This is a genomic window from Williamsia sp. Y712, from assembly GCF_059445525.1.
Genome location: NZ_JCAIUN010000004.1, coordinates 57,672 through 115,038, shown reverse-complemented (window position 1 = coordinate 115,038; position 57,367 = coordinate 57,672). Strand labels below are relative to the sequence as shown.

Genomic DNA, 57,367 nt, shown 5'->3' with positions numbered 1-57,367 from the left:
TGGCAAGGCCCTCGACCTGGAACTCGGCCAGCGCGCGGCGTGAACGCTCCAGGGCCTGCTCGCGGTTCTCGCCGGTCACGATCAGCTTGGCCAGCATCGAGTCGAACTGTCCGCCGATGACGTCGCCTTCGACCACACCGGAATCGACGCGCACGCCGGGGCCGGTCGGCTCCTTGTAGACGCTGATGGGTCCGGGGGCGGGCAGGAAGCCACGACCGGCATCTTCACCGTTGATGCGGAACTCGAACGAATGTCCGCGCGGGGTGGGATCTTCGGTGAACTCGAGCTTCTCACCGGCGGCGATGCGGAACTGCTGGCGAACGAGGTCGATGCCCGCGGTCTCCTCGGTGACTGGGTGCTCGACCTGCAGACGGGTGTTGACCTCGAGGAACGAGACCAGTCCGTCGTTGCCGACGAGGAACTCCACGGTGCCGGCACCGTAGTAGCCGGCTTCCTTGCAGATGGCCTTCGCCGAGGAGTGGATTCTTTCCCGCTGTTCTGCGGTCAGGAACGGGGCCGGTGCTTCTTCGACGAGCTTCTGGAAGCGGCGCTGCAGCGAGCAGTCGCGGGTTCCGGCGACGATGACGTTGCCGTGCTGGTCGGCGATGACCTGGGCCTCGACGTGGCGGGCCTTGTCGAGGTAGCGCTCGACGAAGCACTCGCCGCGACCGAAGGCCGAGATGGCCTCACGGGTGGCCGAGTCGAACAGTTCTGGGATCTCTTCGATCGTGTAGGCGACCTTCATGCCACGGCCACCGCCACCGAATGCGGCCTTGATGGCCACGGGGACGCCGTACTCCTTGGCGAAGGCGACGATCTCGTCGGCGTTCTTGACCGGGTCCTTGGTGCCCGGTGCCATCGGGGCGTCGGCCTTCAGCGCGATGTGGCGCGCGGTGACCTTGTCTCCGAGGTCGCGGATGGACTGCGGTGAGGGACCGATCCAGGTGAGCCCGGCGTCGATGACGGCCTGGGCGAACTCGGCGTTTTCGGACAGGAATCCGTAGCCGGGATGAATCGCGTCGGCGCCGGACTTCTTCGCGGCGTCGAGGATCTTGTCGAACACGAGGTACGACTCGGCCGATGTCTGTCCACCGAGGGCGAACGCCTCGTCGGCAAGCTTCACGAAGAGAGCATCCGCATCGGGTTCTGCGTACACCGCAACGCTGGTCAGTCCGGCGTCTTTCGCGGCGCGGATGACGCGGACCGCGATTTCACCGCGGTTGGCGATGAGGACTTTCGTGAGTGCTGTGCTGGCGTGACTTGGCACTGGATCTCCTGTCGGGCGCTGGTGTCTGCGCGTTGGTGACACTGTGGTGGATATCGATGTTGGATATCGACGTCTTGTGGTGTGGCGCACTGGTCCATCGGTGGATGGACGACAGCACTCCAGTGGAGTCTAAGCACCTCGGCGATCGGTCTCGACTCCAACCCACAGATCGCTCGTTCGGTCCGGTTTAGCTACTCACGGGTAACCGAGAAGGTGGTTGTTCGTTCACGTTTCCCTACTCGCGGGTAAGGATCCGAAAGTGCTCTGATCACCGATCTGCTTGAGAAAGTCGCCGAACCGCGACAGATACCGGCCGACCTGGCTGTGGGTAGGTCCATGCGACGGAAAGCGGGCCGAGATACGCAGCCCAGAGGCCGTCCGGTTGATCCAGATGTAGACCTCGTCGCTGGAATAGTTGTGGCTGCGCAGAACTCGTGCCCGACCGGCATCGGCCTCGGCGTGTCCGGGTGCAAATCTCAGGTCGATGAACGACACCACGAACTTCGGCTCCGGGAAATCGACATTGGCCGATGATTCCACCGAGCTCCGCTGCGCTTCTTCTCTGGCTGCTTGAGTCGAGATCCGCTGCGCCTGTTCTCTTTTCACCTCCATGAGGATCTCGCCGACCCGAAGGAAAGGGAGGTTGGCCGCCTTGCGGACACGGCGCATCTCGTCGGAGGCCCGCCCGATCAGCTGACCGAAATCGGACACCCCGGTCGTGTCGAGGCGGAAGGGAACAGTTGCCACAAACCAGCCGAGCGCGCCGAACCACTGCTGGTCGCCGCGGGTGTGCCGGGGAATCACACAGCGCAGCACCGGGCCGCCGCCGAGTTCGGCATAGACCGCCGCGAGCGCCGCGAGCACACCCGACATCAACGAACCGCCGGCTGCCGAACACACGGCGGTGAACCGGTTCGTCTGCTCGTCATCGAGCAGGGCTCCGGTCAGCGAGCCCTGAGGCACCAGATCCGGGATCGGGTGCACCGAAGCCGGCCGGTCGTCGGTGCCTGCCTCTTCGGCTTCTTCGGGTTGGTCAGCCAATTCGAAGGCGGGCAGTGTGCCGCCGGTGTCGCGGAGGAAATCGGCCCAGACCGCGACGGCTTCGTGGTCGACACCGGCGGCGTCGGCCTCGCGTCGCTCATAGGCGCTGAAGTCGACGTAAGAACCCACTGCGGGCAGCGCATGGTCGGAACGGCGCCGCGCGGCGGAGTAGAGCGCGATCAGTTCGTGTTGCGCCATGATCAGCGAGTAGCCGTCGACCAGCGAATGGTCACCGGCGAACAACAGCGTGAACGATTTCTCCCGGGCGACCGTGGCAAAAATGTAGGCAGGCCACTGCAGGGGTGCGGTGGCCCGGTCGAAAGTGCCTGCCAGCTGGTCGAGCAAGGGTGCCGACTCCGAATACCAGCCGACGCGGCCCATCTTGAGCTTCACCGTTCCCGGTCCGGTGGTCAGCCTGGCCAGGTGGTCGCTCCAGATCACCACATGACTGCGGAGGACCTCGTGGCGGTCTATCCACATCGTGAGCGCGGCGCGGATGGCCGGGATCGACAGCGGTTCGTCGAACTCGATCGCCAGACCCAGCCAGGACTCACGGCCGCCTTCGCGGTGGGTCCGGAGCCGGTGCTCGAACGCGCCGCGCAGATGGAGTTCATGATTGTGCGAGGTAGGACGCGAATCCGCGGTCCAATGGGCCATCCCGCCCTCGGTGTAGGGGCTCCACTCGACCAGCCCGCCCGGTTCGACGGGCTGGTCCATCATCTGGATGAACTTCATGACCTCATGGATCGGGCGGGAGGGCCCAGATGCGCTTTGATCCGGGTGAGCATGGCGGACATGCCCCGCAATCGCAGCGGACTGATGGCCGAGTCGAGCCCGAGCCGCGTATAGAAATCGACCGGAATCGCGAGGATTTCTTCCGAGCTGGCACCGTTGAGTCCCTGATACAGGATGGACGCGAATCCACGGGTGGTCGGCGCCTGCGGCGGAGCGCTGAAGAACAACTTCACCGAATCCGGGTTGCTGTTGTCCACCGAGAGGAACAGCGGTGACTGGCATTCGGGTACCGGTTCCATCGCGGCCTCGGCGAGATCCTCGGGTAGCTCGGGGAGCTCGTCCGAGAACTCGAGGAGGAGCTGGATCTTCTCCGAATCCGACAGTGCGGCGAAATCGTCGACGATTTCGTCGAGCGCCGCGGTCATCTCTGGCTGCTTTGGGTGCCCGGTTCGGAACCGGTCACGATGGGGGCCCGAACGGCGTTGCCCCATTCGGTCCACGATCCGTCGTAGTTGCGGACCTTGGTGAATCCGAGCAGGTGGGTCAGCACAAACCAGGTGTGGGACGACCGCTCACCGATCCGGCAGTAGGCGATCGTCGCAATGTCGGCGTCGAGGTCGGCGTAGACCTCGTCGAGTTCGGCGCGCGATTTGAACCGGCCGTCGGCAGCGGCGGCCTTGGCCCACGGGATCGACAGCGCGGTGGGGATGTGGCCCCCGCGAAGTGCACCTTCCTGCGGGTACTCGGGCATATGGGTGCGCTCGCCCGTGTACTCCTGCGGCGACCGGACATCGATCAGGGGTTCGGTGCCGATGACACCGTGGACCTCCGCGGCGAACGCTCGGATGACAGAGTCGTCGCGGGTGACAACCGGGTAGTCGGATTCGGGGTACGACGGCACATCGAAGGTGATGTCGCGGTCCTCGGCGAACCAGGCGTCGCGGCCACCGTCGAGTAGCCGGACGTCCTCGTGCCCGAAGAGGGTGAACACCCAGAGCGCGTAGGCGGCCCACCAGTTGCTCTTGTCTCCATAGATGACGACGGTGTCGTCACGCCGAATGCCCTTGCTGCGCATCAGTTCTGCGAACTGCTCACCTGAGATGTAGTCGCGGACGACCGGGTCGTTGAGGTGAAGATGCCAGTCGACCTTCTGTGCGGTCGGGATGTGTCCGATGTCGAACAGCAATACATCTTCGTCTGATTCGATGATCTTCAGTCCATCGGTCCCCAGGTGAGCGCTGAGCCATTCGGTGCTCACCAGGCGCTCGGGGTGTACGTACTCGGCGAAGCCGGGGTTGTTGTCGGTCTCGACGGTCACTGTGTCTCTCCAGACGATCGCTGCCGACCAATGGAATCAGCAGGTGCGGATCTAAATGTTTGTTCGAGTCGAGATTACCGACCCCGCCAAATCGACGAAATCGTCGAGCACCCGCGCGGCGGTCGAACGTCCGGTGTCGGTAGAAGGGTACCGCGCCCGCAGATGCAATCCATCGTGGTCCCGCCAGAACCACAGCTGCAGCGCATCGGTATCGCTGGAACTCGAAACGTGTTGTGGTGCTGACCAATCCGGAAGATCGAAACGGCGGTAGTCGACGTACGACACCATGAAGACGTCGTGGCGGACCATTCTTATCCGGTCGCCGAACACGCTGAAAACGGTCGACAATCCCAGATCCGCGGCGAACACCGCCGCCCGCAATGCCCCTGTGGCGTTGCGCATCGACGCGAGCAGGTCCGGATCGGATCCGTCCACGAGCAATGGACCATTCGATACGAACCATCCGACGGCGCGTTCACGGTTCGGCTCGTTTCGGGTGTGAACCGGAATGATCATCGCTGTGCGGTCGGGACCGCCGGCGCGAAAGACGGCCGTGGCGAGGCAGGCGACCATCGCCGGATAGGTGCGCAGACCCTCGGTACGTGCGATGGCGTCGAAACTCTTCGCTGCGGTGGCGTCGTAGATCGTGCGGATGTCGATGTGTGGGGGTACACGATCACCTTCGGTGACACCGAGGTCGAGTGGGAACGCCGGGACCGCCCATTCGGTCGCGTGCAGGAGGCTTCGCCACGGAACCAGTCGAGGGTCGTCGTCGGGGGCCATGGCCGGCACCTCGGCACCACCGCCGGACAGGAAAGAGCCCGCAGCGGGTACCTCGATCCCGCGAAAGTGATCGAGCAGATCCTCGGCGATGATCGCCAGCGACAGTGCATCGACAAAGCAGTGATCGAAAGCACATACGACGGTGGTCGAGTTCTCGTGACGCACCGCTGCGAAAAAATGCGGGTATGGCGCGAACGGTGTGCACGTCGCGTTGATCGCCGATTCGAGAACCGCCGCGGCGCCGGTGTCGTCGTCGATGAAGTACTGATCGCTCAGGGCCTGTACGTCGGCGCTTCCGGGGTCATGGGTGAACCGCGTGTACCCGCCGTTCGCGGATGCGGCGGCGTCGGGGTCGTCGGTGACAACGAAGTACGAACGCAGGACGTCGTGACGGTCCAGGAGTTCGCGCAACGCTTCGGTGAGGACTTCGGGGGCAAAGGGACCGGGCAACTCGATCGTGACCGCCAACCAGCCGATACCACCTCCCTGAACCGATTCGAGGTGGAAGCGTTCGTTCTCCGACGGTCCGGTGGGACTGGGTTGTGCCTCGCGATTTGCCGAGATCGGCCAGGTGTCGACCTGACCCGGCGCGATGACCACACGGTCGATTGTGGTGAGTTTCATGGTGTGTGTATCTAGCCGGTCCGCACCGGCCGGTTCTCACCATTGGCGAACGACGCGATGAAGTCGGTGACCACCGCGATGTACTCGGTGGTGTTCTTGCGCGCCGTCTCGTTGTCCGGGATTTGCGTCAGCAATCGAATTCCGTAGTCGCCGCGGTTGATCCACATGTTCGCGTTCCGGGTACGGCCTCGACCGGGAAGGATCAGGGCGGCCTTCTTGACCGGATCGTCCGCGCGGGGCAGACGGCGAAGGTCGAAATACGAAACCATTTGCGGTGAACCACTTTCCAGATCGATGGAACCTTCGGCTGCGAGATACCCGAGCGCTGCATGCACTGGTAGGGAACCGATTTCGCGTGCCTTGCGGGTTGCGGCCGACGCGGTGATGACAAGGTCGTGGAATTCGACGTCATCTTCCACGCGGAACGCGACCGGTGCGAAATTGCACAACCAGCCTTGTGTACCAACGGTTTCCGGCGTGCGAACGGAAAGAATGGTGGTCGTGAAGAACTCTGAACTCCCGGCCAGCACACTTTCGGCTGCGGCAAGGGCGGCAAAGATGCACCCCTGCAGGGAGGCGCCGATCTCGCGCAACCGTTCCTCGCAGCGATCTGATTGTGGACCGTCGGTCACCGGTTGCTCGATCACCGCGTTCGGCATGGTCTCGCCGTCCGCCAGCCCGAGATCGAGTGGAAAGCGCGGGACCTTGCCGCCATGGGTCTTGAGGATCTGGCGCCAGGCATCGATACGCGCGTCATCGGGTGTGGCCTGTCCGGCGAGCAGCATCTCATTTGCCACAAAATCGAAATAGCTGCCGGCGGGCAGTAGTGGAAGGTCTGCGCTGCCGTCGATCTCGTGACGGTAGGTCTCGAAGATCTCGTCGAGCGCGAGCGTTTGTGACACCCCATCGGTATGAGAATGATCGGCAACGAAATAGAAACCGAACCGGTCGCCGGCGTCGATGGCCCCGAACGCGAAACCGGGGAGATGGTCGAAGACGGCCTCGGTGTCGATGCGGGAGTGTATGTAAGCGACCAGTTCGTCGGGAGTGCCCGACGGACCCTCGTCCACCGTGGTGAACTCGATCGCCGATTCCGGAGCCAGGTGGCGCACCGGTCCCGAGTCGGAGACATCGAACCAGCACCGCAGTTCGTCGTGCCTGCGTACGAAGGCGGTCAGGGCGCGGGCCATCGCATCACGATCGAGTCGTTCGTCCACGTCGGTGACGATCATGGCGATGGCCTGGTTTGTCTCACCGGTCGCACGCTTGGCGGCGGCCGCCATCAGGTGGTCACGCTGAAGGAAGGACGGGCCGGTGGCGCTCTGGGCCGAGTTCGCCCTGGCTCCGTCGGGATCACGCAGGCGCCACTCGACCAGTGTGCCCGGTTCGGGTGACCACCAGTCCAGTGTCGAGCCCTTCACGAGCGCGAGTCCGGTGAGTACACGTCGCCGCGGGTCGGTTCGTTGGCGGCGGCGGTATCGAACAGTGCGTCACCGTCGTCGATGACGGTGCGCAAGACGTCATTGAATGTCGAGATGTAACGGTGTACCGATTCGCTGGCCTGCTGGCTCGCCGAGAAACGCGCCGATATGTTCGTGCCCCTGGGGATCCGGTTGATCCACAGATAGACCTCGTCGGAATTCCGGGTCGAGCTGCGCAACACCCGAGCCTGCCGGGCATCCCAGTGTTCGGAACCCTCGGCGTTCCGCAGGTCGATGTAGGAGATGACGAACTGCGGTGGGGTGCGGTCACCGATGAGATCGGCGATCGGGTAGTAGGGCGAGGTACCCAATTCCTTGTACTCGGCCGCGTTCTTTCCGAGCTGCGTGATGGCCTCGGAGAAACTCTTCGCCGATCCCGGACGTAGATGAACCGGGATGATGCCGACAAACCATCCGGCGGATTCGCCCCACTTCAATTCTGTGCGGGTGTGAACCGGGCTGATGAAGCGTAGATCAGGATTCCCCGCGAGCCGCGAATTGGTGATCGACAGCGCGGTGTAGACACCGGCCTGCATGTTGGCCCCGAGCTTTTTGCAGACCTGGTGGAAGCGCTCGGTCTCTTCGGCATTCAGAAGCCACGAGGACAGGCTGGCCTGGTACTCACTGTCGTTGGCAGGTGACACCGCTGGGCGTTCCGCGCTTTTCGGTGCCGGGATCGTCTGCAGAACGGGGAAGCGTGGCATCGAATGCGGCTGGGTGTCGAGCGTGGAATCGTGGTGGGCCTCGAAGAACGCCGTCCACCGCGACACCACTGCGTCGTCGGCGGTGATCTGCGATCCGATGGTGCGCTCGGCGTCGCTGAAGTCGAGGTAGCTGCCGAACTCGTGTAGCTGATCAGGTACGTCGAGCAGCTCCGATTCGTAGATCGCGGTCAGTTCCTTGATGGCGAAAACCTGGGTGTAGGCGTCCATGACGGTGTGATCGGCCGCGAAGATGACCAGAAACGACTGGGTATCGTCGGCAGGCGCGACCGTCACCGCGATGCACGGCGGCCAATGCAACGGGTTGACCTTGGTGTTGAACAGTTCGCTGACCCGTCCGAAAACAGCTGTGCTGGAGATGACCTCAGGTGAACCGATGGCCTCGACCGAAATTGCGTCGGGCGACACCGTCCGCCGGAGGAAATCGACCCCGTCGCCGGTTTCGGATGCCACGACGGAAGCCCGGAAGGCCTCGTGACGTGCGTACCAGCGAAGGAGCGTGCGAGAGAAGACGTCTGCGTCGAGCCGATGGTGGATGGCGAAGGCGGTTCCGATCCATTCGCTGAACCAGCCGTCGCCTTCGGTGTAGGCGCGCCGAGCGTGTTCGAGGTGCATGTACGACAGCTGTCGATCGTCGGCGCGCCAGGCGTCGTCATCTGCGACGGCCGGGTACCACTCGGTCAGAACACCGCTCGGCAATGCATAGTCGGCCAGTTCGGTGTATTCCATCAGAAAACTCCCCGTCTGTCTTTTTTAATGCCTGATTCCGCGAGGAGCGAGAGTCCTCGTCGGTTCTGTCAGATCATGAAATATGTTCGAGCCCTTGAACTTTTCGCTCAGGCCGAAATTCCGAGGCCGCGTGCGAGCACCGGCCAGCTCTTGTGCATTTGAGTGACCCAGTACGGCCACGAATGTGTGCCCAGGTCCTCGAAATCAAACGTCGCCGGTATCTCTCGATGGGCCAATTCGGTAGCCAACTGTTGGGTGCACCATAGCGAACCCAGTTCGATCGCGCCGCCTACGACGACGCGGTCGAGCGGGCTGGTGTTTCCCGGATACTCCGGCGCGTCGTACGGCCCCGGCAAGCCGGAACCGACCGAGACGTAGATGGCTGTATCGCGAAGTCCGCCGGCGTGGAGCAGAACGTCGTGTGCTGCCCAGTCCGGATCGCCCGTGGGACCCCACATGTTGTCCGCATCGCCGCCGAATGCGGCGACGATGCCCCGGGTCAGCACCTGTGTGGCCGGATCTGCAGTGGAATAGCAGCCGCTGAAGGACCCGACGGACCGGTAGAAACCCGGGTTGCGGGCTGCCAGTGTGAGTGAAGAGCCTGCGCCCATGGACAGGCCGGCGATGCCGCGGGTTCCGTTGCCGTCGAACTCGGCATCGACCAGTGGCGGGAGTTCCTCGGTCAGAAAGGTTTCCCACCGATAGCGTCCGAGCTCTGGATCGTCGCGTTGCCAGTCCGTGTAGAAACTACCGTTGCCCGCCAGCGGCAACACGACGTTGACGTTCTTCGATTTGTAGAAGTCGACGGCGTCGGTCTTGCGCAACCACATGCTGTTGGTCGGGTCTTCCTCGCCGAGCCCGCTGAGCATGTACAGCGAAGGGCGAGTGGTCGACGTGGCGACTTCGGGTGTCAGGACCTGAACCTTGATGGTCTGGTCCATCGAGGCGGAGTGCACGTACATCGCCCACTGGGTCGGACCCTCCTGGACAACCTGCTCGACCGTCGAAATCGGTGCCGGAGCGGCTGCGGCGGGCGCTGTCATCGCAACGATCGGGGTGGAGAGTGCCGCGAGCACTAACAGCTGCCTGAAGACCTTGTGGCGGCGCAGCGCGCCGTCGGCAGCTGTCATCGGTGCACGTGGCATCAATTGGTCCCTTCGGGTTCTCGGACAAGAGGTACTCGGACAAGAGGTATTGCGGTGTGATGAAACATCGCCGTCATCGTTTCGATGCAGTCGCGTGATCATAATATGGGTTGAGACACACCTGCGCTCAGATCAAATGTTTTGCGATCCAGCGCATCACCACAGTTCGGGTTTGAGATCCCAACGGTCGCACTCGGCGGCGAGCAGTTCGGAGAGTGTGTCCGTGTCGGGCAGAGCCACGGGATCCAGGCCGCTGACCGTGAGGTTCATGGTGTCGCCACTGACGATCGCGCAGGCCATCAAGCCGCCACGGAGTTGGATGAGCCGTTCGCGGGTGATGGCGGGCGTGACGGACCTACCCATGAATTTATCGACTCGGCTGGGGCGCCCGAGGCCGCCGAATGTAGCGCTGAAGGTCCCCATGTTCGACGCCAACGCCAGCGGTGTCGAGGCTCGGCGGTTGAGCCGGAGCAGAGTTCGGTCGCTCAGTGCCTGCGCCAGCGGCTGCAGCAGGGTGATCGTGCTCGGTCGCCGCGACGAATCGATGTACATGAGTTTGGAATGCGCCTTGACGGCCTCCAGATCCCGCTCCTGGCTCAGTCGGGCCGGAAGGTCAAGGGAGCGGCCGGTGGTCGCGTTGGACCGGATGTCGTCGGGGTCCGTGCGGGCGGTCATCGGGACCGACACGCGGACGGTGTCGTCCCAGCTGGCGCGGCCGGTCCCGACCAGGATCCCGACGACCATGGCCACGAACAACGAATTGCCCGAACCACCGTGTCGGGCGGCGACATCGAGCCATTCTTTCGTCGGCATGCTGGCGACCGCGAACGGCGCGATGTACCCGGGAGCATCGTCGGGCACCTCTATATGGGACGGAAACGGAACAGACATCGAGGTCACGACATTGGCAGGACGTTCGTCGGCACTGCGTCGAGACCGTATCCACGATGCGGCCAGAGTGCCCAGACCTCCGCTGATCTGACGCAGCTGACCCAGCGCGTCCGAGAGGTCGTCCCACGCCCGCACCGGTGTGGCGGGCGGGATCGCGGGGTGCTCGGCGGAGAGTGCGTTGTCGATGTTCTTGCCGAAGAGGGCGCCGTCCGCCACGGCGTGTGAGAAGCAGAGCGACACCAGCTCGCCGCCGTCGAGCAGTGGGGCCGAACGGAGTTCCCACACCGGGCCGGCGATGAGATCGACCTCGAACTGGGCAGCGGTGTCGATCCAGTCGTGGATCTGATCGGCGGTCAACGCAGCCGAGTCGACATGGACAGCCCCCGGTGTTCCGCCGCGGATCCAGTGGTCGCGGGCCAGAGGCATCCGCCGCCGACGCAATACTCGACTGAAATGCCCTGCCGCCAGCGCGGTCCCGAACTGTTCCAGCTCGCCGGCGTCGAGTGGAGATCTCAATCTCCAGACCATCTGGCTCACGACTCCGAGGCCTGCCGCCCGGTGCATCCGGACGAAGAGATCATCGTCGGGGGTGATGCGTAGGACCGGGGACGTCTGACCCACCAATACTCCTTCGTCGGGCGGTCGGTCTACAGCCGCCGCAGGTAAGTCTTCACGGTCAGCGGTGCGATCACCGCGATGACCACGGTGGAGCCTAACAACGACCACACGATGTGCATATCCGCTTGACCTTCATTGGCCAGCGAACGCACCGCGGAAACCAGATGAGAGATCGGGTTGATCTCGGCGATCGTCCGCATCCATGACGGCATGCTCTCGGTCGGCACAAAGGCGTTGGACATGAAGCCCAGCGTCGTGAGGGTGAGCGCCGAGATCCCCTGAATCGACGAGGCTTTACTCATCAGGACGCCGATGAACGCAAAAATCCAGCTCAACGAGAAGGCCGCGTAGATCACCAGGGCGATTGCGGCCAGCGTGCCGAGGGCGCTCGCGGGCTGATAACCCATGCACAATCCGACCATCAGCGTGATGACGATCGCGATGACGTACCGGACCACGGCGGCGACCAGCGATCCGGACAGCGGCGCGATTCGCGAGATCGGCAGGGACACGAAGCGATCGAAGACACCGCGATCGATGTCCACCCGCAATTGGACCCCGACCACGACGGTGCTGGTGATCACGATGTTCACCAGCACACCGGGGATGAGGACGGGTAGATAGGCGTCGACGCTCCCGGCGATCGCGCCACCGAATATGTTGGCGAACATCACGGTGAACACGATGGGCACGACGATGACGTCGAGTAGCTGTTGCGGTGTGTGCTTGAACTTCAGCAGGCCGCGCCGGGCCATCGTCGACGTGTCGCGCAGAGCTTTTCGGGTGGTTATGTGCCCGAGGGCCGGGTCGTTCGACACTTCGGTCGTCCGGTTGATGGTCATGCCGGGCTCCGATCCTCGGTCAGCGCAAAGAACACCTCGTCGAGTGAAGGCTTGTGGACGCTGAGTTCCTGCACCTCGATCGACTGCTCGGACAGTGCCGCGATCACCTGTGCCGAACGCGCCGAATCGCTCACCGACATCGTCAATTGCCGTGTTCTCTCCTCGTATTCGATCGGCCCGTCGAGCAACCGCATGATGATCTCGGTTGCGCGGGCGCGGTCGTCGCTGCGGGCGAGCGTGATCGAGAGGGCGTAGTTGCCCACCGAACGTTTCAGGGATTCCGGTGTGCCGTCCGCGACAACCTGACCGTGATCGATGACCACGAGGTGATCGGCGAGGGCGTCGGCTTCGTCGAGATACTGGGTGGTCAACAGGACCGTCGTGCCGTCTGCCACCACACCTCGAACCATCTCCCACAGCTGGGTTCGGGTCCGCGGATCGAGTCCGGTGGTGGGTTCGTCGAGAAACAGCAGTTCGGGCCGACGAATCATGCTGGCCGCCAGGTCGAGTCGGCGCCGCATCCCGCCGGAGAACTTGCGGACCGGGCGTCCCGCTGCGGCGGTGAGCCCGTATTCGTCGACGAGCTCGCGGGCCCGGTCCCTGGCTTCGGCGTTGCGCAAGCCCAGCAACCTCCCGAAGATGTCGAGGTTCTCGGCGGCGGTGAGATCGTCATCGACCGAGGCGTACTGCCCGGTCAAGGAGATGAGGGATCGGATTGCCGGACCTTCCCGGACGACATCGCGGCCGAGGATGAGAGCCGTCCCGGAGTCGGGTCGCAACAGCGTGGTGAGCATCCGGATCATCGTGGTCTTGCCGGCCCCGTTCGGGCCGAGGACACCGCAGACCGTACCCCGCGCGACGGTCAGGTCGATGTTGTCGACCGCGCGATGATCGCCGAAACTCTTGCACAGACTTCGTACTTCGATGGCGAGGTCGTCGGTCGAGCCCATCGGTTCAGTTATCACGCGGTACAGGCTAGCCGGGCCGCGTCCGCGATGTCATGGTCATGCCCCGGGGGACCACAGGTCGGTGACACTGACACCAACCCGATCGAGCAGCTCTCGGACAAGCGGAAGACTGATTCCGATCACCGATGAGGGGTCTCCGTCGATGCCGTCGATGAACCAGCCACCGAGCCCATCGAGGGTGAATGCTCCGGCGACCTGTAGGGGCTCGCCGCTGCCGACGTACGCGTCGATCTGTTCATCGGTGGGGGAGCTGAAACGAATAGTTGTTGCGACACTGCCGGTTTCGGTGGAGGCGATCTCACCGTCGATCAGTCGGAGCAGGCAATGTCCGGTGATCAGCTGTGCTTCGGTACCGCGCATGTCGATCCATTGCGAGCGGGCGACCGGCGCGGTGTGTGGCTTGCCGGTGAGCACACCATCGCGAAGCAGCATCGAATCGCAGCCGACGAGAACCGAATCCATCGCGAGGTCGGCATCGAGGCGGCCGACCACGTCGAGCGCTTTGGCGCGGGCCAGCATCGTCACGATCGCCGACGGTGAGGCCGCGCTGCCTGCCTGGGCAAGCAGCGCGTCCTCATCGACTTCGGAGACCGACACCACCGGGCTGATGCCGGCGGCGCCGAGGATCTTGCGACGTGCGGGTGACGCCGATGCCAGGACGAACCGGGTCATCGGCGGTAACCGGGCGTCACCGGGTCAGTAATCCCAGCGCAGGTTCGGAAAAGCGCTGGGCGCCAACCCGCCTGCAGGCCGGAGCCGGTCGACGTGTGCACCCCAGAGATTGCGGGGACCGGGATCGGCAGGTGCACCCGACCCGCTTGCTGCGGCGAGCACACCGACCAGGGCAGCGACCTCGACGTCGGTCGGATTGCCCTTGACCACGGTGAGGAACGGCGCTGCGGGGGCGGCGGTCTCGTCGCCCGCAGGCGTTGTGTGGTCGCTCATAGGGGGATGTTCCCGTGCTTCTTCGGCGGCATGCTCACCATCTTGCGCTCGAGGAGCTTGAGCGCGGTGGCGATCTGACCGCGGGTGTGCGACGGCGGGATCACCGCGTCGACGTATCCGCGTTCGGCGGCGACATACGGATTGACGAGGGTGTCCTCGTATTCCTGCTGGAGCTGCAGACGCAGTGCATCGACGTCGTCGCCGTTGGCGGCGGCTTCCTTGAGCTTGCCGCGGTAGACGAAGCCCACCGCGCCCGAGGCGCCCATGACAGCGATCTGAGCGGTCGGCCAGGCCAGGTTCACATCGGCGCCCATGTGCTTGGAGCCCATGACGTCGTACGCGCCGCCGTAAGCCTTACGGGTGATGACGGTGATCTTGCCGACCGTGGCCTCGCCGTATGCGTAGAGGAGCTTGGCTCCGCGACGGATGATGCCGTTGAACTCCTGCTCGGTACCGGGCAGGAACCCCGGCACGTCGACCAGGGTGATGATCGGGACGTTGAACGCGTCGCAGGTGCGCACGAAACGCGCGGCCTTCTCGGACGCGTCGATGTCGAGGCAGCCGGCGAACTGGGTCGGCTGATTGGCGACGAGGCCGACGCTGCGTCCGTCGACGCGGCCGAAGCCGACGATGATGTTCATCGCACGCTCGGCCTGCACCTCGAGGAATTCGTCGTCATCGAGGATGCGGCGGATGACCTCATGCATGTCATACGGCTGGTTCGGGGAGTCCGGGATGAGGGTGTCGAGCTCGAGGTCCTCGTCGGTCAGGGTGTCCTCGATCGAACCGGCGGCGGGCGCGGCAACCGGCAGGCGAGGGGCCTCGCCGCGGTTGTTGCTCGGCAGGTAGCTCAGCAGGTCCTTGACGTACTCCAGGGCGTCTTCTTCGTCGGTGCCGACGTAGTGCGCAACACCGGATTTCGCCATGTGGGTGTGGGCGCCACCGAGGTCTTCCATGGTGACGTCCTCGCCGGTGACGGTCTTGATCACGTCGGGGCCGGTGACGAACATCTGGCTGGTCTTGTCGACCATGACAACAAAGTCGGTGAGCGCGGGGGAGTAGACGTGGCCACCGGCCGCCGCGCCCATGATCAGCGAGATCTGGGGGATGACACCCGAGGCGCGCACGTTGCGGTGGAAGATCTCGCCGTACAAACCGAGGGAGACAACGCCTTCCTGGATGCGGGCGCCTGCGCCTTCGTTGATGCCGACCAGCGGACGGCCGGTCTTGATCGCCAGGTCCATCACCTTGACGATCTTCTCGCCGTAGACCTCGCCGAGGCTGCCACCGAAGACGGTGACGTCCTGACTGAATATGCAGACCTCGCGGCCGTCGATGGTGCCGTATCCGGTGACGACGCCGTCGCCGACCGGACGGCGGTCGCCGAGTCCGAAGTTGGTGCTGCGGTGGCGGGCCAGCGCATCGAGTTCGACAAACGAACCGTCGTCCAGGAGATGGGTGATGCGCTCGCGTGCAGTGAGCTTGCCCTTCTCGTGGGTTTTCTCGACTGCTGCTTCGCCGACCGGGTGCTTGGCCTCGGCAAGGCGATTGTGCAGGTCAGTGAGTTTTCCGGCAGTTGTGTGGATGTCCGGCGCCGCTTGCGCGTCCTGGGGGGAACTCGTCATGGCTTTGATGCTATCCACACTGTGTGAAGGGGGTGCGCGCCGGGCTAACCTGAGGGTTAACTCACATTTGAGGTGGTACTGCCGGATACAGGTAGATCTTCGTGTCAAAACCCCCTGCGGGCAGCCGAGGATCTCCCCGGCGCCTGCCCCTACGCTGATGGCATGAAGCCGCAGGCAGTCAAGCGTGAACCGATCGACGAACAAGCACTCCGGGACGCTGTGGCCGGCACCCGCTGGAGCTCGGTGCGGGTGGTCGAGGAAACCGGTTCGACCAATGCAGATCTCGTGGCCCTGGCCGCGACATCGAACTGTGTCGGGTCGGTTATGGTCGCCGAACACCAGAGCGCGGGCCGTGGACGTCACGCGCGGCAGTGGGTGAGCCCGCCACGCTCACAGGTGGCGATGTCCGTGGCGGTGGCGGCGGACACCGCGAACGCTCCGGCCGCGCTCGGCTGGTTGCCGCTGCTGGCCGGCCTGGCAGTGGTCGAGGGCATCGGGGCGGTCAGTGACCTCGCACCGGTGCTCAAGTGGCCCAACGATGTTCTGCTGCCTGCGCCCGGAGAGACCACCGCAGGCATCGGCGGCCGCAAGGTGTGCGGAATCCTGGCCGAATTGACCCGTGGACCGTCGGGTGCGGCGGCGATCATCGGGATCGGGATCAACGTCAGCCTCACGGAGACCGAACTCCCGGTCCCGACGGCGATCTCGCTTGAGCTGGCGGGTGCCCACGTGAGCAGGCAGGACCTTGCCGCAGCCGTTCTCGTCGCGCTGGACCGCAGGTTGCAACAGTGGCCGGACGACCTCGACGGACTTCGGCAGGACTATCGCGCGCGCTGCGCCACGCTCGGCCATCAGGTCCGGGTGGAGTTGCCCCTGGACAAGCAGCTCGAGGGTGTCGCGGTCGAGATCGACGGCACCGGGCGGGTTGTCGTGCAGGACAAGCGCGGGGAGCGGGTGGCGGTGTCCGCAGGCGACGTGACGCACCTGCGGATCACCGACTGATCCCCGCGCCCGCGAGCTCGTCGGAGTTCAGATCAGCGACGGTCCATGCTCTTCGTGCCCATTGCCGGGATGAGGAACATGATCGGAAGACCGATCACCGCATGCACGATCGCGGTCGAGATGCCGGTGGTCCATTCCCGCGACAGCAGCAGCGGGATCAGGATCGCTGCAACGATGAGCAGCCCGACGATCCACTTGAAGAAGTCGTTGGGCGCAGGGGTCGCCAACTGCAGGACGTACCAGAGTGCGCCGGCGAAGATGGCGCAGAGGAACGCCACGACGGCAAACCAGTACTCGTCGTTGGCCATCGGATTCCACACACCGAGTGCACCGGTTTCGTTCACCCGGGTGATGATGAGCCGGATGATCCAGGCGACCAGCCAGGCCGCGAGTCCGGTGACCACGGCCGTGGCCAGGACACCGCCGATGAACATCGTCGGATTGACCTGTGGCCGATTGGGTTTCGGTCGTCGCTGCGGCGCAGCCGGCCGGGCAGGCGGCGCGTAGTTCTGATCGCCGGGGTACTGGCCGGCCTGATACTGATCGTAGGGTTGCTGGTAGCCCTGTTCGGGGTAGGCCTGGCTGTATGCCTGCGGATCGGGGTCCTGTCCGCGGTCATAGCGCTGGGTGCGTGGTTTGTTCGGATCATTCGGGTACATCGGGCACCTCCCTGCAGGTGAGTCTACTGATCACCGATACCTGCGGTGTTTCGATGATGAGGCGACAACCGTAACCCCCACCGGCTCGGACTCCACGTCAGGTGTGGCAGGCGGGTGGTTTGATTGCGGCACGTCCAGATGTGGCGCACCCGCGCATCGGGTTCCATGCGTATCGAGAGGGAAGGCCTGTTGATGGGGTATCCGGAGAGCATTTTGGCCCAGGGTGAACGCGTGATCCTGCACCACCACCCGCACTGGAAGTGCCTGCTGATGCCGATCGTGGTGTTTGTTCTCGGCACGGCTCTGGCCGGTGTCGCGGGCGGATACCTGTCGACCTCCGACATCGGGTCGTCCACGAAGACGGTCCTGGGCATCATCATCGCGGTGGTGTGGCTGGGCCTGGTGCTGTGGTTCTTCATCCGTCCGTTCATCAGCTGGCGGACCACCCACTTCGTGCTCACCGACCGCCGGGTGACCTACCGCAACGGCATCCTCACCCGGTCCGGGATCGACATCCCGGTCCAGCGCATCAACTCAGTCGAGTTCCGGCACGGACTGCTCGACCGGATCCTGCGGACAGGAACGCTCATCATCGAGTCGGCGTCCGAGGATCCCCTCGAGTTCAACGACATCCCACAGGTCGAACGCGTCCATTCATTGCTGTATCACGAGGTCTTCGACACCGCCGACGGTGACGACTTCCGCGGTCGCCGATGACGGCCGGGCGCAGACTTTCCGGCCGTAGCCATGTCGTTGGCGGCATATCTGTGCGCCGGGGGCCTAAGTTGATCAGGTGACCGATGTTCTGCTCGCCGAAGACGATGAAGCGATATCCGCGCCGCTGGCGCGTGCGCTGACGCGCGAGGGCTACGGCTGCGAGGTGGTCACCACCGGTACCGATGCACTCGAACGCGCCGCCAGCGGACGGTTCGAGCTGTTGGTCCTCGACCTCGGCCTGCCAGAGATGGATGGTCTGGAGGTATGCCGTCGCATCCGGCAGACCCGACCTCAGCTGGCTGTGCTGATGCTCACCGCCCGCACCGACGAGGTCGACTTCGTCGTCGGTCTCGATGCCGGGGCGGACGACTACGTCGGGAAACCGTTCCGGCTTGCCGAGCTGCTGGCCCGGGTGCGAGCGTTGTTGCGTCGCAAGCAGACCGCCGACGTCGTGCTCGAGGCCGGCGACATCCACCTCGATGCCCGGGGGCGACGTGTCCAGGTGTCCGGCGTGGACACCACGCTCGCCAACCGGGAGTTCGACCTGCTGCGCTACCTGATGGAGCGGGCCGGTGAGGTGGTCAGTCGGGAAGAGATCCTGACCGAGGTCTGGGGCACCCCGGATCTGCTGTCGTCCAAAACTCTCGACATGCACATCTCCTGGTTGCGCCGAAAGATCGGGGACGACCAGCCCAACCGCCGGAAGCGGATCGTGACCGTCCGTGGTGTCGGCTTCCGCTTCGATCCCGACTAGACGTGCGCGGCCGCATTCTCCGGTCGATGATCGGCATGGTCGTGGGCATCGGACTGCTCCTCGGCGTGCCCCTGATGGTCACCGCGTGGTGGTGGGTGGGCGACACCGCACAACAGGACCTCGACAATCGGCTCAAACGTATCTCCACAGAACTGCTCCTCCAGGAGGGTTCCGACGGCAGGATCACCGGGGCACTCGATCGGGAGAAGTTCCGCCTGCTCATCCCGGCCGAGGGCCGGTTGGTGATCACTTATCCGGTGGCGACCCCGACCGGGACCGAACAACGTGAAGTCGGGATCGGCACCGAGTTCGATGAACGGGCGGTCAGAGAATCGCTCGCCTTGGGGGAGGCCGGGTCATTGACCCTGTCTATTCCGCAGACCCAGGTGCGCAGCGGGCAGTGGGCTGCCGTGGGCGTCGTGTCGTTGGTGGTGACGATGTCGGTGATCGCCGGCGTCGTGGTCGCGGCCGTCACCGCCGGACGTCTGGCCGATCCACTCGAAGATGTCGCGGCACGCGCGGCACGGATGGCACAGGGTGACTTCGGGACCGAGGGCCGGCATTACGGCATCGACGAACTCGACCGGATGTCGTCCGCTCTCGACGCCGCGAACCGGGAGATCACCACCCGGCTCGAACGTGAGGGGCGAATCGTCGGCGAGGTGTCCCATCAACTTCGCAGTCGTCTGACCGCGATTCGGCTCCGGCTCGAGGAGTTGTCGATCCACCCCGACACCGATGTCGTCAGCGAAGCGGAAGCGGCCTTGGGACAGGTGGAACGACTGACCAACGAACTCGACGAACTGATCACCGCGGCCCGCGGCGAACAGGTCGCGATGCTCGAGCCGGTCGACGTCTCGCAGCAGGTGGCGTTGGTGGTCTCCGACTTCCAGCAGGCGTTTGCGGTCGAGGGTCGCGAATTGACCGCGCAGACGACCGGACAGGCCGCCGTAAGGGTGACGCCAACCCGGTTGCGGGAGGCGCTCGCGGTGCTCGTCGACAACGCACTGCAGCATGGTCGGGGCGATACCGTCGTCGACACCCAGGAGCTGCCCGGGAGCGGCATGATCCGTATCTCGGTGTCGGATCAGGGACCGGGCGTGACCGACGAAAGTGCACCGCACGTATTTCAGCGCGGCTATTCGGAGGGCGGTTCGAGTGGTGTCGGACTGTCGTTGGCGAGATCTCTCATCGAGGCCGATGGCGGTCGGCTGGATCTGCTGCATCGTCGTCCACCGACGTTCGCGATCGTCGTGCCCAGGTACGACGTCGAGGAAGACGGCCCGGATGCATCGAGCAGTCGCGTAGAGCCCCGGTGAATCCCGGGATCGCTCAGCTGTGCCCGAGCTCGCCGGGTGTCGGTTCCAGACCGGTGGGTACCGACTCGTCCGCGTCCAGCTCGGACTCGGGGAAGGCGAAGCGGCGCAGCGCCCAGAATCGGAATGCCATCTGGATCAGATTGCCGATGATGTAACCCAGGACGAAGTCGATGAAGACGAGCTGGGTGACATCCACCGAACTACGGATGTCGAAGAGGTTGTTGGCGACGAACAACGGGGCTGCCTGCAACACGACGCCGACGCCGCTGATCGCGAAGAACAGCATCGCCTCGTGGTGTGTCTCGCGGCCACCACGGTTCTTGAATGCCCACTCGCGATTGAGGACGTAGCTGACGATCGTGGCCAGCACACCCGAGATGATCTTGGCGACGACCGGCTTGGTGTCGAGAACGGTCAGGCTCAGCGAATAGAAGATCGCCATGTCGAGGAGCATCATCGATCCGCCGATGATCGCGAACTTGATCAGCTCGTTGTGACGCATCGCCAGCGCTCGGATCGGCGCTGGAGTACGGGACAGCAGCCCGTCGATGAATGACACAAGGATGCAGTCTACGAAATAACCACCCGCCGGAACGAATCTCCGAGCGTGTGGCCTGCCCGTGTCATTCATCCGAGGCCGAACATGACACGATTGGTAGCCGTGACGAGTGATCGAAACCCAGCCCCTGAATCGATCGTGGCAACGGCTCCGCCCGCCCCCGCCCCGGCATCGGCAGGAAGCGCCGCCGCGGCGTCCGGCAGTCGGTCGGCGGCGGTATCGGGAATGCCGGTGGTGACCATGATCGGCGGCGGACAGCTGGCCCGGATGACACACCAGGCAGCGATTGCGCTGGGTCAGCGGCTTCGGGTATTGGCCGCTTCGGCCGATGAACCCGCCGGTCAGGTGACCCCTGATCTCGTTTTGGGTTCACACACCGACCTCGACGATCTCCGGGCCGCCGCTCGCGGATGCCATGCGCTGACCTTCGACCACGAAGGTGTGCCCGTCGAACATCTCGAGGTTCTGGTCTCCGAAGGCGTCAAGGTGTTGCCGCCGCCGAGCGCACTGATCTACGCCCAGGACAAACTGGCGATGCGGGGCAAACTGGCATCACTGGGCGCCCCAATCCCGGATTACGTGGAACTGGCGGGCACCGATCCGCAGGCTCAACTCATCGATTTCGGTGACCGACATCACTGGGAGATCGTCCTCAAGACGATCCGCGGCGGTTACGACGGCCGTGGTGTCTGGCTCATCGAAAGTCGGGAGCAGGCACTCGAGGTCCTGGCGAAGGCCCCCGCTGGGACGGCGTTGATGGCCGAGCAGAAGGTGGCGCTGCGTCGTGAGCTGTCGGCGATGGTCGGGCGTTCGCCCTTCGGCCAGGGCGCGGTGTGGCCGGTCGTCGAAACCGTGCAGCGTAAGGGTCAGTGCGCTGTCGTGATCGCGCCGGCACCGTCCCTCGATCCAGATGTCGCCGCGCAGGCACAACGCCTGGCGTTGTCGCTCGCCGCCGAACTCGGCGTGGTCGGTGTGATGGCGGTGGAGTTGTTCGAAACCGAAGATGGCGATCTGCTGGTGAACGAACTGGCGATGCGGCCGCACAACAGTGGCCACTGGAGCATGGACGGCGCGGTCACCGGGCAGTTCGAACAGCATCTGCGCGCCGTGCTCGACTACCCGCTCGGCGACACCGGCACCCTCGCGCCGATCACCGTGATGGCCAACATCCTCGGCGCCGAACAGGCGCCGGAGATGTCGATGGACGAGCGCCTGCATCACCTGTTCGCGCGGATTCCGCAGGCCAGGGTGCACCTCTATGGCAAGGGCGAACGGCCGGACCGCAAGATCGGGCACATCAACGTGCTCGGCGCGGCGACCGACGACATCGACAACCCGGACGATGTGGCGCGGGTGCGGGAGGTGGCCGAACGGGCGGCACACTGGATGTCGACGGGGATCTGGACCGATGGATGGGATGTGCACGGTGAGTGAAACTGCAGGGTCGGCGTCGACAGCGTCAGGGCCGCGGGTCGGCCTGATCATGGGCAGCGATTCGGATTGGCCGACGATGGAGGCCGCCGCCGAGGCGCTCGCGGAGTTCGGTGTGCGATTCGAGGTGGGTGTCGTCTCCGCGCACCGCACACCGCAACGCATGCTCGACTACGCCAAAGATGCTGCCGGCCGGGGCCTTTCGGTCATCATCGCCGGCGCCGGTGGCGCCGCGCACCTGCCGGGCATGGTGGCGTCGGCAACACCGTTGCCCGTCATCGGTGTTCCGGTGCCGTTGAAGTATCTCGACGGCATGGATTCATTGCTGTCGATCGTGCAGATGCCCGCCGGAGTGCCGGTGGCCACCGTATCGATCGGTGGGGCCCGTAATGCCGGCCTGCTGGCGGTCCGGATCCTGGCCGCATCCGACCCGGCGCTGCGGACCCGAATGGAACAGTTCCAGGCAGACCTCAACGACATGGTCCTGGCCAAAGACCAAGCGCTGCAGGACAAACTGCTCGGCGAATAGTTGGTCTTGTCGTGCGTGTGGTTGTGGCGATGACCACCCGGTCGATGCCGCAGCAACTACACGCTCGACAACAACTTGCGACGGAACAGGTCGAGGACTTCGTCGAGGGCCTGCCGGGTGGGTTGGCCGGGTTCGTCGATGAGGTGTTCGGTCAAGGCCGAGTGCGGCGGCATCGGTGACGGCCCGGCTGCGCTGTCGTCGAGTTCGATCGCCACAAACGCATCGCCGAGCTGTTCGCGCAGAAACTCGAAACGCTTCGGCGGAGATATGTGGTCGCCCTTGAATCGGACACCGAGTACCTGAAGTCCCTTGGCGCAGCGGCCTTTGACGGTGTCGAGCTCGCCGGGTGGGATATCGATATTGCCGGCCAGTGCGTTGATCGGCCGAAAAGGTAGCGACGGTTGGGCGAGTACGGGTGCCAGCAGTCGTTCGTCGGTGGCCATCGCCAATGCGAACCCGCCGGTGAAACACATTCCGATCGCGCCGACGCCCGGTCCGCCGCAGCGACCGTGTTCGTCGGCGGCGAGTGCGCGTAGCCAGGTGACGACCGGCGAGGACTTTCCGGTGGCCAGGGTGGTGAACTCGCTGCTGATACAGGTCGGGATGAGTGACGCGGCCATTTTTGCCAGGTCTGCAGGCCCGGAATTGTCGGGGTCCAGGCCGTCGATTCCGAAAAGACTGGGAAGCACTGCGGTGCAACCGATATCGGACACCTTGCGGGCGAACTCGAGGACTTTCGGAGTGATACCGGGTATTTCCGCGATGATGATCACCGCGGGGCCGTGCCCACGCCGGTAGATGGTCCTGGTCTTGCCGAAATGTGTGAAATCCGACTTCTCGAAGTCGGAGAGTGCGTCTGCCGGTGACGTCTGGCCGCTCATCTGGGATCGCCTTTCGACATGCGGGTCTTCGGGTGCGCCAAGGCTAGCTTCCGTGGGCCTGTGGCCGGGGTCGAACAGACTTCAGTTACCCGGCAGTAACTGAACCGATCGGCGGTATTAGAATTGCAGGGAAGGAAAATCGCACTGGCGCCTACTAGGAGTGTTCTGATGGCCGGCAATCCCGACTTCGATTTGTTCAAGCTCGCTGAAGAGCATGATGAGCTGCGCTCCGCGATTCGGGCGCTCTCGGAAAAAGAGATCGAACCGTACGCGGCAGACGTCGATGAGAAGGCACGATTCCCGGAAGAGGCGCTCACCGCGCTGAAGGCTTCGGGTTTCAATGCGATCCATGTGCCCGAGGAATACGACGGCCAGGGCGGTGACTCGGTCGCAGCGTGCATCGTGATCGAAGAGGTCGCCCGTGTCTGCGCGTCGTCCTCGCTCATCCCGGCCGTGAACAAACTCGGCACGATGGGGTTGATCCTCAAGGGTTCCGAGGAACTCAAGAAGCAGGTCCTGCCGACCCTCGCCAGCGGCGAGGCGATGGCGTCCTACGCGCTGTCCGAGCGCGAAGCCGGTTCCGATGCCGCGTCGATGAAGACTCGTGCCAAGGCAGTCGGCGACGACTGGGTGCTCAACGGCTCCAAGTGCTGGATCACCAATGGTGGCAAGTCCACCTGGTACACCGTCATGGCCGTCACCGATCCCGACAGGGGCGCCAACGGCATCTCCTCGTTCATCGTCCACAAGGACGACCCCGGCTTCACCGTCGGACCGCTGGAGAAGAAGCTCGGAATCAAGGGTTCACCGACCGCGGAGCTGTACTTCGAGAACTGCACCATCCCCGGTGACCGCATCATCGGCGAGCCGGGCACCGGCTTCAAGACCGCGCTCGAGACCCTCGACCACACCCGCCCGACCATCGGCGCACAGGCCGTCGGTATCGCACAGGGCGCCTTGGACCAGGCGATCGCCTACACCAAGGATCGCAAGCAGTTCGGCAAGTCGATCAGCACCTTCCAGGGTGTGGAGTTCATGCTCGCCGACATGGCGATGAAGGTCGAGGCCGCACGTCTGATGGTCTACACCTCGGCAGCGCGCGCCGAGCGTGGCGAGAAGAACCTCGGGTTCATCTCGGCCGCTGCCAAGTGTTTCGCCTCGGACGTGGCCATGGAGGTCACCACCGACGCGGTGCAGCTCTTCGGTGGCGCCGGCTACACCCGCGACTTCCCGGTCGAGCGGATGATGCGCGATGCCAAGATCACCCAGATCTACGAAGGCACCAACCAGATCCAGCGTGTCGTGATGTCACGCGCACTGCTGCGCTGAGGTTGGTGTGTCCGCCCGTGGTCTGATGCGACAGTCCGCGGGTGGGCACTAGATTGGGCGAGGTGAGCACCCAGCGGATACTCGAGCGCTGGAACAGGTTTGCCGAGCCACGACGACTCCTGCTCGATTCCCTGCTGGCCGGGGCCATCGCGCTCCTGACCGTCGTTCCCGAGCTGTGGGAAGAGATGGGCGATCGGGTCGCGTGGCGAATCCTGCTGGGTTCTGTCGCCTGCATCGCACTGGCATTTCGCCGGACGCGCCCCGATGTCGCCGGGGTGGTCATCGCAGGCGTCGCGCTGGTCCACGTTGCCGTCGACCAGAACCTGAGCCCGGCCGTCGGTTCGGCCGCTTCGATCGGTCTGTATTCGATGGCCGCCTATGGTTCGGTCCGGGGTACACGCGCCGCGTTGGTTCTCGGGATATGCGGTGGTGTGGCGGCTTCGGGCCGGTTCTTCACGGCTGCAAGAGAAGCGCCGGCTTTCAATTACAGTCTGGTCGACGCCGCATTGTTGGCCGCGTTCTCCGCCGGCGTATGGGCGGTCGGAATGCTGCGGCGGACGCGGATTCGTGAGGTCGCGACGTTGCGGGAACGAGCGCGGCTGCTCGAACTCGAGCGTGCCCAGGAGGCCGAACTCGCCGCGGTCGGTGAACGAACCCGCATCGCCCGGGAGATGCACGACATCATCGCCCACACCCTGACCGTTGTCATCGCACAGGCTGATGGCGGACGCTATGCGGCACAGCAGGATCCGGACGTGGCGATCAAGGTGCTCGCGACGATCGCCGACAATGGCAGGCAGGCGCTGTCGGATATGCGGGCGCTGCTCGGGGTTCTGCGGGATGACGGCCCGCGGGAGATCCGTGCGGTCCCGGGTATCGCCGATCTCCCGGACCTGGTGGCAACAGTCCGGTCGGGCGGGTTGCCGGTCCGGTACCGAACGGTCGGAGAACCCCGGGACGTGTCGGTGGGGTGCGGGCTGACCGCGTATCGAATCGTGCAGGAATCCCTGACCAACATTCTCAAGCACGCCGGCGACCAAGCCGGGGCGGACATCGAATTGCGCTGGGGAGATGAAGTATTGACGATCACGGTGAAAGATGACGGCCGGGGGAGTGGAGAGGCCGTCGTCGACAGTGGCGGCAAGGGCGTGCTTGGGATGCGGGAACGAGCCGAATTGCACGGTGGTTCGCTGCAGGTCGGCAACCGCGCGGATGACGCAGGCCATCAGGTGCGCGCGATTCTACCGGTGGGCGAGTCCCGATGACCGAACCGATCCGGGTCGGGCTCGTCGACGACCAGGCGCTCGTGCGGGCAGGGTTTGGCATGGTGATCAACTCACAGCCCGATATGGCGGTGGTGTTGGAGGCCGGCGACGGAGCCGAATCCCTTGCCCGGCTGACCGAATGCGACGCCGACGTCCTGCTGATGGATGTCCAGATGCCCGGTGTCGACGGAATCTCGGCGACCCGGCAGATCCTGGAGTCCGGCAGCGAAACCCCGAAGGTCCTGATTCTCACCACCTTCGACACCGACGAGTACCTCTTTGCGGCAATCGCCGCCGGTGCCAGTGGATTCCTGCTCAAGGATGCTCAGCCCGAAGAATTACTCGCGGCGATCCGGACCGTGCACGCCGGTGACGCCGTTATCGCGCCCCGCTCGACGCGGCGTCTGCTCGCACATGTGGCCGGAACCGTATCCGGGCGGTCGGACCCGGGTCCGCAGTGGACATCACGGCCGGTGCCTGCATCTCTGATCGATGCTTTGACCCCGCGCGAAACCGAAGTCCTGCAGGCGATTGCGATCGGTAAGACGAACAGTGAGATCGCCGCTGACTTCCACCTCTCCCTGGCGACGGTGAAAACGCACATCGGCAGGATCCTCGCGAAGACCGGATCTCGCGACCGGGTTCAGGTGGTGCTGTTCGCGTTCCGGACCGGCATGGTCGGCATCGACGACATTCTTCGGCTGCACGCATAGCCTCGCCAGATGCCCGACATCAGACCACGGTCTGATGCCTGGTCTGGCCCACGCGTCCTCCTGCACGCCGATGACCGGTGACAACACCCGGCAATACGTTTGTCCGGCAGGTCATTTGATTCTGCGGGTCAACGGGAGGTAGGGCAATGCCAGAAGCAGTCGCCGCGCGGGCGATAGGTGTGCACAAGTCGTACGGTGAGGGCAGTGCGGAGGTGCACGCGCTGCGCGATGTGAGTATGGATGTGCCGTCGGGGAAGTTCACGGCGATCATGGGGCCGTCTGGTTCGGGAAAGTCGACCCTCATGCATTGCCTGGCCGGACTCGACACCCCGACCTCGGGAACGGTGCGGATCGGCGAGGTGGATCTGGGACGTTGCAACGACTCCGAGCGCACGCGGTTGCGGCGGCGAGAGCTGGGGTTCGTGTTCCAGGCCTTCAATCTGTTGCCGGCGCTGACCGCGCGGGCCAACGTTGTTCTGCCGCTGACCCTGGATCGTCGTGTCCCCGATCAGGCCTGGTTCGATGAGCTCGTCGACGCGCTCGGAATCGCCGATCGCCTCGATCACAAGCCGGGTGAACTCTCCGGCGGACAGCAGCAACGCGTCGCGATCGCCCGGGCGTTGCTTGGCAGGCCCAGGCTTGTCCTGGCCGATGAACCCACCGGTAATCTCGACAGCACCTCGGGCGCGCAGGTGCTGTCCCTGCTGCGCGAGAGCAGCAGGCGCGGCGGACAAACCATTGTCATGGTGACCCACGACCCGGTTGCCGCGAGTTACTGCGATCAGGTCCTGGTGATGGCAGATGGGCGATTGGTTGATCGAATCGAATCGCCAACAGCGGATTCGGTGCTCGAATCGATGCTTCGTCTCGGTCCTGCCGCTGTGCGTACGGTTGGTGGGCCGCGATGAGGGGCTTCGCCTGGGCGCAGCTACGCGCGTACAAGGGCAGGTATGTCGCCTCCGCACTTGCGGTGGCCATTTCGGTCGCATTCGTGGCCGCGACATTGACCCTGACCGCCACGTCGACGGCCTCGATGCGTGATGCGGTGGCCGGTCAGTTCGCTGGAACCGACGCTGTGGTGGTGGTGCCCGGCGAGTTCGCCGACCGCACCGGTCAGCAGGTCGCCGCGATCGGAGGTGTCGATGCCGTGGCCGTCGACAGCAACAGGCTGGTGAGTGTGACCAGCGGTGGCAAGTCGTACAACCAGGTTCGTCTCGGCGCGATGTCGAAAGATGACGGTCTTCGTTGGCAGCAGTTGTCGACCGGTGTCCTCCCGGACGGTCCGGGACAGGTGGTCGCCCAGGCAGGCTCCAATTTTGCTGTCGGACAACAGCTGTTCGTCCGACCCGACATGGACACCGCAACCGATCGCGCCGCCACCGAGATGACGGTGGTGGGATTGCTGGAGTCCGATGGGCCCGCGGCCGGTTCGGCCCAGCTCTTTGCGTCCCCGGAAGCGGTGTCGGCGGTCGCTGCGGGGCGCGCATCCGAACGCGGGGAGGACGTGATCATCCGGACCAGGTTCGATCGTTCTGCTGATCCGATGGCAGTTCTCGACGCGATCCGGGCACAGGTCGCGTCGGTACCGGGAACCGAGGTCGTGACCGGAATCGAGGCGGCCGACAAGGTGGTCGCCCGATACACCGGAGAGAACGACCTGTTGGGAACCGTGCTGTTGTCGTTTGCCGCCATCACCGCGCTGGTCTCGTGCCTGGTCATCTCGAATACCTTTGCGGTGCTGGTGTCTTCGCGCACCCGGGAGTTGGCGTTGTTGCGCTGCATCGGTGCCGAGGTGTCGCAGGTACGTTCCGCGGTTCGTCTGGAAGCCCTGATCCTGAGCCTGGTCGCCGCGGTGATCGGGGTGGTCCTGGGTATCGGCGGGGTGGCGACGGCGACTGCCGTGGTACGGATGACGGGCGCCGAGGTACCGCTGACCGATCTCTCGATCCCGGCAACGGCGGTTGTGGTGCCGATCTTGCTCGGGGTCGTGATGACGCTGGTGGCCGCGACCGTACCGGCCCGGACGGCCACCAGGGTCTCGCCGCTGGCCGCGTTCGCCACCGGTGACGAGGGCACCGGACGTGGTCACCGCCCAGTTGTCCGCCTGTGGTGCGCAGGGGCACTCGGGGTGTCCGGCGCGGTGGCTCTGGTGCTCGGCCTGGCCCTCGGTTCGGGAGTGGTGGCCGGATTCGGTGGCGCCATGACCTTTCTCGCACTGATGCAGGCCGGCGTCGTCCTGTTCCCGCCCCTGATCCGGGGTGTCGGCACCGCAGGCGCAGGAGTGCTGCGCCGCACCGCGGCCGGACCGATCGCCGAACTCGCGGCCGACAATGCCGGAAGGTCACCCCGCCGAACAGCGGCAACCTGCTCGGCTCTGATCATCGGGATCACCTTGACCACGATGATGGTCATCGGCGCCCAAACGGTCCGGTCGAGTGCCACTGAACTCATCTCCGACATGTACCCGGTCGACGTGCTGGTGTCCTCCGGTTCGCCGCTGCCCGACCATCTCGCCGAGGCCATCGGGCACAGCAGGGGAGTCTCGGACGCAGTCGCGGTGACCCGCACGGACATTGCCGTTGACGGGGTACCGCTGACGGTGGGAGTGGTCGATACGGTCGACCTGCAGAACCTGATGCGCAGCGGCCGGGCGCCGACGTCATCGGAGCTGGCACTGACCGACGAGGATCGGCTGCTCGCGGGAGTCGAGGTCGGACAACGGGTCTCGGTGGGTTCGGGCGGCGTGACGACGACGTTGACGGTGATCGAGGGAGACAGCGGCTCATTCGCCGATCGGGCCGTGGTCGGGGCGTCGGCGTCGCCCGTACCGACCGGTGTGGCGATCCGGCTCACGACTTCGCGTGCCGACAGTGGCGAGACACTCACCGAATTACGTGAACTGCTCGCCTCCGCCACACCCGATGCGACCTTCTCCGGCGGCGTCGAGATCCGGCAGCAGCTCGATGACGTCGTCGCACTGGTACTGCGAATCGTGCTGGCGCTGCTGGCTGTCGCGGTGGTTGTCGCCTTGATCGGGGTGGGGAACACGATGGCGCTGTCGGTGATCGAACGGCGACGCGAGAATGCGCTGCTGCGGGTGATCGGTGTGAGTCGTCGCGGGGTCGCGGCCATGTTGCTGTGTGAAGCGGCGACCATCGCCGCGGTGGCCTCGGCAATGGGCGTGCTGCTGGGAATCACATACGGCCTCACCGGCGCAGCCGCGGTACTCGGCACCGATCGGTTTGCCGCGCCGGACATGCCATGGGGCGTACTGACAGGGATCGTGGTGGTCGGCGGTCTGGCCGGTCTGCTCGCGGCGGCGCTCCCGGCTCGGCAGGCATTGCGGGCGGATCCGGCTGCCGCACTGTGACATCTGGGTGTTGCGGCGCACTTTCGGCGTTTTGGGAGAACTGGCCGCTTCGGTGCCGTGGACTTGACATCGAATAGAACGGATGTTCGACTGGTCACATGCGATGGGACGGGCAACTCCTCGACGCCGAACCCGACGCGGGTGAGGACTCGGCCGCTCCGGCCCTACCCGGGCTGGAGCGGGCCGGTCTCGTCCGATCGGTACGGACACCTGACTTCGACGGCGTGACCTTCCACGAGGTCCTTTGCAAGAGTGCGCTCAACAAGGTGCCCGAGGCGTCGCAGGTGCCGTTTCGGTGGACCATCAATCCGATGCGTGGATGCCTGCACCAGTGCGTGTACTGCTTTGCCCGCGGAACACACGAATACCTCGACCTCGACGCCGGACGCGACTTCGACACCCAGATCGTCGTGAAGATGAACGTGGCCGCGGTGTTGCGAAAAGAGTTGTCGCGCAGGAGCTGGAAGCGTGAACCGGTGGCACTCGGCAGCAACTCCGATCCGTACCACCGGGCAGAAGGGCGTTATCGGCTGATGCCGGGGATCATCGGCGCGCTGGCCGATTCCGGCACACCGATGTCGATCCTCACCAAGGGGACGTTGTTGCGCCGCGACCTTCCGCTGTTGTCGCTTGCCTCGCAGCAGGTTCCGGTGTCGATCGGGATCTCGTTGGCGCTTCTCGACGAAGATCTGCGTGAGCAGGTGGAGCCCGGTGCCCCATCGGCCCGCGCGCGACTGGATCTGATCACCGCAGTGCGGGACGCCGGATTGGACTGTCATGTGATGGCGGCACCAATTCTGCCGCAGCTCACCGATTCTCGCGGGGCACTCGACGAGTTGTTCGGTGCGCTGGCGGCCGCAGGCGCCACCTCGGTGACCGCGTTTCCGATGCATCTACGTGGCCCCACCCGGAACTGGTATCTGACGTGGCTCGGGGAGAACCATCCGGCATTGATGAAGAGCTACCGTCAGATTTATGGACGCGGGGCCTACACGGCACCGGAATACCAGCGGTGGTTACGCGACCGTACAACGCCGCTGATCGAGAAGCACGGGCTCGCCGGTACCCCCGGCGATGACTCCGACGACGTCGGCCAGAACCCCCTCCGTGGAGCGTTGCCAACGCATACTCCGGTCAAAGAGCCTCAGCCCACGCTGTTCTGAGCCGTACCGGGTCATCTCAGGGCAGGGTCGCGGTGACTTTCTCCGTGGTGGCCCGCGCGGCCAGTTTGCTGTCATCTGGATGGGCCACCTGCACCAGTGAACCGCCGGCGATCAGGGGCGTCAGCAGGTTGCCGATCAGGCGTTCGGCGGTGTCCCAGGTACTCGTGGACATGACCCGTGAACCCGCCACGATCCCGGCCTCGTCGGCGGCAGCGGTGGCCGCGGAGACGATCTGTGTGACGGTTCGACCGTCGAGCGCCAGATCGGCGGACCCACTCGGACGAAATTGGTCCCCGTGCACCCGCACGGACGCCGCATAGTCGGTCAGACCGATCGGCAGATCCCGCATCGGCATACCGAACGGGTCGAGCGAGACCACCGCTATCTCGGGCGCCTGTTCCATCACGCCGAGTGTGTCCATCGAGCAGAAGGCCAGTGCGGCATCGTCGGTGTAACCCAGGCGCACATGCATTCCGGCCCACCACGCGCCGAGCAGGACCCCCGCGGTCTGCCAGTGTGCAGGCAGATCGACAGCCACGACATCGCCCGGCATCAACCCGAACTCGTCGCGAATCATGTTGGCGGTCTTGGCAGCCCAGTTGGCAGCGGTCAGACCTGATAGTTCGGTCCGCTCACCGGTGGCGTCGTTGTAGTACGTCAGGAGCGGTTGGGTGCCGTCTCTGGTCAGCGCCGGATCGAGCGCGGCGTCTGCAAGGGTGATCAATTGACACACTCCGGGCCGGTTCCACCGGCAGTGATTCGAGGGGCGGGTGGAGCGGGGGGTGCGGTGTCACCAGCAGAATCCTGGCTGTCCTGTGGACCGGAATCATTGATCGAACCCGGCCCGGTGTAGCTGTCGGTCAGTAGGACCCGAACCGTGTTCGGGGGCAGCGACGGATCCGCGATGATCGGCAGTCCGCCGAGGTCTTTGGCCACGGCCTTCGCGCCCGGATCGTCGGTGGCCGCGGCAAGCACCTGGCTGTCGACGGTGTCGTTGAGGTCGTTGTCTGTTTCGCCGGGGAGGTATCCCTTGCCCGCAACGATTCGCGACACATTCGTGGCCAGTCCGTCGACCGTGCCGGTGTTGATCACGTCGACGGTGTAGTCGGCGGCCACGAACGCGGTCTTGCCGGAGGCATCCTTTTCGCCGAGTAATCCTGCGGTGAAGGACTTGACGGCGGCCGGATCGACCTCGACCACGCTCTGCAGGCCGTCGTCGCTCCAGCCCTGTTCGGTCACCACGGGAATGGTCGCGAACTGGACCCGGCCACCGGACAGGTCCTTGAGCTGCTCGACGAACTTGATGACGTCCCAGTTCTCGTCGATCACGATGGACCGCGACACCGCGTTCTGTAGATCGGACAGCTTGCCGGGGCTCGACAGGGTGCCGGCCGAGAGGACTTTCTGTGCCAGTGAGGCCATGAAGACCTGCTGACGGACGATGCGGTCGAGATCACCCCGCGGCAGGTCGTGGCGCTGACGGACGAAGCTCAGCGCTTCGGATCCGTCCAGGGTCTGCGCTCCGGCCGGGAAATCGGCACCCGAGAACGGTTCGGAAACCGCCGCCTTCAGGCAGACGTCGACTCCACCGACCGCATTGGTGAGCAGGACGAACCCCAGGAGGCCGACTTCGGCGTAGTGGTCGACCTCGACACCGGTGAGCTCGGTGACGGTGTCGATGAGTGCGTCGCGTCCGGACTCCACGGACTTCTTGTCTGCATCGTCGAGGTCCATGCCGTCGTTGACCAGCTCGCGGCGGCGCTCCTCTTTGGCCGTGCCGTATGCGGAGTTGATCTTGTTCATCCCGACCCCGGGGACATCGACGTACGAGTCCCGTGGAATCGAGATCGCGGTGGCCGAGGATCCGTCGTTGGGGATGCGGATGAGCAGGATCGTGTCGGTGTTGGTGCCCACATCGTCTGCGGAGTGCAGCTGGGCCAGTTCCTTCTCCGAGAGCGGGTTGCCCTGCGCGTCGGTGCGTGAGTCGGTACCGACCATCAAGATGTCGACGGCGCCGTCCTTGCCGCTGCCCAGGCTCAGGCCGTCCAGCTTGGTGATGCTGTTCTCGAGGTCGGTCATCTGGTTCCAGGCGTAACCGGTCGCGACCATGACGGCGACCGAGACCACGGCCACCGCGATCCGGGTGATGGAACGAGTGGACTTCTTGTTGTCGGCGGCTTCACCTGTTGTCGAGGTGGCCGAGGCAAGGGGAACCGCCTTCTTCGGCCGACCTTCGGGTGCGGGCCGGTCGCTGCGGCGGGTTTTCGGTGGTGGATCGCCTGCTTGCGGTCGCGACGGGCGGCGAACGCGTTCGGCATCGTCCCGGCGACGCCGTGGCTGCCGCTGCTCGGCAGGTACCGCGGCGCGGGGATCGTCCGGCGATGCCCGGCGGCGTGCACCCGGCGGAGTGGGTTCGCCCGAGGAGGAGCGCGGTAGGCGACCCTCGCGGGGTGATCCGCTGCGACGCTCACCCGACGGTCGATCCGAAGAGGGACGGTCCACGGCGGGCGGCGCTCCTATCTCTGTGTGCTGGCTCTGGCAGGTACTGGCAAGGGTCTCCGGGCGCGATGTGCGGTGCACCGGGGACGGACTGGTGGCAATGCTACGTGCGATTCTCGCGGCGTCGCCGGAGCTGCTCCGGCGCGCCCGTGATGATGTTGTTCACGTTGGCGAATCGGGCCTCGATGCGCGGAGGCCGACCGAACCGGACATGATGGTCTGTATGCAAAGGCAATTGGGATCTGTGGTCGTGACCGGTGCCGGCGGTCAGTTGGGCAGTCGGCTACGTGTTCAAGGGGGCGAGGTAGTGCGGCCTCTGACCTCGGCCGATCTGGACATCACGGACCCGGTGGCAGTGGATTCGGTGCTCGGCGGACTCGGACCGGCCGACGTGATCATCAATTGCGCGGCCTACACCGCGGTGGACGCGGCGGAGACGGACCGGGACCGCGCCTACGCGATCAACGTCACCGGACCCGCCAACCTGGCAGCACTGACCGCATACACCGGCGCGCACCTGATCCACATCTCGACCGACTACGTCTTCACCGGTGTGGCCGATCGCCCGATGGAACCGGATGATCCGACCGGCCCGAAGTCGGTCTACGGCGAGACCAAGCTGGCAGGCGAGGTCGCGGTCCGCGCCGGTGACCCGTCGGCGACGGTGGTCCGTACGGCGTGGGTCTACACCGGTGCGCCCGGCTGCAATGACTTCGTCGCAACCATGCGCCGCCTCGAGGGCGAACGCGACACCGTGTCGGTGGTCACCGATCAGGTGGGATCGCCGACATACGCGGCCGATCTGGCCGATGGCCTGCTGCAACTCGCTGCCGACATCTGCGCAGGTGGTTCACCGGCGACCGGAACAATCCTGCACGCCACGAATGCCGGGAGTTGCAGCTGGTTCGACCTCGCGCAGGCCGTCTTCGCCGAGGTCGGTGCGGACCCGGCCCGGGTGCTGCCCACCACATCAGACGCCTTCCCCCGTCCGGCGCCGCGTCCGGCGTATTCGGTCTTGTCCGGTCAGTCGTGGCAGAAAGCCGGATTGACCCCGCTGCGGGACTGGCGTTCGGCGCTGGCCGCCGCGGTCAGCGCTTGATCGGCAGTGGGGGCGTGATGGGAGGGGACGTCGCGGTATCCGGCTACCCTGTGGCGGTGAGTGATGAGCAGGTTTCCGACCGTGTCGCTGTGGTGACCGTGACGTATTCGTCCGGTGACTACCTGGCCCGATTCATCGAGACGCTCGATGACGCGATGACCGGGACACCGGCGGTGATCATGGCGGACAACGGTTCTGACGATGGTGCCCCCGAGCTGGCTGCACAGAAATACGACCACGTCTCGTTGTTGCACACCGGTGGCAACATCGGTTACGGCGGCGCGGTGAATCGGGCGGTTGCCGAGGTGGATCCTGGCATCGAATACGTGATCGTGGCCAACCCGGACGTCGAGTGGGCGCCGGGTTCGATCGACCGGTTGCTGGCCGCAGCCGACCGCTGGCCACGGGCCGGTGCTCTGGGACCCCTGATCCGCGAACCCGACGGGACCATCTATCCGTCGGCGCGGCGGGTTCCGAACCTGGTCTCCGGAACCGGACACGCGATCCTGGGGACGGTATGGAAGTCCAACCCCTGGACCGCGGCGTACCGGCAGGATGCCGTCGATGTGTCCGAACGCGCCGTGGGGTGGCTGTCCGGGTCGTGCCTGCTGGTGCGACGCGATGCCTTCGACTCCATCGACGGTTTCGACTCCCGCTACTTCATGTACATGGAGGATGTCGACCTCGGGGACCGGCTCGGCCGGGCCGGCTGGCTCAACGTCTTTGTGCCCGACGCGGAGGTCTTGCACACGAAAGGCCATGCGGCTGGACGTGATCCAGGAAAAATGTTGCCTGCGCACCATCGCAGCGCATATCGGTTTCAGGCCGATCGGCACCCGCATTGGTGGCAGGCGCCCCTCCGGCTTGCCCTGCGTGCGGGACTCACCGCGCGGTCCGCAGTGGTGGTAGCAGCGGCCAAACGTGCTGCCCGCCGCGAAGATTCATCAAACAACTCAACGATCGACAGTTCGACGAAAGGCGCAAAGTGACCCTCGATGATGGTGTGACATCCCCGGCTTCCGACGCCCCGACAGATGATGTCCAGGCCGTTATCTTGGTCGGCGGCAAGGGAACTCGACTGCGTCCGTTGACGCTGTCGGCGCCAAAGCCGATGTTGCCGACGGCGGGTGTGCCTTTTCTGACCCACCTGCTGGCCCGGATCAAGGCCGCGGGGATCAAGCAGGTCGTCTTGGGAACCTCCTTCAAATCCGAGGTTTTCGAACAGCATTTCGGTGACGGGTCGAAGATGGGCCTGTCGATCACCTACGTGCACGAGTCCGAACCGATGGGTACCGGTGGCGGCATCCGCAATGTGCTCGGGCACCTGACCGCCAAGACGATCCTGGTGTTCAACGGTGACGTCCTCTGTGGCACCGATGTCCGCTCCATCATCGACACCCATCGGACCTCCGGTGCCGAGGTGACGCTGCATCTGGTGCGGGTCGGGGATCCACGGGCATTCGGTTGCGTGCCCACCGACGAGACCGGACGGGTCACGGCGTTCCTCGAGAAGACGCAGGATCCGCCAACCGATCAGATCAATGCCGGCTGTTACGTCTTCAACCGTTCGGTGATCGAAAAGATCCCCGCCGACCGTCCGGTCTCGGTGGAACGTGAGGTCTTTCCCGGACTGCTCGCTGACGGCGCGCACGTGCAGAGCTACGTCGACTCCGGCTACTGGCGCGACATGGGCACACCCGAGGATTTCGTCCGTGGCAGTGCCGACCTGGTGCGCGGTATCGCACCGTCACCGGCGCTGAGCGGACCTCGCGGTGAGTACCTGGTCCACGAGGGTGCCGGTGTGGCGCCGGGGGCGCTGCTCATCGGTGGCACGGTGGTCGGCCGTGGCGCGGAGATCGGTGCCGGCGCACGCCTGGACGGCGCCGTCATCTTCGATGGTGCCGTGATCGAGGCGGGCGCGGTGATCGAGCGGTCGATCATCGGTTTCGGTGTCCGGGTCGGACCACGTGCCCTGATCCGGGACGGCGTGATCGGGGACGGTGCCGACATCGGGGCCCGATGTGAACTGCTTCGTGGAGCGCGTGTCTGGCCAGGTGTGAAGCTCCCCGATGGTGGAATCAGGTTCTCGACAGATGTCTGACGTCGTCGCCTCACCATCATTCAAACGCTTTGTCGCCCTCGGTGATTCGTTTGTCGAGGGTGTAGGTGACGTCGAGCCCCGCTGCCCGAACGGGGTGCGGGGCTGGGCCGATCGGGTGGCCGAGGTGATGGCCCGCGCCGATCCCGACTTCCGGTACGCGAACCTGGCGATCCGCGGCCGGCTGATGTCGGCAATCGTGTCGGAGCAACTGGGCCCGGCCCTCGAGATGAAGCCGGATCTGGTGGCCATCAGTGCCGGTGCCAGCGACCTGTTGCGGCCGAACGCCGACATCGACACCCTCATGGAGGACTACGACGCCGCGATCGGCCGGTTGCAGGATTCCGGCGCCAAGGTGGTCACCTTCACCGTTCACGACACCGGCGGTAAACCGGTGTTCGGGGCCCTGCGCGGTCGATTTGCGGTCTACAACGAACTCCTGCGTGAAGTGGTCGAGCGGCGCAACCTCACGCTGGTCGACTTCTGGCGGATGCGGGTGTTCCGCGAACGCGGGATGTGGGAATTCGACCGGATGCACATGTCGACTGCCGGGCACGTGTACATGGCCATCGAGGTGCTCGATGCGCTCGGCATCGAACACGATCTGGTTCCGGTGGAACTCGGTCCGCCGCAACAGATCTCGCCGACGCAGCGTCGTCGGGACAGTCGGCAGTGGACGGTGGAGCATGCGATGCCGTGGGTGGGCCGCCGGCTACTGGGCGTGTCCACGGGCGACACGATCGCACCGAAGTACCCCGAACTCACCGCGATGACGCCCAGTACCTGACCAAACGCTCCACGTGTACGAGGACGCTCCGGAAATATGTGGAGCGTCCTCGCAAAGGTGGAGCGTTCAGGTGGGGGAATCGGTTAGTCGGCCGCGGGGACCTTTGCCGCTGCGAGCAGTCCGCGGCCCAGAGGGATCACCACCGGCAGCAGGGAGTCGTCGTCGGCGATGAGCATTGCGGCTTCGCGCGCCGCGACTGCAGCCTGATCGGACGTGGCCGGGTCGGCGACGGTTCCGTCGGCAGAGGCGTTGTGGACGACCAGAACACCGCCACCGCGCAGCAGTCGTAGGCCTTCGGCCACAAAACGTGGTTGGTCGGTGACGGCGCCGTCGATGAACACCAGGTCATAGCCGCCGTCGGCGAGTCGGGGGAGGACCTCTGCGGCCCGTCCGTTGATGAGGCGGGTGCGGCCGGGGCTGATACCGGCCGTGTTGAACGCCAGTTTGGCGGCGCGGTGGTACTCACCTTCGGAATCGATGGTGGTCAGCACGCCGTCGGTGCGCATGCCGTTGAGGAGCCACAGTCCGCTGATCCCGGCGCCGGTACCGACCTCGACCACGGCCTTTGCGTTGACCAATCGGGCCAACAGTGACAGTGCGGCACCCACAGCCGGGGTGATGGACGGGGCTCCGAGTTCGTCGGAACGCTCGCGCGCCAGCCGCAGGGCCTCGTCTTCGACGATCGCGGCCTCCGCGTAGCTGCTCAACACTGCTGGGTCGATGACAGGCGGCGGGGAATCGGTGTTGGCGGACTGGCTCTCATCGGACACAGATCTGAGGTTAGCGCTGCCCGCGGAAATGGCCGCCTAGGCGCGCTGAGCAGCGGTATCGGAAGTCTGCTGCGCAGCGCACGGACTCTCAGGGAACGCTCAGGCCGCTCATAGTGCGTACACACCCCGGTCGGACAGGGTCATAGGGGAACAACCGGCCCGGTGCCGGCGTTGCCTTCGGTAACAATTCTTGACGATCTAGTGCGTGTAGCAATTGACCGGAGCAGTCGACCGGTCCCGGGAGGAGAGTTGATCAGATCGTGACAGAGACCAACCGCAAAGACGGTAACGGGACTCTTACTGTGCTCGACACCAACGATTCTTCGACAGACCAACCGACTGGGACGGCGCGTTTCGATGCCACCGGCGACGCCACCCTGATGCCGGCCTGGGATGAGCTGGTCCGTGAACACGCCGACCGGGTCTATCGATTGGCCTACCGACTCTCCGGCAATCAGCATGACGCCGAGGATCTGACCCAGGAGACCTTCATCAGGGTCTTCCGGTCGCTCTCGAGCTACAAGGCAGGCACCTTCGAGGGCTGGTTGCACCGCATCACCACCAACCTGTTCCTGGACATGGTCCGGCGCCGGAACAAGATCCGGATGGAAGCACTTCCCGAGGACTACGACCGGGTACCGGGCAGCGATCCGGATCCCGAGCAGATCTACAACGACGCCAATCTCGATCCGGATCTGCAGAGCGCGCTCGATTCCCTGGCACCGGAGTTCCGCGCCGCAGTGGTCCTGTGTGACATCGAAGGTTTGTCGTACGAGGAGATCGCCGCGACGCTGGGGGTCAAGCTCGGCACGGTCCGCAGCCGCATCCACCGGGGTCGGCAGGCCATCCGCGGACATCTTGCGGCCAGTGGTCATCACTCGGGGCGATCGGTCATGACGCAAGACATCTGACCCGCGTACCGAACGGGAACCCGAGGGGATGTGACTTCGTTGTTGATGTTGGACGCCGGCGCGGCGAACATGCGCCGAAGTCCGTAGAGTCGAGGCGAATTGTCGAGACGCCCAAAAGGTTTGTCCTCTACCACGAGGATCCCGGTGGGCACGTAAGAGGAAGGAGTGAATGCGGTGAGTGAACGCACACCCGATGACTCCGGCCCCGCAGATTCGAACGGCGCCGAACCGACAGGCAGCGGAGATCGGCCCGCAGCAATGCGGAACCGGCGACGGGCGCTGGGATGGTTCCCGGCGTCGTCGATGGTCTCGGCAAACAAGAATTATCGAGCACCCGGCAGCGTCGGCGGACGCCGATTCCTGTCCACCGAGCATCTCGCTACCGAAGCTGTGGCCGCGTATGTGGACGGCGAGCTCCGGATGAATGCCTACATGCGTGCTTCACAGCACCTCGAGTTGTGCGTGCAATGCCGCGCCGAGGTCGATGCGCAGAGCTCAGCGCGCGCGGCACTGCGACGCTCCGGAGAGATCGTCATGCCCGCGGGACTGCTGGGCGCACTCAACCAGATCCCCACTCGTGAGATCGACCTGCGCGCGACCGCAGGCAATCCGGCGCAAGTCGACCCTGACGAATCCCTGCTCGATGCACCCGCCTCACCGGTACATCGGGACCAGCGTCGACGCAACCGCTGAGAAACCGTGTCCGCGGCAATGCCGCAATCGGTGTCCGCGGCAGCACCGCAATTGTTTTGTACCGGCAGCCGGGTAGCCTCGGTGAGGATTGATCGGCGGTGCCGGTTGATCTGCGACCGAATAGCCGCGAGCGAGGGGTTCGAGTTTTTCATGAGACCGGATGACCGGGCGGGCCGGTGACCGATACTGACAAGTACGGCCTCGGCGCCACACCTCCTTCCGAACCACGCGACGTCGGCGAGGCCCCTCGATTGGGCCCGCGGCCGAATGAGCGCCCACCCGTGCCGCCACAGACTGCCGCCGTCTTCGGGCGTCCGGACGGCGTAGACGGCGCATTTGCGCCCTCGGGGTCCGCTCCCACGCGAGCGCCGCAACCGGTCCTGTCGAATCCCGATCCTGTGTTGCGCGAGGCGTTTTCCCGTCCCGACGGTGCAGACAGCCTGCAGCGAGATCCGGATGAAGAATCCCGTGATGTCGAGCTGGCTCCTGCACCCGAGGATCCGTGGCGCGATCCCGATGCCGCCGCCAGCCTGAGCGCACCGGCCGTCGAGACCGAGGTGCCACCGGCACCGACGACACCAGGGCCGAAGCTCGGTGTCCGCGAAGTGCTCTTCGACCGGAAGGTCAGCTGGCAGGCCCTGGCTGTGCTGGCGGTCATCGCAGTGCTGGTCGGCGTGGTCGGAGGCCTGATCGGCCGGCTGACCGCAGAGGTCACCTCACCACTGCACTCGGACACCGTGAGTTTGTCCGGCAGCGACGACGACAACGAGGCCGAACCCCGCAGTCAGGTCGCCCGCGTGGCCGAGGCCGTCGAGAAGTCGGTGGTCATGGTCGACGTCCGACTGCCCAACGGGGGCGGTACCGGATCCGGTGTCGTCATCGACGACGAGGGTTACATCGTCACGAACAACCACGTGATCTCGATGGCGGCCAACGACAACAGCGCAAAACTCGAAGTGGTCTTCTCCGACGGCACCCGCGTACCGGCTCGGATCGTCGGCCGCGACATCCGCACCGACCTCGCGGTTCTGAAGGTCGACAACGTCGACAATCTCACCGTCGCGAAGTTGGGCGACTCGGACAAACTCCAGATCGGCGAAGAAGTGGTGGCGTTCGGAGCGCCCCTGGGCCTGGATCGCACGGTCACCAGCGGAATCGTCAGTGCGATCGATCGTGCCGTGCCACTGCGTCCGGACGAGACATCCGACACCGACGCGGTGATCGACGCCATCCAGACCGACGCGGCCATCAACCCCGGCAACTCGGGTGGTCCGCTGGTCGACGATCAGGGTCGTGTCATCGGCATCAACACCGCGGGCCTCGCGCCGAACGGCGGTTCGATCGGCCTCGGGTTCGCGATTCCGGTCAACGAGTTCCTGCCGGTCGCGCAGGCGCTGATCAATGACGGACGGGTGGTCCACGCGCAGATCGGTGTGAACGCGAGTTCGGTCCGTAACGACCAGGTGCTCGGTGCCCAGATCCGCAACGTCGTCGAGGGTTCACCCGCGGCGCAGGCGGGGATCCGTGAAGGCGATGTGATCACCAAGTTCGACGGCCGGATGACCGACGACGCCGACGAACTGACGGTGGCCGTTCGCACAGCCGACATCGGAAAGCCGGTGAAGTTCGAATACTGGCGTGAGGGCCGGACCTTCGAAGGAACCGTGACCCCGGCCTCTGACTGACCCTCGTTTGCGCCTCCGACGCGAGGGGTTGTCTGGGAGGTTCCTGTCAGATCGTCCGGTCGATTCGACAGCGGCTCACTTACCAGTAATCTGGAACAGTGTTCAGCAGCGTTGGGTGGGGCGAAATCCTGATCTTGATGATCGCGGGTCTGGTGATCCTCGGTCCCGAGCGGTTGCCCGATGCGCTGAAGTGGACTCTGAAGTCGGTGCGGCAGGCCCGCGACTACGCCACCGGTGCCACGAGCCAGCTCAAAGAAGACCTCGGCGCCGATTTCGAAGATCTGCGCAAGCCGCTGGCCGAGCTCAACGAGCTGCGGGGGATGAGTCCCCGCAAGGTCATCACCAAGCATCTCCTGGACGGCGACGACTCGTTCTTCACCGGCAACTTCGACGCGCAAACCAAGGTCAAGCCGGTGTCCCAACCGTTGCCGACCACCGACGAGAACTCCAAGGTCCTTTCGCCCGGTGCGGTCGACAAGCCGGCGCCGCCGTCGCTGTCCAAGTCCGTCACCGCGGCTCCCGCTCCCGCCACCGACGCCACTGGTGTGAATCGCTGGGACGACGCTACCTAGAGCCCGACTTTCGCTTTGGCACCGTGCGGTTTCTGGGCCAACACGACTGAGTTTCGCCGTACACCCCACGGGATAGTGTGGCCAGATGGATGATGCGCAGAGCCCACCGCAGGTGGACCGGACTCTGGAGCTGCTCTGGCGCCAGCAGGCCGGGCGACCACAGGGCTCCCGCGGACCGAGGCAACGGGTCAGTGTCGACGAGGTGATCGTGGCAGCGATCGCGTTGGCCGATGAGGAGGGGCTGGCTGCATTGTCGATGCGGAAGGTGGCCCAGCGGCTCGGACTCGGTGCGATGTCGATCTACACCTATGTGCCGGGCAAGAACGAACTCGTGGGATTGATGGTCGACGAAGTCGTAGGCGAGGTCGATTACCCGGAGCACACCGGTGACCTACGGGATCGGTTGATTGCGGTCGCCCGGCGATCGTGGGATGAATACCACCGGCACCCATGGCTTTTGCACGCTCAGAAGGCCAGGCCGTGGATCGGGCCCAACGGGTCAGCGCGCTTCGAGTGGCAGCTCCAGGCGATCGAGGGTGTCGGTCTCGACGACTTGGAGATGGACAACACGATCGCGGTGGTGACCGGGTTTGCCGAGAGTTCGGCCCGCGCGTCCATCGAAGCGGCCGGTGCGCGCACCGAATCGGGTATGACCGACCTTCAGTGGTGGGAGATCAACGCGCCCGTCCTCGAGCGACTGATGGCGGGCAGCGACTACCCGATATCGAGGCGGGTGGGGCAGGCCGCAGGCGAAGCGTACGAATCAATAGGTGATGCGGACCGGTCGTTCGACTTCGGCCTGGCGCGGATCATCGACGGAATCGAATTGCTGCTCCGCCGATGACCCGTGCCACGGAGTCCTGATCAGAGCAGCGGTTTGGCTGCGCTGCGGGCCGTGTCGATACCGAGGTTCATACCGGCCAGACCGCGTTTGCGGACGGCCAGTTTGTCGGCCACCGCTCGAAGGGCGGCGCCGGCAGCGGAATCCGGGGCCGAGAGGACCAGTGGCATACCGTCGTCGCCGCCTTCGCGGAGTGCGGGATCGAGCGGAATCTGGCCAAGCAAGGGCACTTCGGCGCCGACCGCGACAGTGAGTCGCTCGGCGACCTTGGCGCCGCCACCGGAACCGAACGGCTCCATCCGGGTTCCGTCGGGAAGCTCCATCCACGACATGTTCTCCACCACACCCAAGATCTTCTGGCGGGTCTGAAGTGCGATGGCACCGGCGCGCTCGGCAACTTCGGCAGCTGCCTGTTGCGGTGTGGTGACCACCAGGATCTCGGCGCCCGGGATCAGCTGTGCCACCGAGATCGCCACGTCGCCGGTGCCAGGCGGAAGGTCGAGCAGCAGGATGTCGAGGTCACCCCAGAACACGTCGGCCAGGAACTGCTGCAATGCCCGGTGCAGCATCGGCCCGCGCCAGACGACGGGGGTGTTGCCGCTGGTGAACTGGGCAATCGAGATGAACTTCACGTTGTGGCTGATCGGCGGCATGATCATCTTCTCGACCTGCGTCGGCTTGGCGTCGTTGCCCAGCATGCGGGGCACCGAGTGGCCGTAGATGTCGGCGTCGAGCACTCCGACTTTCAATCCACGTTCGGCCAGTGCCGCAGCGAGATTGACGGTGATGCTGGATTTGCCGACGCCGCCCTTACCGGACGCCACTGCGTACACGCGCGTCAGCGAACCGGGCTGGGCGAACGGGATGATCGGCTCGGCGCGGTCACCACGCAGGTTCTTGCGCAGTTCGGTGCGCTGTTCGTCGTTCATCACGTCGAGTTCGACGGACACCGTTCCCACACCGGGGACGTCGGCGGCGGCGGTGCTCACACGCTGCGTGATCTCGGTGCGTAACGGACAGGCGGACGTGGTCAGGTAGATCTCGATGGCCACGTTTGCGTCGTCGGCGATCGAAATCGACTTCACCATGCCGAGGTCGGTGATGGGTTTACCGATCTCGGGATCGTTCACTTTGGCCAGAGCTGCGCGAATGGCTGACTCGGTCGGCAATGTTGCTTGTGTCATCAGGCGATCAGTTTACGCGCGCACCGAAACTCGCCGGATTCGGCCGGGTCGAGAAGGCCCTGGCGGGCCCGGATCTGTTCACCGCGGTGGCAGTGTCGGCAGTAGTGACTGCACTTCCGGTGGGAGGCAGACGATCACGCAGGGCCCCGGTGTGGGTGATGGCGACGAGCTCGACGAAGAACTCTCACCCGGGCTGCTCGATGGACTGGTGCTGCTGGAGGACGAGGAAGACGAGGAGGACGACGACGAACTCGGGCTCGACGGTCGCGGATCCGGGAGTGGGCCGGTTTCGGTGGGTGCGGCGTTGGTGGCGTAACCGGTGGCCCAGGACAGGACGTTGGCCACGTACTCCATCGAATTGTTGTACCGCAGAACCGCGCCGACCCGGACCTTCTCCGACATGATGTCGGTGACCCCGGAACAGAGATACCGGCCTGCGGAGTAGGTGGCGTCGAAGATGTTGTTCGGATTCACGATGCCGTCGCCGTTGGCATCGGAGCCCCACGCGGCCCAGGTCGACGGGATGAACTGCATCGGACCCATCGCCCGGTCGTGTTTGATGTCGCCGTCCAGGCGCCCGCCGTCGGTGTCGGTGATCACGGCATTGCCTGCCACCGTGCCGTTGAGCACGGGCCCGGCGATCGTGGTGAGCGTGGTGCCGGAACTATCGACGTTGCCGCCCCCGGCATGCCCGGATTCGATCCGGCCGATCGCTGCGAGCAGGAACCACGGCAGTTTGCACTGCGGGGTCTCGGCGCCGACGCGTTGTTCGGCGAGTTTGTAGGCGTGCAGGACGATCCCCGGGATCCCGAGCGGTCCGGCCGGGAGCAATGTCGCGGGCACGCGCTGGGACACGGTCGCGGCGGGTACCGAGGGGACCTCGCGCGGCGGCGGCGGCGGCGTGAAGGCGAGCTCGGGACGAGCCGTCGCGGGCAGGATCTCGGGTGCTGCGACGACGACGTCGTCCACCTCGGTGTTGGCGGTCAGCTCCGGCGCCGGACCGATTTGTGCACTCGAGGTGACCGCAGCCAGTACCCCGACACCGATGACCGCACAACCGGTCAGCATCTGAACTCGACACCACCGCACGCGAGCGCTCCTGGTTCATCTCCCCGACGCCCGGAATGGCCCGGGCGAATGTGACCCACGATACATTTTTGTTACCAGCGTGCATGGAGAAATGGATTAGTCACAGATAAGCAACGATTGGCGATCCTGCGACGGGTGTGCCCGCGTCGGGGGCGTCAATCGGAATGCGAGGCACCTGGTTTCGTGGACTCCTCGGCCTTGGCGTGGTCGCCGAGAATCCGCTCGGACAATTCGGTCAGCAGATCGTCCAGCTCGCGGCGCAGATAGTCGCGGGTGACGGTGTCGCCGACCGCGAGCCGGACCGCGGCCAGCTCCCGTGCCAGGAATTCGGTGTCGGCCTTGGTCTGCTCGGCGCGCACCCGGTCTTCCTCGAGCGAGACCTTGTCCCGGTTCTCCTGGCGGTTCTGGGCCAACAGGATCAGCGGTGCGGCATAGGCGGCCTGGGTGGAGAACGCCAGGTTGAGCAGGATGAACGGGTACGGATCCCACTGCAGCGTGACGACCGCGAGATTCAGGAAGATCCAGACGATGACGAGAATCGTCTGGATGGCCAGATAGCGCCCGGTGCCAAGAAAACGCGCGACGCGTTCGCTGTAGACGCCGACCACGTCCGAATCGAGATTGAGACTCCACCGGCGCCGTTCGCCGGGAGTGTCCAGGCGTCGTGCCGAACGCGCACTCTGTTTTTCTGCACGGTCTTTCACGCGCGACTCGGACCCATTTGAACTCATCACCGCATCCTTTCGGTGGTGGCGTCGTCGTCGAGCTCGTCATCGGCCTCGGTCTCGCGCCAGTCCTCGGGCAATAGATGATCGAGGAGATCGTCCACCGTCACCGCCCCGATGAGGTGTCCGTCGCTGTCGAGAACCGGTCCGCAGACGAGGTTGTAGGTGGCGAAATAGCGGGTCACCCTCTCCAGGGAATCCTCGGATCCGAGGCAGGGGAGCCGGTCGTCGAGGATGCCGCCGACGAGATTTGCCGGCGGTTCCCGCAACAGGGCCTGGATGTGGACACAGCCGAGGTATTTGCCGGTCGGTGTGGAGGTCGGTGGCCGCACCACAAATGTGAGGGACGCCGAAGCGGGTGTGAGATCGGGGTCGCGGGCCCGGGCCAGGGCCTCGGCGATTGTCGTCGAGGCGGTGACCACCAGTGGTTCGGTGGTCATCATGCCGCCTGCGGTGTCGGGCGAGTGCCGCATGAGTCGGCGCACCGGCTCGGACTCCTGGGGATCCATCAACTGCAGCAACGCCTCGGCCTCGATGTCGGGGAGTTCACCGAGCAGATCGGCCGCGTCGTCGGGGTCCATGGCCTCGAGGACGTCGGCGGCGCGTTCGACCTTCATGTGGCTGAGCAATTCGGTCTGGTCGTCCGAGGGGAGTTCCTGGACGACGTCGGCCAGTCGCTCGTCGTCCAGGGCCGAAGCGATCTCCAGTCGACGTTTGGCGGGCAGTTCGCGCAGCGCGTGGGCAACATCGGCGGCCCGCATGCCCTCGAACTGCGACAGGATCTGGGCCACGCCCTGCCCGGGCAACGCCAGTGCGCTCTGTGTCAGGCCGAGCACGTGGTTCCACTCGACCACATGCGTCTCACCGCGTCGGCCGAGTCGGGTGCGGGCGCCACGGACGGCCACCCGGGAGATCACCCAGTCCCGGGTGCGTCGTCGCTCGATCGCCAGGTCGACGACCGTCAGGTCTTCGCCGTGCAGGTGCTCGAGATCCGGATCATCAACGCGCACACGCGATTCGACGATCTGACCGAGGACGAGCGCTTCGCCCGGACGGATGATGAGCCGGCGCAGGCTCACGGTTCCGGTGTTGAGTGTCACGGAGTTGGGTTCGATGGCGGTGACCCGCGGCATCGGTACGAAAATGCGACGCCGGGTGGTCAACTCGACTGCCAGACCCAGAACGCGGGGTTGCCCGGTACCGAACCTGATCGAGACCACCACGTCGCGGACCCGACCGATGGATTCGCCATCTGGTCCGATCACCGCCAGACCGGCCAGCCTGGCCACGAATGCCTTGCTCACCGCTGCCATGGCTGTAAGGGTAGTTGGGCACCTTCGCCCTGCTTGGCAGCGCCATCGGTACGGCCACGTCCATCGCGAATATCAGGGCCGGGCAGAATCAGACATGGTCAGAATCAAATACGGGCAGAATCGGATTTGTTCGCATCGAGCAGCCGGTTCGAACACCCGGGTGTGATCCTGCCGAGTACTTGTCGCAAGTAGATGACCGAACGCCACACCATCGTCACGAGGAGTCACATGCACGCCGCCGCTCGCCGGTCCATTCTCGCCGTACCCGCCAGCAGTTCGCGGATGCTGGAGAAAGCCCGCGGCCTGCCTGCCGACGAGATATTCCTCGACCTCGAGGATGCAGTGGCCCCCGGAGCGAAGGCGGCCGGTCGGGCCGCGGTCGTCACCGCGCTCGCGGCTGTTGATTGGGCCGGGCAGGCCCGGGTCGTCCGGGTCAACGACTGGACCACGCCGTGGACCCTCGATGACGTGGTGACCGTGGTGCGGGGTGCCGGTGCACATCTGGATTCGATATTGCTTCCCAAGGTGACGTCGGCCGCGCAGGTGACCGCACTGGACATGGTGCTGCGCCAGCTCGAGATCAATTCGGGGCTGCCGGTCGGCCAGATCGGCGTGCAGGCGCAGATCGAGAATGCGCAGGGTTTGGCTGCCATCAACGAAATCGCCTCGGCGAGTGACCGATTGCGTTCATTGGTGCTCGGTCCCGCCGACATGATGGCCAGCTTGGGTATGCGCGGTATGGCGGTCGGAGAGCAACCGCAGGGCTACGTCCATGGCGACGCGCACCATCACGTGTTGATGACCATCCTGGTCGCCGCCCGTGCACACGGTCTGACGGCCATCGACGGTCCCTACCTGAAAATTGATGATGCGCAGGGGTTCCGGGCGGTCGCCGAGGCGTCCGCGGCGCTCGGCTACGACGGCAAGTGGGTGGTTCATCCGAGTCAGATCGACATCGCCAACGAGGTCTTCACGCCACGCCAATCCGACTACGACACCGCTGAGAACCTCCTCGACGCGTACGCGCATGCCACGTCGGCCGAAGGCGGCGAGCGCGGTGCGGTCCGTTTCGAAGGTGAGATGATAGACGAGGCGAGCCGGAAGATGGCCGAGGTGATCGCCGCCAAGGGGCGGGCCGCGGGCATGACCCGGACACCGGCCGACGCGTCCACGAAGGACTGAAGCAGTACTCGGCCCGACGAGCGCGAGACCCGAGCAGCTAACCCGAGGACACGGTGACGATGAGTAATCCGATGCGACCAAACCCACGACCAGGCCTGCCCACACCGCCCAAGGGGTGGCCGATCGGTTCGTACACGACCTACGCGGAAGCACAACGCGCAGTCGACTTCCTGGCCGACGAGAACTTCGAGGTGCAGGACGTCACCATCGTCGGTGTGGACCTCATGCAGGTCGAACGGGTGCTGGGGCGACTGACCTGGGGCAAGGTGATCGGCGGTGGGATCGTCTCCGGCGCCTGGCTGGGTCTGTTCTTCGGTCTGCTGGTGGGGATCGTTGTCGAAGACCCGTTGATGCCGTTGATAATTGGCCTCGTCGGCGGCGTCATCTTCGGCGTGGTGTCGACATCGATCCCGTACGCGGCCACCAGGGGACAACGGGATTTCGCGTCCACGATGCAGTTGGTCGCGGGTCGCTATGACGTGTTGTGCGATCCGAAGAGCGCCGAACGGGCCCGCGACATGTTGACCCGCCTGCAGCCCTGACCCCGATACGGCAGGCAGCCCGACACCTCCACCGGCGCGCCGCGACACCTCCACCGGCGCGCCGCGACACTTCCACCGGCGCGCCGCGACACGCCTGCGGCCCCACCGTGATACGCCGAAGGCGCTGCGACACGCCCGGAATGGCGTTGCCTTGCCCTCTGTGATGACTTCTTAGTACAACTATGTCCATAGTGCTGCGCGTCACTATTTGACGCCTATAACGTAAGTGCTGGGCATTCAGGTGTGCTTGGAAGACCGCGCGCACCTCCGACGCATCGAGGAGGCTGCGTGAAGCGCACAGGCGATCGCCCCGTGGACGGGGAATTGTCCACAGGTTTTGACGGAGCGGCGTCCCAGGATTCGGGGCCGAAGAAATACGGCGGACTCAAGAAATTCGGATTGTCGTGCGCTGCAATCGCTGTGGCGCTGCCGGTGATCAGTGCCTGCGGTTCCGGTTACACGGCGGGAACGATCAACATATACGCACCGGCGGATGGTGCCTCATTCATCGAAGAGGCCGCCGCGACCTGCACCGCGAATTCCAATGGCGAATACAAGATAAAGACGTTCGCCCTTCCGAAAGCCGCCGACGACCAGCGGTTGCAGTTGGCGCGCAGGCTCGCAGGCAACGACAAGGGCCTCGACCTCATGGGCATGGATGTGGTGTGGACCGCTGAGTTCGCCGATGCGGGCTGGATCGAACCGGTCCCGGATGACCTGGCAGCCAAGATCACCGAGACCACGCTCGGTGGGCCGGTCGAGACCGCGCTGTGGAAGACCGACGACGACAACGAGAAGCGTCTCTACGCGATTCCCACCTGGACCAACACCCAGCTGCTCTGGTACCGGAAAGACGTTCTCCAGCAATACCTGAACCGGACCACCCCACCCACCACGTGGGACCAGATGCTGGTCGAGAACGAAGAGATCCGCAAGGCAGGCGGGCCGAGCTACATCATGGTGCAGGGCAAGCAATACGAGGGCCTGATGGTGTGGTTCAACTCGGTTCTCGTCAGTGCAGGCGGACAGGTACTCGACCCGGAGAACCCGGACAAGCAGACCCTCAACGACACCCCTGAGCACCGGGCCGCGACGCTGAAGGCGCTGCAGACGCTGAAAGCAGTTGCCACCGCGCCGGGCCGAGATCCCTCGATCACCAACAGTGATGAGTCGTCGGCGCGGCTCGGGATGGAAAGCGGCCTGGCCACCTTCGAGGTCAACTGGCCGTTCGTGTTCCCGTCGATGCGGTCGAACTCCGCGGCCGGTGACGTCGCGTTCCTCAAGGAGGTGCAGCAGCAGTTCGGTCCGATGTTCTCCGACCCGGACAACCCGCCTGCCGATGCGGACCTGGCGCCTGCCAACGATCTGGTGCAGACCAAGTTCGACTTCACCAGGTACCCCGGGGTGGAAGCCGACAAGCCGTCGCGGGTGACACTCGGTGGTGTCAACATCGCGGTCGCCGATACCTCGCAACAAAAGGAGTTGGCGTTCAAGGCCGCTGAATGCCTGACCGACGAACAGTCACAGAAGCTGTACTCGATCAGCGGTGGCACGCCTCCCACGATCGAGTCCATCTACAGCGACCCCGACTTCCAGGCCGCCTACCCGATGGGCGACGCGATCAAGGCGCAACTGGAGACCGGTTCTGCCGCGCTGCGGCCGGCCTCGCCTGACTACCAGGCGATTTCGACGCTGATCACCGCGAAGCTCAGTCCGGTCGGCTCCTGGGATCCGGAACCGATGGTCGACATACTCGCCGAGCAGGTCGACAAGGCCATCAAAGGGGAGGGATTGATCCCATGACCGCAACGCTGGACAGAGAATCCGCACCGAGCAAGAAAAAGAAGAAGCCCGCACTGAGTGAGGGCAAGCGGGCCGAGCGGCGGCTGGGCCTCTGGCTGATCACCCCGGCGGTGATCATGATGATCCTCGTCACCGGCTATCCGATCGTGTACGCCTTCTGGCTCAGTCTGCAGAAGGCGAGCCTGTCGGCGCCCGGTCAGGACGAGTTCATCTGGTTCTCCAACTACGGCACGGTTCTGACCGACAGCTACTGGTGGACGGCACTGAGCATCACGCTGTTCATCACCGTGGTGTCGGTCGTCATCGAGTTGGTTCTCGGCATGGCGATCGCACTTGTCATGCACCGCACCCTTTTTGCCAGGGGCGCGATCCGCACGGTGGTCTTGATCCCGTACGGCATCGTGACCGTGGTCGCGGCGTTCTCCTGGTACTACGCCTGGACGCCGGGCACGGGCTACCTGGCCAACCTTCTCCCGGAGGATAGTGCCCCGCTCACCGAGCAGTGGCCCTCGCTGGCGATCATCATCCTCGCCGAGGTCTGGAAGACAACACCTTTCATGGCGTTGCTGCTCCTGGCCGGACTGGCGCTGGTTCCGGACGACCTGCTCAAGGCAGCACAGATGGACGGTGCCGGTGCCTGGACTCGGTTGTGGCGGATCATTCTTCCGCTGATGAAGCCCGCGATCCTGGTGGCACTGCTGTTCCGTACGCTCGATGCCTTCCGCGTGTTCGACAACATCTACATCCTGACCAGAGGCAGCAACAACACCTATTCGGTCTCGATGTTGGGCTACGACAACCTATTCAAGGCCTTCAACCTGGGAGTCGGCTCCGCGATCAGTGTGTTGATCTTCCTGTGCGTGGCGATCATCGCCTTCATCTTCATCAAGTTGTTCGGGGCCTCGGCGCCCGGCTCTGACAACGAGGGGCGGTAGCACCGATGAACAATGTGATGGGACGCCGTATCGGATGGTCGGTTGTCAACCTGCTCGTGCTGGTCTACGCGTTGATTCCGGTCCTGTGGATCATGAGTCTGTCGTTCAAACCACCGGGTTCGGTGAAGGATGGCAACTTCATCCCGACCGAATGGACGTGGGACAACTACACCAGCATCTTCGAGACCAGTGCGTTCACCTCGGCGCTGCGCAACTCGATCGGAATCGGGTTGATCACCACGGTGATCGCCGTGGCACTGGGCACGATGGCCGCCTATGCCATTGCGCGTCTGGACTTCCCGGGCAAGAAGGCGTTGGTGGGTGCGGCACTGCTGATCGCGATGTTCCCGCAGATCTCGCTGGTGACACCGTTGTTCAACATCGAACGCCGCCTCGGACTGTTCGACACCTGGGCCGGTTTGATCCTGCCGTACATCACCTTTGCGTTGCCACTGGCGATCTACACGTTGTCGGCGTTCTTCCGGGAAATTCCCTGGGAGCTGGAGAAGGCCGCGAAGATGGACGGCGCCACTCCGGCACAGGCATTTCGTAAGGTCATCGCACCTCTGGCCGCGCCGGGCATCGTCACCGCGGCGATCCTGGTCTTCATCTTCGCCTGGAACGATCTGTTGCTGGCGATCTCGTTGACATCGACAGAGAGATCGATCACGGCTCCGGTGGCGATCGCGAACTTCACCGGCAGCAGCCAATTCGAAGAACCCACGGGATCGATCGCGGCGGCGGCCGTGGTCATCACGATCCCGATCATCATCTTTGTCCTTCTGTTCCAACGTCGAATCGTTGCCGGTCTGACCTCCGGCGCTGTGAAGGGATAACCAATGGCCGATATCGTGCTGGACCAGGTGACCAAGAAGTACCCGGACGGTTCGCTGGCCGTCAACGATGTGAACATCAACATCGCCGACGGCGAGTTCATCATCCTGGTCGGCCCTTCCGGCTGCGGAAAGTCGACAACGCTCAACATGATCGCCGGCCTCGAGGACATCTCTTCGGGGGAATTGCGCATCGCAGGCGAGCGGGTCAACGAGAAGGCGCCCAAGGACCGCGACATCGCCATGGTGTTCCAGTCCTACGCGCTCTATCCGCACATGACGGTGCGTCAGAACATCGCCTTCCCCTTGACCCTGGCAAAGCTGTCCAAGGCCGAGGTGACGGAGAAGGTCGACGAAGCTGCGCGCATCCTCGACCTCGGCCAGTACATGGACCGCAAGCCGTCGAACCTGTCCGGTGGTCAACGCCAGCGCGTGGCGATGGGCCGGGCTATTGTCCGTTCTCCCAAGGCCTTCCTGATGGACGAGCCGTTGTCGAACCTCGACGCGAAGCTGCGCGTGCAGATGCGGACCGAGATCGCGGTTCTCCAGCAGCGTCTGGGCACCACGACGGTGTACGTGACCCACGACCAGACCGAGGCCATGACTCTCGGCGACCGGGTCGTGGTGCTGCGTGCGGGTAATGTCCAGCAGATCGGGACACCTGCCGAGCTCTACAATTTGCCGGCGAATCTGTTCGTGGCCGGATTCATCGGGTCGCCGTCGATGAACTTCCTGCCGGGACGATTGACCCAGACCGGCGTCGAGACCGCCATCGGTGAGGTCGTACCCGTCGACGTGGGCAAGGTCCTCGACAACGCCAAACACGTCAAGAGCAACGGTGAGGTACTCATCGGTATCCGGCCCGAACATTTCGAGGACGCGAATCTGGTTGATGCGATTGCGAAGTCGCGAGGTGCGACATTCGACGCGAAGATCTCGGTGCTCGAGTCGATGGGTTCGGACAACTACGCGTACTTCAACATCGAGGGCGGACAGGCATCATCTGCCGCGCTGGCCGAGATCGCGGCCGATGCCGGTCAGGAGATGGGCAGCGGTCAGTTGATCGCGCGGCTTTCACCCGAGTCGCCGATCGCCAAGGGGCAGCAGGCCGAACTGTTCTACGACACCTCGAAGGTCCTCGTGTTCGACCAGCACAGCGGCGCGAACCTCAGCCTGTAGGCAGGCGGTCAGGGAAGTTTGCGGCGACGGCGCGAGTGGGTGAGGAGTTCGTCGATGATCTCCTCATCCCACACGTGTCTGCGCACCAGGCGGTAACGCTCACACGCCAGCCACAGGTACAGTTCCGCGTCGCTGTCGATGTCGGGCAGCACGTCAGCACGCCGTGCCATCCTGACGACCGGTAGGAACTCTTCTCCGAACCAGCGGCGCGCAACCTCGGCCCGCCGCAGGAACGTACCCGTTTCCTGACTGAGTCGAAAACCCCATGCTTCGACGTTCTCGGCCAGTTCGGCGTAGTCGAAGGGGTCGTCGAATGAGATCGCCTCGCGCTGTTTGCCTTCCAACGGGACGCGGGACAAGAAGAGCCGACGGTGATCCTTCATGATCAGGTCGGAGCGGGCATTGATGCCCTCGGGGGATATTCGGGTGTGGATCTCGGTGACGTAGGCGTCGATCGTTTTAAATTTCCGGGCGATCGCGATCGAGACGCGATGATGACCGTCGATGACAAAATGCATCTTGCCGATGCGGTAGAGCTGGACCGGTGGCACGGATTCACCTCGGCGTTGGGCGGCGGCGAGCCGTTGCCACCGTTCCCGGATCCGGGCCGACGTCGGCCGGAAGTACCGATCGAAGTCGCGGGTACGGTCGACGCTTCCGACGATCGTGGAGACGTCCACGGCGACAAGGCCGAGGTAGGTTTCACCGGTCTTGCCCAGTGCGGCAACAACTTCGTCGAACGGCAATATCGTGTTGACGTCGGCAGGCTGGCGGGTCAGCCAGGCCGACAGCCGGGACAGTTCGGCTTTTCGACGTTGCCTGCTGAAGTCGTTTTCTGCGTCGGGGCCGGGAAACCCGGTGTCACGAGCCATGTCGCCTCCGTTGGACCGTGATCTCGCCGCCGCCCGGTTCGATGTCGAAGACGCTGTATCCGACGGTGTTCATGGAAATCGTGCTCGAACGCAGCGACCCACCAGGCCTTCGTTTCTTGTGCAAGATCGTGTGGTCCATCGGCGTCTGACCGTGGGGATGGATGTGTCCGTGTACCAACAGTCGTGGGCGCAGGCGATAGATCAGTGGGAGGTAGCAACGGAAACCGCGATGGGGTCCGTCCTCGGCATCCCCGATACCGCGGGCCGGGCTGTGGGTCAGCAGGATGTCGACGCCACCTGATCCGGGGGTGAGAAGGTAGCGGAACCGTTGCAGCGCAAGCCGGTTGGCGCGTTGACGTGCAGCGGCCTCGCGGTACTGGTTGGGTCCGTCGCTGTAGCGGATGCTGCCACCGAGCCCGGCGATCCGCAGTCCTGCGACCGTTACGATCCGGCCGTCGGCGTTCACCGCGCCCTGCGGACCGGGGTATGTGGTCGGTAGTCCGGCTCGGGTCCAGCCGCTCCGTGTGCGTTTGTAACCGCTCAGGTCGCGGTCGTGGTTACCGGGCACGAAGACGCAGGGCGCCTCGAACCGGATCATCAGCTTTTCGAGATAGTCGAAGGGCAGGTCGCCTGCACCGATGATGAGGTCAGGCGCGAGTTCGTCGGCCGCCCCATGTTGGAGGCTGTCGACGACTTCGTCCGAGACCGCGAGCACACGTACCACTTCACCGACCCTAGCCACTTCGCCGGACTCAGCCACTTCGCCGGACCCAGCCACTTCGTCGCCTTCAGCCATCTCACCGACCCTAGCCTCGTGGGGCCGTCGGGATACCGAAGATGGTGGTGTTTTACTGGGCAGTGCAATGAATGATTCAGAATCGTCGGTGATCGAACGGGTGTCGGCGCACCTTCAGCAGGCATTCTCGGGTTCCGAGCCCCAGCGGGCATCGGTGACCTTCTTGGGTCTGGAATCGATTGACGTACTGCGATTCACCGGCAGTCCTGCTGCAGCCGGGGGCGCTCGGGACGGGGGTGTCGAGGTCGCCTACGTCTCGCTGGGTTGCAGCCGCCATCCGATGGGGGAACCGGATCAGATGCTGGTCGATCCCACCGTTGGGCCCCGTGGGGAGATCGTGGTCCGGATGTACGCTTCGGCGCCGCTGCCAGGGCTCCACCGCAGCGTCGCGATGCTGGCGGCAGCACCGGCGGTCGAGGGTCTTGTGCTCACCGCCGACGGTTTGATCGACCTCGGCGAGCCGCTCTGGGAGGGTTCGAACTGCACGGCCGTGGTGTTGGAGGCCGACGTCGTCGCGCCGTGCCCGCTGCCCGGCGACCTCGAAGACGTGATGTTCTTCCGTGCCATCCCGATCACTGCCAACGAGGCCGCCTGGGTGCGGTTGAAAGGTCTCGACGCCCTGCGCAGCGCCTGGACCGAAGCGGGTATCGACGTCCGCGATCCGGTCCGCGCGGGTGCCACCATCGGCTGAGGCCGACTGTTCAGAGGCGGGGCGGTCCCTGCGCGATCCGGTGGCGGGTGGCCTCGAGACCACCGCCCGCGGTGAAGCTCGATTCGATCCACCAGGTTGCACCGGCGGTATGGCACGCGGAGACAACGGCGTTGTCCGACGGACCCTCGGTGGTGCCGAATCTGATGACGTCGAAGGGTCCCTCGTCGGTGCGATGGGTGGCGACGTAGTCGACCGCGCTGCGGACATCCTCCGGGGCGACATCGAGTCCGTACGTGCCGGCGGTGACCAATCCGTCCCACCGGGCCGCGCGCCGGAGCGGGCTGCGTGCGGGCCACGACGCAGCAACCCAGATCGGTACCCGCGGTTGCTGCACTGTCGGTGTGAATGCGGCGCATTCGATGTCGTGGTGGTCGCCGTGGTGGTTCACCGGTTGTCCGCTGAGCAACTGAGCCAGGACGTCGAGACCTTCGTCGAGCGCTGCCGCCCGCTGCCTGGGGTCGCTGCCGTCGCCGAATGCGGCGTAGTCGGGGAGATACGGGTATCCGGCACCGACCCCCAGGGTCAGGCGTCCGCCGGAGAGTTGGTCGAGGGTGATGATCTCGCGAGCCAGTTTGCCAAGATGTCGTCGGGGGACCGGGGTGACGAGTGTGCCGAGGCGGATTCGTTCGGTCCGCAATGCCATCGCGGCGAGCGCGATCCACGGGTCGACAACGGGTTCGGTGAATTGCAGATGGTCCCAGAGGAAGAACCCGTCCCATCCGGCGGCTTCGGCGTCCGCTGCCAGGCCGGCGAGGACCCGGGCGTCGCCGCAGAAGTCGAAGTTCGGTGTGTAGTAACCGAACTTCATCGTAGGGAGCTGTC

Annotated in this window: 55 protein-coding genes (2 of these 55 only partly in view); 28 read left to right on the top strand and 27 right to left on the bottom strand. The window is 64.8% G+C overall.

What is annotated here, in order from left to right; all coding sequences use genetic code 11:
- The 14 genes from AC1D75_RS23725 to AC1D75_RS23660 form a co-directional block, all read right to left on the bottom strand.
- On the bottom strand, positions 1-1,267 hold the 5' portion of the coding sequence (locus AC1D75_RS23725) for an acetyl/propionyl/methylcrotonyl-CoA carboxylase subunit alpha (RefSeq protein WP_495517798.1). Its footprint begins 521 nt before the window's first position; only the first 1,267 of its 1,788 coding nucleotides appear in the window; it begins with the start codon at positions 1,265-1,267; its stop codon lies off the left edge, out of view.
- 225 nt (positions 1,268-1,492) lie between these two features.
- Complete coding sequence (locus tag AC1D75_RS23720) at positions 1,493-3,043, bottom strand: condensation domain-containing protein (protein ID WP_495517797.1); 1,551 nt, start codon at positions 3,041-3,043, stop codon at positions 1,493-1,495.
- Complete coding sequence (locus AC1D75_RS23715) at positions 3,040-3,468, bottom strand: SufE family protein (protein ID WP_495517796.1); 429 nt, start codon at positions 3,466-3,468, stop codon at positions 3,040-3,042. Before AC1D75_RS23715 ends, AC1D75_RS23720 begins: the two co-directional genes overlap by 4 nt.
- On the bottom strand, positions 3,465-4,361 hold the full coding sequence (locus AC1D75_RS23710) for a sulfurtransferase (RefSeq protein ID WP_495517795.1): 897 nt from the start codon (positions 4,359-4,361) through the stop codon (positions 3,465-3,467). Before AC1D75_RS23710 ends, AC1D75_RS23715 begins: the two co-directional genes overlap by 4 nt.
- A 51-nt stretch (positions 4,362-4,412) precedes the next feature.
- Positions 4,413-5,768 (bottom strand): condensation domain-containing protein, encoded by a 1,356-nt coding sequence (locus tag AC1D75_RS23705; RefSeq protein ID WP_495517794.1) that lies wholly within the window; start codon positions 5,766-5,768, stop codon positions 4,413-4,415.
- A gap of 11 nt (positions 5,769-5,779) precedes the next feature.
- On the bottom strand, positions 5,780-7,189 hold the full coding sequence (locus AC1D75_RS23700) for a condensation domain-containing protein (RefSeq protein WP_495517793.1): 1,410 nt from the start codon (positions 7,187-7,189) through the stop codon (positions 5,780-5,782).
- A complete protein-coding gene (locus tag AC1D75_RS23695) occupies positions 7,186-8,700 on the bottom strand; it encodes a condensation domain-containing protein (protein ID WP_495517792.1) in 1,515 nt (504 codons plus the stop codon). The genes AC1D75_RS23700 and AC1D75_RS23695 overlap by 4 nt, the downstream gene beginning before the upstream one ends.
- 107 nt (positions 8,701-8,807) lie before the next feature.
- Complete coding sequence (locus AC1D75_RS23690) at positions 8,808-9,743, bottom strand: alpha/beta hydrolase (RefSeq protein WP_495518395.1); 936 nt, start codon at positions 9,741-9,743, stop codon at positions 8,808-8,810.
- Between the two features lie 258 nt (positions 9,744-10,001).
- Entirely contained in the window at positions 10,002-11,357 is a 1,356-nt protein-coding gene (locus tag AC1D75_RS23685; RefSeq protein ID WP_495517791.1) for a hypothetical protein, read from the bottom strand.
- A 26-nt stretch (positions 11,358-11,383) separates the two neighbouring features.
- Positions 11,384-12,196, bottom strand: a complete 813-nt coding sequence (locus tag AC1D75_RS23680) for an ABC transporter permease (RefSeq protein WP_495517790.1) — start codon at positions 12,194-12,196, stop codon at positions 11,384-11,386.
- Positions 12,193-13,161, bottom strand: a complete 969-nt coding sequence (locus tag AC1D75_RS23675; RefSeq protein WP_495517789.1) for an ATP-binding cassette domain-containing protein — start codon at positions 13,159-13,161, stop codon at positions 12,193-12,195. The genes AC1D75_RS23680 and AC1D75_RS23675 overlap by 4 nt, the downstream gene beginning before the upstream one ends.
- A 39-nt stretch (positions 13,162-13,200) precedes the next feature.
- Complete coding sequence (locus tag AC1D75_RS23670) at positions 13,201-13,836, bottom strand: Maf family protein (protein WP_495517788.1); 636 nt, start codon at positions 13,834-13,836, stop codon at positions 13,201-13,203.
- Positions 13,837-13,860: 24 nt separating this feature from the next.
- The gene (locus tag AC1D75_RS23665; protein WP_495517787.1) at positions 13,861-14,109 is read right to left on the bottom strand and encodes an acyl-CoA carboxylase epsilon subunit; all 249 of its coding nucleotides are present in this window, start codon (positions 14,107-14,109) and stop codon (positions 13,861-13,863) included.
- Positions 14,106-15,734 carry an acyl-CoA carboxylase subunit beta gene (locus AC1D75_RS23660; protein WP_495517786.1) on the bottom strand — a complete coding sequence of 543 codons (1,629 nt, stop codon included), beginning with the start codon at positions 15,732-15,734 and terminating at the stop codon, positions 14,106-14,108. The genes AC1D75_RS23665 and AC1D75_RS23660 overlap by 4 nt, the downstream gene beginning before the upstream one ends.
- 162 nt (positions 15,735-15,896) lie before the next feature.
- Between AC1D75_RS23660 and AC1D75_RS23655 the strand changes: the two genes are divergently transcribed.
- On the top strand, positions 15,897-16,736 hold the full coding sequence (locus AC1D75_RS23655) for a biotin--[acetyl-CoA-carboxylase] ligase (RefSeq protein WP_495517785.1): 840 nt from the start codon (positions 15,897-15,899) through the stop codon (positions 16,734-16,736).
- A gap of 32 nt (positions 16,737-16,768) precedes the next feature.
- Here AC1D75_RS23655 and AC1D75_RS23650 read toward each other — a convergent pair whose 3' ends face one another.
- A complete protein-coding gene (locus AC1D75_RS23650; protein WP_495517784.1) occupies positions 16,769-17,395 on the bottom strand; it encodes a hypothetical protein in 627 nt (208 codons plus the stop codon).
- Between the two features lie 165 nt (positions 17,396-17,560).
- Between AC1D75_RS23650 and AC1D75_RS23645 the strand changes: the two genes are divergently transcribed.
- The 3 genes from AC1D75_RS23645 to AC1D75_RS23635 all read left to right on the top strand — a co-directional run bounded on the left by AC1D75_RS23645 (position 17,561) and on the right by AC1D75_RS23635 (position 20,185).
- Positions 17,561-18,112, top strand: coding sequence for a PH domain-containing protein (locus AC1D75_RS23645; RefSeq protein WP_495517783.1), 552 nt, complete (start codon positions 17,561-17,563; stop codon positions 18,110-18,112).
- Positions 18,113-18,188: 76 nt separating this feature from the next.
- On the top strand, positions 18,189-18,866 hold the full coding sequence (locus AC1D75_RS23640) for a response regulator transcription factor (RefSeq protein ID WP_495517782.1): 678 nt from the start codon (positions 18,189-18,191) through the stop codon (positions 18,864-18,866).
- 26 nt (positions 18,867-18,892) lie between these two features.
- Positions 18,893-20,185 (top strand): sensor histidine kinase, encoded by a 1,293-nt coding sequence (locus AC1D75_RS23635; RefSeq protein ID WP_495517781.1) that lies wholly within the window; start codon positions 18,893-18,895, stop codon positions 20,183-20,185.
- Between the two features lie 13 nt (positions 20,186-20,198).
- Here the strand turns inward: AC1D75_RS23635 and AC1D75_RS23630 are convergent, their stop codons facing one another.
- Positions 20,199-20,744, bottom strand: coding sequence for a GtrA family protein (locus AC1D75_RS23630; protein ID WP_495517780.1), 546 nt, complete (start codon positions 20,742-20,744; stop codon positions 20,199-20,201).
- Between the two features lie 84 nt (positions 20,745-20,828).
- Between AC1D75_RS23630 and AC1D75_RS23625 the strand changes: the two genes are divergently transcribed.
- Positions 20,829-22,178, top strand: a complete 1,350-nt coding sequence (locus tag AC1D75_RS23625) for a 5-(carboxyamino)imidazole ribonucleotide synthase (RefSeq protein WP_495517779.1) — start codon at positions 20,829-20,831, stop codon at positions 22,176-22,178.
- Positions 22,162-22,704, top strand: coding sequence for a 5-(carboxyamino)imidazole ribonucleotide mutase (gene purE / locus AC1D75_RS23620; protein ID WP_495517778.1), 543 nt, complete (start codon positions 22,162-22,164; stop codon positions 22,702-22,704). The genes AC1D75_RS23625 and purE overlap by 17 nt, the downstream gene beginning before the upstream one ends.
- A gap of 56 nt (positions 22,705-22,760) precedes the next feature.
- On the opposite strand, the gene AC1D75_RS23615 is transcribed toward purE, so the two are convergent.
- Positions 22,761-23,585: a dienelactone hydrolase family protein gene (locus AC1D75_RS23615; protein WP_495517777.1), complete on the bottom strand. Its 825-nt coding sequence runs from the start codon at positions 23,583-23,585 to the stop codon at positions 22,761-22,763.
- A gap of 168 nt (positions 23,586-23,753) precedes the next feature.
- Here AC1D75_RS23615 and AC1D75_RS23610 point away from each other — a divergent pair, with 168 nt between their 5' ends.
- The 6 genes from AC1D75_RS23610 (at position 23,754) to AC1D75_RS23585 (ending at position 31,425) form a co-directional block, all read left to right on the top strand.
- The gene (locus AC1D75_RS23610; RefSeq protein WP_495517776.1) at positions 23,754-24,914 is read left to right on the top strand and encodes an acyl-CoA dehydrogenase; all 1,161 of its coding nucleotides are present in this window, start codon (positions 23,754-23,756) and stop codon (positions 24,912-24,914) included.
- A gap of 62 nt (positions 24,915-24,976) precedes the next feature.
- The gene (locus AC1D75_RS23605; RefSeq protein ID WP_495517775.1) at positions 24,977-26,179 is read left to right on the top strand and encodes a sensor histidine kinase; all 1,203 of its coding nucleotides are present in this window, start codon (positions 24,977-24,979) and stop codon (positions 26,177-26,179) included.
- On the top strand, positions 26,176-26,892 hold the full coding sequence (locus AC1D75_RS23600; protein ID WP_495517774.1) for a response regulator transcription factor: 717 nt from the start codon (positions 26,176-26,178) through the stop codon (positions 26,890-26,892). The genes AC1D75_RS23605 and AC1D75_RS23600 overlap by 4 nt, the downstream gene beginning before the upstream one ends.
- A 146-nt stretch (positions 26,893-27,038) precedes the next feature.
- A complete protein-coding gene (locus tag AC1D75_RS23595) occupies positions 27,039-27,800 on the top strand; it encodes an ABC transporter ATP-binding protein (RefSeq protein WP_495517773.1) in 762 nt (253 codons plus the stop codon).
- Positions 27,797-30,262, top strand: coding sequence for an FtsX-like permease family protein (locus AC1D75_RS23590; protein ID WP_495517772.1), 2,466 nt, complete (start codon positions 27,797-27,799; stop codon positions 30,260-30,262). Before AC1D75_RS23595 ends, AC1D75_RS23590 begins: the two co-directional genes overlap by 4 nt.
- A 98-nt stretch (positions 30,263-30,360) precedes the next feature.
- Positions 30,361-31,425: an Rv2578c family radical SAM protein gene (locus AC1D75_RS23585; protein ID WP_495517771.1), complete on the top strand. Its 1,065-nt coding sequence runs from the start codon at positions 30,361-30,363 to the stop codon at positions 31,423-31,425.
- Between the two features lie 16 nt (positions 31,426-31,441).
- Here the strand turns inward: AC1D75_RS23585 and AC1D75_RS23580 are convergent, their stop codons facing one another.
- Together AC1D75_RS23580 and AC1D75_RS23575 are read right to left on the bottom strand one after the other, a co-directional pair.
- A complete protein-coding gene (locus tag AC1D75_RS23580; protein WP_495517770.1) occupies positions 31,442-32,149 on the bottom strand; it encodes a TIGR03089 family protein in 708 nt (235 codons plus the stop codon).
- On the bottom strand, positions 32,146-33,927 hold the full coding sequence (locus tag AC1D75_RS23575) for an LCP family protein (protein ID WP_495517769.1): 1,782 nt from the start codon (positions 33,925-33,927) through the stop codon (positions 32,146-32,148). Before AC1D75_RS23575 ends, AC1D75_RS23580 begins: the two co-directional genes overlap by 4 nt.
- A gap of 220 nt (positions 33,928-34,147) precedes the next feature.
- On the opposite strand from AC1D75_RS23575, the gene rfbD reads away from it, so the two are divergent.
- From rfbD to AC1D75_RS23555, 4 genes are read left to right on the top strand one after another with little or no spacing between them, the layout of a single operon-like run.
- The gene (gene rfbD / locus AC1D75_RS23570; protein ID WP_495518394.1) at positions 34,148-35,023 is read left to right on the top strand and encodes a dTDP-4-dehydrorhamnose reductase; all 876 of its coding nucleotides are present in this window, start codon (positions 34,148-34,150) and stop codon (positions 35,021-35,023) included.
- A gap of 17 nt (positions 35,024-35,040) precedes the next feature.
- The gene (locus AC1D75_RS23565) at positions 35,041-36,012 is read left to right on the top strand and encodes a glycosyltransferase family 2 protein (protein ID WP_495517768.1); all 972 of its coding nucleotides are present in this window, start codon (positions 35,041-35,043) and stop codon (positions 36,010-36,012) included.
- Positions 36,009-37,124, top strand: a complete 1,116-nt coding sequence (gene manB / locus AC1D75_RS23560) for a mannose-1-phosphate guanylyltransferase (protein WP_495517767.1) — start codon at positions 36,009-36,011, stop codon at positions 37,122-37,124. The genes AC1D75_RS23565 and manB overlap by 4 nt, the downstream gene beginning before the upstream one ends.
- The gene (locus tag AC1D75_RS23555; protein ID WP_495517766.1) at positions 37,117-37,908 is read left to right on the top strand and encodes an SGNH/GDSL hydrolase family protein; all 792 of its coding nucleotides are present in this window, start codon (positions 37,117-37,119) and stop codon (positions 37,906-37,908) included. Before manB ends, AC1D75_RS23555 begins: the two co-directional genes overlap by 8 nt.
- 83 nt (positions 37,909-37,991) lie before the next feature.
- Here the strand turns inward: AC1D75_RS23555 and AC1D75_RS23550 are convergent, their stop codons facing one another.
- A complete protein-coding gene (locus tag AC1D75_RS23550) occupies positions 37,992-38,678 on the bottom strand; it encodes an O-methyltransferase (RefSeq protein WP_495517765.1) in 687 nt (228 codons plus the stop codon).
- 302 nt (positions 38,679-38,980) lie between these two features.
- Here AC1D75_RS23550 and sigE point away from each other — a divergent pair, with 302 nt between their 5' ends.
- From sigE to AC1D75_RS23525, 5 genes are all read left to right on the top strand, one after another.
- Positions 38,981-39,589, top strand: coding sequence for an RNA polymerase sigma factor SigE (sigE, locus tag AC1D75_RS23545; RefSeq protein WP_495518393.1), 609 nt, complete (start codon positions 38,981-38,983; stop codon positions 39,587-39,589).
- Positions 39,590-39,763: 174 nt separating this feature from the next.
- Positions 39,764-40,282 (top strand): hypothetical protein, encoded by a 519-nt coding sequence (locus AC1D75_RS23540; RefSeq protein ID WP_495517764.1) that lies wholly within the window; start codon positions 39,764-39,766, stop codon positions 40,280-40,282.
- Positions 40,283-40,458: 176 nt separating this feature from the next.
- A complete protein-coding gene (locus tag AC1D75_RS23535; RefSeq protein ID WP_495517763.1) occupies positions 40,459-41,967 on the top strand; it encodes a S1C family serine protease in 1,509 nt (502 codons plus the stop codon).
- Positions 41,968-42,065: 98 nt separating this feature from the next.
- Positions 42,066-42,539 (top strand): Sec-independent protein translocase protein TatB, encoded by a 474-nt coding sequence (tatB, locus tag AC1D75_RS23530; protein ID WP_495517762.1) that lies wholly within the window; start codon positions 42,066-42,068, stop codon positions 42,537-42,539.
- A gap of 85 nt (positions 42,540-42,624) precedes the next feature.
- Positions 42,625-43,383, top strand: a complete 759-nt coding sequence (locus tag AC1D75_RS23525; protein WP_495517761.1) for a TetR/AcrR family transcriptional regulator — start codon at positions 42,625-42,627, stop codon at positions 43,381-43,383.
- 20 nt (positions 43,384-43,403) lie between these two features.
- Here AC1D75_RS23525 and AC1D75_RS23520 read toward each other — a convergent pair whose 3' ends face one another.
- The 4 genes from AC1D75_RS23520 to AC1D75_RS23505 all read right to left on the bottom strand — a co-directional run bounded on the left by AC1D75_RS23520 (position 43,404) and on the right by AC1D75_RS23505 (position 47,691).
- Positions 43,404-44,564, bottom strand: coding sequence for an Mrp/NBP35 family ATP-binding protein (locus AC1D75_RS23520; RefSeq protein ID WP_495517760.1), 1,161 nt, complete (start codon positions 44,562-44,564; stop codon positions 43,404-43,406).
- A gap of 78 nt (positions 44,565-44,642) precedes the next feature.
- Complete coding sequence (locus AC1D75_RS23515) at positions 44,643-45,632, bottom strand: lytic transglycosylase domain-containing protein (RefSeq protein ID WP_495517759.1); 990 nt, start codon at positions 45,630-45,632, stop codon at positions 44,643-44,645.
- 176 nt (positions 45,633-45,808) lie between these two features.
- Positions 45,809-46,384: a DUF1003 domain-containing protein gene (locus AC1D75_RS23510; protein ID WP_495517758.1), complete on the bottom strand. Its 576-nt coding sequence runs from the start codon at positions 46,382-46,384 to the stop codon at positions 45,809-45,811.
- Positions 46,384-47,691, bottom strand: coding sequence for a magnesium transporter MgtE N-terminal domain-containing protein (locus tag AC1D75_RS23505; protein ID WP_495517757.1), 1,308 nt, complete (start codon positions 47,689-47,691; stop codon positions 46,384-46,386). The genes AC1D75_RS23510 and AC1D75_RS23505 overlap by 1 nt, the downstream gene beginning before the upstream one ends.
- A 228-nt stretch (positions 47,692-47,919) precedes the next feature.
- Here AC1D75_RS23505 and AC1D75_RS23500 point away from each other — a divergent pair, with 228 nt between their 5' ends.
- The 6 genes from AC1D75_RS23500 to AC1D75_RS23475 all read left to right on the top strand — a co-directional run bounded on the left by AC1D75_RS23500 (position 47,920) and on the right by AC1D75_RS23475 (position 54,165).
- Positions 47,920-48,873, top strand: a complete 954-nt coding sequence (locus AC1D75_RS23500; protein ID WP_495518392.1) for an HpcH/HpaI aldolase/citrate lyase family protein — start codon at positions 47,920-47,922, stop codon at positions 48,871-48,873.
- A 59-nt stretch (positions 48,874-48,932) separates the two neighbouring features.
- Positions 48,933-49,415, top strand: coding sequence for a YflT domain-containing protein (locus AC1D75_RS23495; RefSeq protein WP_495517756.1), 483 nt, complete (start codon positions 48,933-48,935; stop codon positions 49,413-49,415).
- Between the two features lie 288 nt (positions 49,416-49,703).
- On the top strand, positions 49,704-51,218 hold the full coding sequence (locus AC1D75_RS23490) for an extracellular solute-binding protein (RefSeq protein WP_495517755.1): 1,515 nt from the start codon (positions 49,704-49,706) through the stop codon (positions 51,216-51,218).
- Positions 51,206-52,153, top strand: coding sequence for a carbohydrate ABC transporter permease (locus AC1D75_RS23485; RefSeq protein WP_495518391.1), 948 nt, complete (start codon positions 51,206-51,208; stop codon positions 52,151-52,153). The genes AC1D75_RS23490 and AC1D75_RS23485 overlap by 13 nt, the downstream gene beginning before the upstream one ends.
- 5 nt (positions 52,154-52,158) lie before the next feature.
- On the top strand, positions 52,159-52,989 hold the full coding sequence (locus AC1D75_RS23480; protein ID WP_495517754.1) for a carbohydrate ABC transporter permease: 831 nt from the start codon (positions 52,159-52,161) through the stop codon (positions 52,987-52,989).
- 3 nt (positions 52,990-52,992) lie between these two features.
- Positions 52,993-54,165: an ABC transporter ATP-binding protein gene (locus AC1D75_RS23475; RefSeq protein WP_495517753.1), complete on the top strand. Its 1,173-nt coding sequence runs from the start codon at positions 52,993-52,995 to the stop codon at positions 54,163-54,165.
- Positions 54,166-54,173: 8 nt separating this feature from the next.
- Here the strand turns inward: AC1D75_RS23475 and AC1D75_RS23470 are convergent, their stop codons facing one another.
- Together AC1D75_RS23470 and AC1D75_RS23465 are read right to left on the bottom strand one after the other, a co-directional pair.
- The gene (locus tag AC1D75_RS23470; RefSeq protein ID WP_495517752.1) at positions 54,174-55,037 is read right to left on the bottom strand and encodes a chromosome partitioning protein ParB; all 864 of its coding nucleotides are present in this window, start codon (positions 55,035-55,037) and stop codon (positions 54,174-54,176) included.
- The gene (locus AC1D75_RS23465; protein WP_495518390.1) at positions 55,027-55,761 is read right to left on the bottom strand and encodes a metallophosphoesterase family protein; all 735 of its coding nucleotides are present in this window, start codon (positions 55,759-55,761) and stop codon (positions 55,027-55,029) included. The genes AC1D75_RS23470 and AC1D75_RS23465 overlap by 11 nt, the downstream gene beginning before the upstream one ends.
- Positions 55,762-55,900: 139 nt before the next feature.
- Between AC1D75_RS23465 and AC1D75_RS23460 the strand changes: the two genes are divergently transcribed.
- Positions 55,901-56,524, top strand: coding sequence for a suppressor of fused domain protein (locus AC1D75_RS23460; RefSeq protein ID WP_495517751.1), 624 nt, complete (start codon positions 55,901-55,903; stop codon positions 56,522-56,524).
- A 10-nt stretch (positions 56,525-56,534) separates the two neighbouring features.
- Here the strand turns inward: AC1D75_RS23460 and AC1D75_RS23455 are convergent, their stop codons facing one another.
- Positions 56,535-57,367, bottom strand: partial view of an LLM class flavin-dependent oxidoreductase gene (locus AC1D75_RS23455; protein ID WP_495517750.1) — the 3' portion only. 16 nt of this gene lie beyond the right edge of the window; 833 of the gene's 849 nt are visible here — the last part of the coding sequence; its start codon lies beyond the right edge, outside the window — the gene reads right to left on this strand; it ends in the stop codon at positions 56,535-56,537.

What these genes read in the sequence shown, in the direction of transcription:
- AC1D75_RS23695 (WP_495517792.1), bottom strand. Translation starts at nt 8,700, where the DNA reads ATGGAATACACCGAACTGGCCGACTATGCATTGCCGAGCGGTGTTCTG.
- AC1D75_RS23615 (WP_495517777.1), bottom strand. Translation starts at nt 23,585, where the DNA reads ATGAGCGGCCAGACGTCACCGGCAGACGCACTCTCCGACTTCGAGAAG.
- AC1D75_RS23585 (WP_495517771.1), top strand. Translation starts at nt 30,361, where the DNA reads ATGCGATGGGACGGGCAACTCCTCGACGCCGAACCCGACGCGGGTGAG.
- AC1D75_RS23505 (WP_495517757.1), bottom strand. Translation starts at nt 47,691, where the DNA reads ATGGCAGCGGTGAGCAAGGCATTCGTGGCCAGGCTGGCCGGTCTGGCG.
- AC1D75_RS23680 (WP_495517790.1), bottom strand. Translation starts at nt 12,196, where the DNA reads ATGACCATCAACCGGACGACCGAAGTGTCGAACGACCCGGCCCTCGGG.
- AC1D75_RS23470 (WP_495517752.1), bottom strand. Translation starts at nt 55,037, where the DNA reads ATGGCTCGTGACACCGGGTTTCCCGGCCCCGACGCAGAAAACGACTTC.
- AC1D75_RS23625 (WP_495517779.1), top strand. Translation starts at nt 20,829, where the DNA reads ATGACACGATTGGTAGCCGTGACGAGTGATCGAAACCCAGCCCCTGAA.
- AC1D75_RS23495 (WP_495517756.1), top strand. Translation starts at nt 48,933, where the DNA reads ATGAGTAATCCGATGCGACCAAACCCACGACCAGGCCTGCCCACACCG.
- AC1D75_RS23525 (WP_495517761.1), top strand. Translation starts at nt 42,625, where the DNA reads ATGGATGATGCGCAGAGCCCACCGCAGGTGGACCGGACTCTGGAGCTG.
- AC1D75_RS23520 (WP_495517760.1), bottom strand. Translation starts at nt 44,564, where the DNA reads ATGACACAAGCAACATTGCCGACCGAGTCAGCCATTCGCGCAGCTCTG.
- AC1D75_RS23600 (WP_495517774.1), top strand. Translation starts at nt 26,176, where the DNA reads ATGACCGAACCGATCCGGGTCGGGCTCGTCGACGACCAGGCGCTCGTG.
- AC1D75_RS23475 (WP_495517753.1), top strand. Translation starts at nt 52,993, where the DNA reads ATGGCCGATATCGTGCTGGACCAGGTGACCAAGAAGTACCCGGACGGT.
- AC1D75_RS23645 (WP_495517783.1), top strand. Translation starts at nt 17,561, where the DNA reads ATGCGTATCGAGAGGGAAGGCCTGTTGATGGGGTATCCGGAGAGCATT.
- AC1D75_RS23650 (WP_495517784.1), bottom strand. Translation starts at nt 17,395, where the DNA reads ATGTACCCGAATGATCCGAACAAACCACGCACCCAGCGCTATGACCGC.
- AC1D75_RS23460 (WP_495517751.1), top strand. Translation starts at nt 55,901, where the DNA reads ATGAATGATTCAGAATCGTCGGTGATCGAACGGGTGTCGGCGCACCTT.
- rfbD (WP_495518394.1), top strand. Translation starts at nt 34,148, where the DNA reads ATGCAAAGGCAATTGGGATCTGTGGTCGTGACCGGTGCCGGCGGTCAG.
- AC1D75_RS23705 (WP_495517794.1), bottom strand. Translation starts at nt 5,768, where the DNA reads ATGAAACTCACCACAATCGACCGTGTGGTCATCGCGCCGGGTCAGGTC.
- AC1D75_RS23565 (WP_495517768.1), top strand. Translation starts at nt 35,041, where the DNA reads ATGGGAGGGGACGTCGCGGTATCCGGCTACCCTGTGGCGGTGAGTGAT.
- AC1D75_RS23610 (WP_495517776.1), top strand. Translation starts at nt 23,754, where the DNA reads ATGGCCGGCAATCCCGACTTCGATTTGTTCAAGCTCGCTGAAGAGCAT.
- AC1D75_RS23655 (WP_495517785.1), top strand. Translation starts at nt 15,897, where the DNA reads ATGAAGCCGCAGGCAGTCAAGCGTGAACCGATCGACGAACAAGCACTC.
- AC1D75_RS23635 (WP_495517781.1), top strand. Translation starts at nt 18,893, where the DNA reads ATGATCGGCATGGTCGTGGGCATCGGACTGCTCCTCGGCGTGCCCCTG.
- AC1D75_RS23555 (WP_495517766.1), top strand. Translation starts at nt 37,117, where the DNA reads ATGTCTGACGTCGTCGCCTCACCATCATTCAAACGCTTTGTCGCCCTC.
- AC1D75_RS23660 (WP_495517786.1), bottom strand. Translation starts at nt 15,734, where the DNA reads ATGACGAGTTCCCCCCAGGACGCGCAAGCGGCGCCGGACATCCACACA.
- AC1D75_RS23670 (WP_495517788.1), bottom strand. Translation starts at nt 13,836, where the DNA reads ATGACCCGGTTCGTCCTGGCATCGGCGTCACCCGCACGTCGCAAGATC.
- purE (WP_495517778.1), top strand. Translation starts at nt 22,162, where the DNA reads ATGTGCACGGTGAGTGAAACTGCAGGGTCGGCGTCGACAGCGTCAGGG.
- AC1D75_RS23515 (WP_495517759.1), bottom strand. Translation starts at nt 45,632, where the DNA reads ATGCTGACCGGTTGTGCGGTCATCGGTGTCGGGGTACTGGCTGCGGTC.
- AC1D75_RS23715 (WP_495517796.1), bottom strand. Translation starts at nt 3,468, where the DNA reads ATGACCGCGGCGCTCGACGAAATCGTCGACGATTTCGCCGCACTGTCG.
- AC1D75_RS23690 (WP_495518395.1), bottom strand. Translation starts at nt 9,743, where the DNA reads ATGACAGCGCCCGCCGCAGCCGCTCCGGCACCGATTTCGACGGTCGAG.
- AC1D75_RS23665 (WP_495517787.1), bottom strand. Translation starts at nt 14,109, where the DNA reads ATGAGCGACCACACAACGCCTGCGGGCGACGAGACCGCCGCCCCCGCA.
- AC1D75_RS23595 (WP_495517773.1), top strand. Translation starts at nt 27,039, where the DNA reads ATGCCAGAAGCAGTCGCCGCGCGGGCGATAGGTGTGCACAAGTCGTAC.
- AC1D75_RS23500 (WP_495518392.1), top strand. Translation starts at nt 47,920, where the DNA reads ATGCACGCCGCCGCTCGCCGGTCCATTCTCGCCGTACCCGCCAGCAGT.
- AC1D75_RS23720 (WP_495517797.1), bottom strand. Translation starts at nt 3,043, where the DNA reads ATGAAGTTCATCCAGATGATGGACCAGCCCGTCGAACCGGGCGGGCTG.
- AC1D75_RS23480 (WP_495517754.1), top strand. Translation starts at nt 52,159, where the DNA reads ATGAACAATGTGATGGGACGCCGTATCGGATGGTCGGTTGTCAACCTG.
- AC1D75_RS23590 (WP_495517772.1), top strand. Translation starts at nt 27,797, where the DNA reads ATGAGGGGCTTCGCCTGGGCGCAGCTACGCGCGTACAAGGGCAGGTAT.
- AC1D75_RS23510 (WP_495517758.1), bottom strand. Translation starts at nt 46,384, where the DNA reads ATGAGTTCAAATGGGTCCGAGTCGCGCGTGAAAGACCGTGCAGAAAAA.